At 61.1% G+C, this 56,687-nt stretch carries 53 protein-coding genes and 4 tRNA genes (1 of these 57 running past the window's edge); 30 read left to right on the top strand and 27 right to left on the bottom strand.

Annotation, left to right across the window (positions count from 1 at the left end):
• The coding region (locus tag BLP99_RS26530) for a hypothetical protein (protein ID WP_256327887.1) at positions 1-241 on the top strand (241 nt) is incomplete at its 5' end.
• A gap of 114 nt (positions 242-355) precedes the next feature.
• On the opposite strand, the gene msrQ is transcribed toward BLP99_RS26530, so the two are convergent.
• The 6 genes from msrQ to BLP99_RS23030 form a co-directional block, all read right to left on the bottom strand.
• Complete coding sequence (gene msrQ / locus BLP99_RS23005) at positions 356-976, bottom strand: protein-methionine-sulfoxide reductase heme-binding subunit MsrQ (RefSeq protein ID WP_072398659.1); 621 nt, start codon at positions 974-976, stop codon at positions 356-358.
• On the bottom strand, positions 976-1,992 hold the full coding sequence (gene msrP / locus BLP99_RS23010) for a protein-methionine-sulfoxide reductase catalytic subunit MsrP (protein ID WP_072459667.1): 1,017 nt from the start codon (positions 1,990-1,992) through the stop codon (positions 976-978). The genes msrQ and msrP overlap by 1 nt, the downstream gene beginning before the upstream one ends.
• Positions 1,993-2,067: 75 nt before the next feature.
• The gene (gene pssA, locus BLP99_RS23015) at positions 2,068-2,913 is read right to left on the bottom strand and encodes a CDP-diacylglycerol--serine O-phosphatidyltransferase (RefSeq protein ID WP_072398657.1); all 846 of its coding nucleotides are present in this window, start codon (positions 2,911-2,913) and stop codon (positions 2,068-2,070) included.
• 144 nt (positions 2,914-3,057) lie between these two features.
• Positions 3,058-4,074, bottom strand: a complete 1,017-nt coding sequence (gene ilvC / locus BLP99_RS23020) for a ketol-acid reductoisomerase (protein ID WP_072398656.1) — start codon at positions 4,072-4,074, stop codon at positions 3,058-3,060.
• Positions 4,075-4,119: 45 nt separating this feature from the next.
• A complete protein-coding gene (gene ilvN, locus BLP99_RS23025) occupies positions 4,120-4,611 on the bottom strand; it encodes an acetolactate synthase small subunit (protein WP_003205610.1) in 492 nt (163 codons plus the stop codon).
• A 2-nt stretch (positions 4,612-4,613) separates the two neighbouring features.
• Positions 4,614-6,338, bottom strand: a complete 1,725-nt coding sequence (locus BLP99_RS23030) for an acetolactate synthase 3 large subunit (protein WP_072398661.1) — start codon at positions 6,336-6,338, stop codon at positions 4,614-4,616.
• Between the two features lie 400 nt (positions 6,339-6,738).
• On the opposite strand from BLP99_RS23030, the gene BLP99_RS23035 reads away from it, so the two are divergent.
• The gene (locus tag BLP99_RS23035; protein WP_072398655.1) at positions 6,739-7,164 is read left to right on the top strand and encodes a DUF4124 domain-containing protein; all 426 of its coding nucleotides are present in this window, start codon (positions 6,739-6,741) and stop codon (positions 7,162-7,164) included.
• A 6-nt stretch (positions 7,165-7,170) separates the two neighbouring features.
• On the opposite strand, the gene BLP99_RS23040 is transcribed toward BLP99_RS23035, so the two are convergent.
• Genes BLP99_RS23040 through mrcB form a run of 3 tightly spaced genes read right to left on the bottom strand, consistent with a single transcriptional unit; the run spans position 7,171 to position 10,569 of the window.
• A complete protein-coding gene (locus BLP99_RS23040; protein WP_072398654.1) occupies positions 7,171-7,500 on the bottom strand; it encodes a YqcC family protein in 330 nt (109 codons plus the stop codon).
• Positions 7,500-8,234, bottom strand: a complete 735-nt coding sequence (locus BLP99_RS23045; RefSeq protein ID WP_072398653.1) for a tetratricopeptide repeat protein — start codon at positions 8,232-8,234, stop codon at positions 7,500-7,502. The genes BLP99_RS23040 and BLP99_RS23045 overlap by 1 nt, the downstream gene beginning before the upstream one ends.
• A gap of 16 nt (positions 8,235-8,250) precedes the next feature.
• The gene (gene mrcB / locus BLP99_RS23050) at positions 8,251-10,569 is read right to left on the bottom strand and encodes a penicillin-binding protein 1B (protein WP_072398652.1); all 2,319 of its coding nucleotides are present in this window, start codon (positions 10,567-10,569) and stop codon (positions 8,251-8,253) included.
• 139 nt (positions 10,570-10,708) lie between these two features.
• On the opposite strand from mrcB, the gene BLP99_RS23055 reads away from it, so the two are divergent.
• The 3 genes from BLP99_RS23055 (at position 10,709) to BLP99_RS23065 (ending at position 13,171) form a co-directional block, all read left to right on the top strand.
• A complete protein-coding gene (locus tag BLP99_RS23055; RefSeq protein ID WP_072398651.1) occupies positions 10,709-12,262 on the top strand; it encodes a bifunctional aminoglycoside phosphotransferase/ATP-binding protein in 1,554 nt (517 codons plus the stop codon).
• 91 nt (positions 12,263-12,353) lie between these two features.
• Positions 12,354-12,695, top strand: a complete 342-nt coding sequence (locus tag BLP99_RS23060; protein ID WP_072398650.1) for a pentapeptide repeat-containing protein — start codon at positions 12,354-12,356, stop codon at positions 12,693-12,695.
• Positions 12,696-12,898: 203 nt separating this feature from the next.
• On the top strand, positions 12,899-13,171 hold the full coding sequence (locus tag BLP99_RS23065) for a TfoX/Sxy family protein (RefSeq protein WP_072398649.1): 273 nt from the start codon (positions 12,899-12,901) through the stop codon (positions 13,169-13,171).
• A gap of 239 nt (positions 13,172-13,410) precedes the next feature.
• Here the strand turns inward: BLP99_RS23065 and BLP99_RS23070 are convergent, their stop codons facing one another.
• The 4 genes from BLP99_RS23070 to BLP99_RS23085 are packed head-to-tail and all read right to left on the bottom strand — an operon-like array spanning position 13,411 to position 16,953.
• Positions 13,411-14,253: a ChaN family lipoprotein gene (locus tag BLP99_RS23070; RefSeq protein WP_176776524.1), complete on the bottom strand. Its 843-nt coding sequence runs from the start codon at positions 14,251-14,253 to the stop codon at positions 13,411-13,413.
• Positions 14,254-14,276: 23 nt separating this feature from the next.
• Complete coding sequence (locus BLP99_RS23075; RefSeq protein ID WP_072398647.1) at positions 14,277-15,044, bottom strand: heme ABC transporter ATP-binding protein; 768 nt, start codon at positions 15,042-15,044, stop codon at positions 14,277-14,279.
• Positions 15,044-16,081, bottom strand: coding sequence for a FecCD family ABC transporter permease (locus BLP99_RS23080; RefSeq protein ID WP_072398646.1), 1,038 nt, complete (start codon positions 16,079-16,081; stop codon positions 15,044-15,046). Before BLP99_RS23080 ends, BLP99_RS23075 begins: the two co-directional genes overlap by 1 nt.
• Positions 16,078-16,953: a heme/hemin ABC transporter substrate-binding protein gene (locus tag BLP99_RS23085; protein WP_092181846.1), complete on the bottom strand. Its 876-nt coding sequence runs from the start codon at positions 16,951-16,953 to the stop codon at positions 16,078-16,080. Before BLP99_RS23085 ends, BLP99_RS23080 begins: the two co-directional genes overlap by 4 nt.
• Positions 16,954-17,126: 173 nt before the next feature.
• Here BLP99_RS23085 and BLP99_RS23090 point away from each other — a divergent pair, with 173 nt between their 5' ends.
• Positions 17,127-17,444, top strand: coding sequence for a Rieske (2Fe-2S) protein (locus BLP99_RS23090; protein WP_092181849.1), 318 nt, complete (start codon positions 17,127-17,129; stop codon positions 17,442-17,444).
• Here the strand turns inward: BLP99_RS23090 and sfsA are convergent.
• On the bottom strand, positions 17,400-18,155 hold the full coding sequence (gene sfsA, locus BLP99_RS23095) for a DNA/RNA nuclease SfsA (protein ID WP_072431984.1): 756 nt from the start codon (positions 18,153-18,155) through the stop codon (positions 17,400-17,402). The genes BLP99_RS23090 and sfsA overlap by 45 nt on opposite strands.
• Positions 18,155-19,327 (bottom strand): pyridoxal phosphate-dependent aminotransferase, encoded by a 1,173-nt coding sequence (locus BLP99_RS23100; protein ID WP_072398642.1) that lies wholly within the window; start codon positions 19,325-19,327, stop codon positions 18,155-18,157. The genes sfsA and BLP99_RS23100 overlap by 1 nt, the downstream gene beginning before the upstream one ends.
• A gap of 324 nt (positions 19,328-19,651) precedes the next feature.
• On the opposite strand from BLP99_RS23100, the gene dksA reads away from it, so the two are divergent.
• From dksA to BLP99_RS23175, 15 genes are all read left to right on the top strand, one after another.
• Positions 19,652-20,095: an RNA polymerase-binding protein DksA gene (gene dksA / locus BLP99_RS23105; RefSeq protein WP_072398641.1), complete on the top strand. Its 444-nt coding sequence runs from the start codon at positions 19,652-19,654 to the stop codon at positions 20,093-20,095.
• Between the two features lie 244 nt (positions 20,096-20,339).
• Positions 20,340-21,230 (top strand): tRNA glutamyl-Q(34) synthetase GluQRS, encoded by an 891-nt coding sequence (gene gluQRS, locus BLP99_RS23110; protein ID WP_072459664.1) that lies wholly within the window; start codon positions 20,340-20,342, stop codon positions 21,228-21,230.
• A 77-nt stretch (positions 21,231-21,307) separates the two neighbouring features.
• Positions 21,308-21,484: a hypothetical protein gene (locus BLP99_RS23115; RefSeq protein ID WP_003176118.1), complete on the top strand. Its 177-nt coding sequence runs from the start codon at positions 21,308-21,310 to the stop codon at positions 21,482-21,484.
• On the top strand, positions 21,468-24,422 hold the full coding sequence (locus BLP99_RS23120) for a sensor histidine kinase (protein ID WP_165887275.1): 2,955 nt from the start codon (positions 21,468-21,470) through the stop codon (positions 24,420-24,422). Before BLP99_RS23115 ends, BLP99_RS23120 begins: the two co-directional genes overlap by 17 nt.
• Positions 24,423-24,444: 22 nt before the next feature.
• Positions 24,445-25,881 carry a sigma-54-dependent transcriptional regulator gene (locus BLP99_RS23125; protein ID WP_092181852.1) on the top strand — a complete coding sequence of 479 codons (1,437 nt, stop codon included), beginning with the start codon at positions 24,445-24,447 and terminating at the stop codon, positions 25,879-25,881.
• A 727-nt stretch (positions 25,882-26,608) separates the two neighbouring features.
• Complete coding sequence (locus BLP99_RS23130) at positions 26,609-28,006, top strand: polynucleotide adenylyltransferase PcnB (protein WP_072398637.1); 1,398 nt, start codon at positions 26,609-26,611, stop codon at positions 28,004-28,006.
• 3 nt (positions 28,007-28,009) lie between these two features.
• Complete coding sequence (gene folK, locus BLP99_RS23135) at positions 28,010-28,495, top strand: 2-amino-4-hydroxy-6-hydroxymethyldihydropteridine diphosphokinase (protein WP_072398636.1); 486 nt, start codon at positions 28,010-28,012, stop codon at positions 28,493-28,495.
• A gap of 267 nt (positions 28,496-28,762) precedes the next feature.
• Positions 28,763-29,563 carry a 3-methyl-2-oxobutanoate hydroxymethyltransferase gene (panB, locus tag BLP99_RS23140; RefSeq protein WP_072398635.1) on the top strand — a complete coding sequence of 267 codons (801 nt, stop codon included), beginning with the start codon at positions 28,763-28,765 and terminating at the stop codon, positions 29,561-29,563.
• The gene (gene panC / locus BLP99_RS23145; RefSeq protein WP_072398634.1) at positions 29,560-30,420 is read left to right on the top strand and encodes a pantoate--beta-alanine ligase; all 861 of its coding nucleotides are present in this window, start codon (positions 29,560-29,562) and stop codon (positions 30,418-30,420) included. Before panB ends, panC begins: the two co-directional genes overlap by 4 nt.
• 181 nt (positions 30,421-30,601) lie before the next feature.
• Complete coding sequence (gene panD / locus BLP99_RS23150) at positions 30,602-30,982, top strand: aspartate 1-decarboxylase (protein WP_072398633.1); 381 nt, start codon at positions 30,602-30,604, stop codon at positions 30,980-30,982.
• Positions 30,983-31,282: 300 nt separating this feature from the next.
• Positions 31,283-32,947, top strand: coding sequence for a glucose-6-phosphate isomerase (gene pgi, locus BLP99_RS23155; protein WP_072398632.1), 1,665 nt, complete (start codon positions 31,283-31,285; stop codon positions 32,945-32,947).
• A gap of 188 nt (positions 32,948-33,135) precedes the next feature.
• On the top strand, positions 33,136-35,073 hold the full coding sequence (gene acs / locus BLP99_RS23160) for an acetate--CoA ligase (RefSeq protein WP_092181859.1): 1,938 nt from the start codon (positions 33,136-33,138) through the stop codon (positions 35,071-35,073).
• A 198-nt stretch (positions 35,074-35,271) separates the two neighbouring features.
• Entirely contained in the window at positions 35,272-36,288 is a 1,017-nt protein-coding gene (locus tag BLP99_RS23165; protein WP_072398630.1) for a class I SAM-dependent rRNA methyltransferase, read from the top strand.
• Positions 36,289-36,407: 119 nt separating this feature from the next.
• Complete coding sequence (locus BLP99_RS23170) at positions 36,408-39,341, top strand: DUF748 domain-containing protein (protein ID WP_092181862.1); 2,934 nt, start codon at positions 36,408-36,410, stop codon at positions 39,339-39,341.
• Between the two features lies 1 nt (position 39,342).
• Positions 39,343-39,639, top strand: coding sequence for a DUF2845 domain-containing protein (locus tag BLP99_RS23175; protein WP_072398628.1), 297 nt, complete (start codon positions 39,343-39,345; stop codon positions 39,637-39,639).
• 171 nt (positions 39,640-39,810) lie between these two features.
• Here BLP99_RS23175 and BLP99_RS23180 read toward each other — a convergent pair whose 3' ends face one another.
• Positions 39,811-40,164, bottom strand: a complete 354-nt coding sequence (locus BLP99_RS23180) for a BON domain-containing protein (RefSeq protein ID WP_072398627.1) — start codon at positions 40,162-40,164, stop codon at positions 39,811-39,813.
• Between the two features lie 288 nt (positions 40,165-40,452).
• Positions 40,453-40,878 carry a pilin gene (locus BLP99_RS23185; protein WP_072398626.1) on the bottom strand — a complete coding sequence of 142 codons (426 nt, stop codon included), beginning with the start codon at positions 40,876-40,878 and terminating at the stop codon, positions 40,453-40,455.
• A gap of 222 nt (positions 40,879-41,100) precedes the next feature.
• On the opposite strand from BLP99_RS23185, the gene pilB reads away from it, so the two are divergent.
• Genes pilB through yacG form a run of 5 tightly spaced genes read left to right on the top strand, consistent with a single transcriptional unit; the run spans position 41,101 to position 45,718 of the window.
• Positions 41,101-42,801, top strand: a complete 1,701-nt coding sequence (gene pilB / locus BLP99_RS23190; RefSeq protein ID WP_072459661.1) for a type IV-A pilus assembly ATPase PilB — start codon at positions 41,101-41,103, stop codon at positions 42,799-42,801.
• A 2-nt stretch (positions 42,802-42,803) separates the two neighbouring features.
• A complete protein-coding gene (locus tag BLP99_RS23195; protein ID WP_072398624.1) occupies positions 42,804-44,021 on the top strand; it encodes a type II secretion system F family protein in 1,218 nt (405 codons plus the stop codon).
• A 1-nt stretch (position 44,022) separates the two neighbouring features.
• Positions 44,023-44,892 (top strand): prepilin peptidase, encoded by an 870-nt coding sequence (locus tag BLP99_RS23200; RefSeq protein WP_072398623.1) that lies wholly within the window; start codon positions 44,023-44,025, stop codon positions 44,890-44,892.
• On the top strand, positions 44,892-45,515 hold the full coding sequence (coaE, locus tag BLP99_RS23205) for a dephospho-CoA kinase (RefSeq protein WP_072398622.1): 624 nt from the start codon (positions 44,892-44,894) through the stop codon (positions 45,513-45,515). Before BLP99_RS23200 ends, coaE begins: the two co-directional genes overlap by 1 nt.
• Positions 45,512-45,718, top strand: a complete 207-nt coding sequence (gene yacG / locus BLP99_RS23210; RefSeq protein WP_072398621.1) for a DNA gyrase inhibitor YacG — start codon at positions 45,512-45,514, stop codon at positions 45,716-45,718. The genes coaE and yacG overlap by 4 nt, the downstream gene beginning before the upstream one ends.
• Here the strand turns inward: yacG and BLP99_RS23215 are convergent.
• On the bottom strand, positions 45,715-45,930 hold the full coding sequence (locus BLP99_RS23215; RefSeq protein ID WP_072398620.1) for a hypothetical protein: 216 nt from the start codon (positions 45,928-45,930) through the stop codon (positions 45,715-45,717). The two genes, yacG and BLP99_RS23215, sit on opposite strands and share 4 nt — an antisense overlap.
• Positions 45,931-45,993: 63 nt before the next feature.
• The gene (locus tag BLP99_RS23220) at positions 45,994-46,680 is read right to left on the bottom strand and encodes an energy-coupling factor ABC transporter permease (RefSeq protein ID WP_072398619.1); all 687 of its coding nucleotides are present in this window, start codon (positions 46,678-46,680) and stop codon (positions 45,994-45,996) included.
• 142 nt (positions 46,681-46,822) lie between these two features.
• Between BLP99_RS23220 and BLP99_RS23225 the strand changes: the two genes are divergently transcribed.
• The 3 genes from BLP99_RS23225 to BLP99_RS23235 all read left to right on the top strand — a co-directional run bounded on the left by BLP99_RS23225 (position 46,823) and on the right by BLP99_RS23235 (position 49,132).
• Positions 46,823-47,449 (top strand): DUF1780 domain-containing protein, encoded by a 627-nt coding sequence (locus BLP99_RS23225; protein ID WP_047229866.1) that lies wholly within the window; start codon positions 46,823-46,825, stop codon positions 47,447-47,449.
• 129 nt (positions 47,450-47,578) lie between these two features.
• On the top strand, positions 47,579-47,752 hold the full coding sequence (locus tag BLP99_RS23230; protein ID WP_003205686.1) for a DUF3094 domain-containing protein: 174 nt from the start codon (positions 47,579-47,581) through the stop codon (positions 47,750-47,752).
• Positions 47,753-47,833: 81 nt separating this feature from the next.
• Positions 47,834-49,132 (top strand): NAD(P)/FAD-dependent oxidoreductase, encoded by a 1,299-nt coding sequence (locus tag BLP99_RS23235; protein WP_072398618.1) that lies wholly within the window; start codon positions 47,834-47,836, stop codon positions 49,130-49,132.
• A 125-nt stretch (positions 49,133-49,257) separates the two neighbouring features.
• Here the strand turns inward: BLP99_RS23235 and BLP99_RS26990 are convergent, their stop codons facing one another.
• The 8 genes from BLP99_RS26990 to rluD form a co-directional block, all read right to left on the bottom strand.
• The gene (locus BLP99_RS26990) at positions 49,258-50,883 is read right to left on the bottom strand and encodes a methyl-accepting chemotaxis protein (RefSeq protein WP_072398617.1); all 1,626 of its coding nucleotides are present in this window, start codon (positions 50,881-50,883) and stop codon (positions 49,258-49,260) included.
• Between the two features lie 155 nt (positions 50,884-51,038).
• A tRNA-Pro gene (locus BLP99_RS23245) sits at positions 51,039-51,115 on the bottom strand.
• Between the two features lie 94 nt (positions 51,116-51,209).
• A tRNA-Lys gene (locus BLP99_RS23250) sits at positions 51,210-51,285 on the bottom strand.
• A 5-nt stretch (positions 51,286-51,290) separates the two neighbouring features.
• Positions 51,291-51,367 (bottom strand) — tRNA-Pro (locus tag BLP99_RS23255).
• Between the two features lie 7 nt (positions 51,368-51,374).
• Positions 51,375-51,450 (bottom strand) — tRNA-Asn (locus BLP99_RS23260).
• Positions 51,451-51,758: 308 nt separating this feature from the next.
• The gene (gene clpB / locus BLP99_RS23265; RefSeq protein WP_072398616.1) at positions 51,759-54,323 is read right to left on the bottom strand and encodes an ATP-dependent chaperone ClpB; all 2,565 of its coding nucleotides are present in this window, start codon (positions 54,321-54,323) and stop codon (positions 51,759-51,761) included.
• A gap of 130 nt (positions 54,324-54,453) precedes the next feature.
• Positions 54,454-55,179, bottom strand: a complete 726-nt coding sequence (gene pgeF / locus BLP99_RS23270; RefSeq protein WP_072459677.1) for a peptidoglycan editing factor PgeF — start codon at positions 55,177-55,179, stop codon at positions 54,454-54,456.
• On the bottom strand, positions 55,176-56,138 hold the full coding sequence (gene rluD, locus BLP99_RS23275) for a 23S rRNA pseudouridine(1911/1915/1917) synthase RluD (protein WP_072398614.1): 963 nt from the start codon (positions 56,136-56,138) through the stop codon (positions 55,176-55,178). The genes pgeF and rluD overlap by 4 nt, the downstream gene beginning before the upstream one ends.
• Before the next feature lie 150 nt (positions 56,139-56,288).
• On the opposite strand from rluD, the gene BLP99_RS23280 reads away from it, so the two are divergent.
• Positions 56,289-56,687 carry the start of an outer membrane protein assembly factor BamD gene (locus BLP99_RS23280; protein ID WP_072398613.1) on the top strand. 618 nt of this gene lie beyond the right edge of the window, so only the first 399 of its 1,017 coding nucleotides appear in the window; it begins with the start codon at positions 56,289-56,291; the stop codon falls past the right edge of the window.

Raw genomic sequence — 56,687 nt, forward strand, 5'->3', positions numbered from 1 at the left:
CGAGGCGCGCATTCTACAGCGCCCCGTACATCTGTCAAGTGGTTATTTTCAGAAGTTTTCAAAGTTTCCTTTGCAACTTCAACCACTTGCGCTTTCGATCTCTCGTCAGCGGGAGGCGAATTCTACAGCGTTAGCCGCTGCTGTCAACACCTCTTTTCCAGCGTCTTCGATCGCGAAGATCGAAGTGCCGACGGGACTTGACTGCAACCCTGTCGACCCCTTCCGGACTTCGATGATTTGAAGTCCTGCACACCCGAAAACTTCATAACTTATTGAATCTCAAGAAGTTTTCCGTTTCGACTGCGCCGGAAGTGGGGCGAATTATAGAGACTCAGAATCTGCCGTCAACCCCTGATTACGCTTTTGTTGAAAAAGGAACCTTGCGCCCCATTAATCGCGGGATACGGCGCAACACCGGTGGAATCCTCAACATCAACAAAAAAAGGCCTATGGCCGCATAGATCGACCACTCCTTGAGATCAGCCCTCACGATCCACAACATATGCAGCAATCCAAGGCCAAGGATCGGATAAACCAGACGATGCAGTTTCTTCCAGCGCGAGCCCAATCGACGCTGGCTATACCGATTGGAAGTGATTGCCAAAGGCAATAAACCGAGAAACCCCATAACCCCGACAATAATGTATGGCCGCTTGCTCAACTCGACACCTAACTGCGACCAGTCGAAGCCCAGAATGAATGCCAGGTAGCAGCTCAAGTGCAACACCACATAAGCAAAGCACCACAACCCGAGCTGGCGCCTTACCGCAATCCACCCCGCCCATCCCGTCAATTTCTGCATTGGCGTCATGCTCAAGGTCAGTAGCAGCAGAATCAGTGCTCCCAACCCAAGCCTATCCACCAGTACCTTGCCCGGATCAGGCCCCAACGCACTCATCAACGCCTCATAAAGCCAGAGCAGCGGCCAGACTGCCACCGCCATGAAGACGCCGATCCGCCACACTGGAAAATGCATCAGTAATCCTTCCTCAGGTCCATCCCTGCATAAAGAGAGGCCACTTCATCCTGGTAACCATTGAACATCAATGTATCGCGGACGTTTGGACTGAATAGCCCGCTCGGCAAGCGACGCTCGCGCGCCTGGGTCCAGCGCGGATGGTCTACCGTCGGGTTGACGTTGGCATAGAAACCGTACTCGTCCGAGGCAATGCTTTGCCAGGTGGTTTTAGGCTGCTCGCTGACCAGGCTGATGCGCACAATGGACTTCACGCTCTTGAAACCGTACTTCCATGGAACAACCAGCCGCAAAGGTGCGCCATTCTGGTTTGGCAGCTCTCGCCCATACATGCCGACAGCCAGGATCGCCAACGGGCTCATCGCCTCATCCAGCCGCAAACCCTCCACATAAGGCCAATCGATCAAGGCAAACCCAGAGCGCTGCCCGGGCATCATCTTTGGATCCTGCAGCGTTTCGAAGCGGATGTACCGGGCCTTTGAGGTCGGCTCGACCTGCTTGAGCAACGCGGAAAGGGGAAAGCCGATCCATGGAATGACCATCGACCAGGCCTCAACGCAGCGCAAGCGATAGATGCGCTCCTCCAGTTGATAAGGCTTCATGAAATCTTCCAGCGCATAGCGCCCCGGCTTGCCCACCTCGCCATCCACTACCACGCTCCAAGGCTCGGTTTTCAAGGCGCCGGCATTGGCCGCCGGGTCCCCCTTGTCGGTTCCGAACTCATAGAAGTTGTTGTAATGGGTCGCGTCCTTGAATGGCGTGATTGACTCATTCTTGACCGTGACGGCGCCCCACTGGGCGGATGACAGTTTCTCGGTGAACCAGGCAGGCGCCATGCCAGGCTCCACATCGGGATAACGTGCGGCATCAGCAGCACTCGCCCAACGGGAAACGCCACTCATGGCAACGCCAGCCACCACGGTAGCCGCCAGTATCTGGCGACGAGAAAGATAGAGGGATTCAGGCGTGACATCCGATTCACGGCAGTCGGACGACTTGGAGACTTTGATCAACATGACAACTCCGCAGCATTGGAGGGCAGATGCACCAATAGACTGCGGAGTATGGGGGAAATTACATTAAGGCAACGTTTAGCCTCGGCGAAGACGCAACAGATACTGCGCTGGCCCGGAAGCGGCATAGGCGAGGAATACCAGCAGCAGGATACGCGGCGGATCGCTGAAGACAACCGCGAATACCAATACCACCGCCAGGATCGCAACGAACGGCACGCGCCCCTTCAGATCCAGTTCCTTGAAGCTGTTGTACTTGATGTTACTGACCATCAGCATACCGGCCGCCGCTACCAGCAGCGCCACCAGGAAGGACATTTTCGACCCCTGGATGCCATAGTCGCTGAACGCCCACACAACCCCCGCCACGACGCCTGCCGCAGCCGGACTCGCCAGGCCGATGAAGTAACGCTTGTCAGCCTTGCCCACCTGCGTATTGAAACGCGCCAGCCGCAAGGCCGCACCCGCCACATAGATGAAAGCGACCATCCAGCCGACCTTGCCCATATCCCCCAGCGCCCAACCGAATGCCAGCAAGGCCGGGGCCACACCAAAGGCGACCATGTCTGACAGGGAGTCGTACTCGGCGCCGAAAGCGCTCTGGGTATTGGTCATGCGAGCCACGCGCCCGTCCAGGCCATCGAGCACCATGGCGACAAAGATCGCGATGGCCGCGAACGCGAAATAACGGCTCGCCCCGGCAGCATCGCCAGCGCTCAACGCAGCCTGGGCACTCATGGAGCTGATGATGGAATAGAAACCGGCGAACAGGTTGGCGGTGGTGAACAGATTCGGCAGCAGATAGATGCCACGATGCCGGACCTTGCGGCCTTCAGCGTCATGACCTTCTTCGACGTGCTCATCGATGGGCAGCATGCTTTCGGCGTCAGGAGCCTGGTTTGGCTCGTCGGGACGTTCGCTCATGGACAGTACCTTGCAACGGTGTGAAAAAATTCGACAGGTGTCTGGGACGACGGTTCGGCCGCAAACGATGCAGCTTTATACCAGAAGCAGCCGTCCAAACGAAAAAACGCGGCCATGGCCGCGTTTTTCGATCAAGCTCGCGACTCAGTTCTTGGCTTTGTCGACGATCTTGTTGGCGCTGATCCAAGGCATCATCGAGCGCAGTTGCTCACCAATGATCTCGATACCGTGGGCAGCGTTGTTGCGACGCTTGGCAGTCATCGAAGGGTAGCCGGTGGCGCCTTCACTGATGAACATCTTGGCGTACTCGCCGTCCTGAATACGTTTCAGGGCGTTGCGCATGGCCTGGCGGGACTCGGCGTTGATCACTTCCGGACCAGTCACGTACTCGCCGTATTCGGCGTTGTTGGAGATCGAGTAGTTCATGTTGGCGATACCGCCTTCGTACATGAGGTCAACGATCAGCTTCAGCTCGTGCAGGCATTCGAAGTAAGCCATTTCTGGCGCATAGCCGGCTTCAACCAGGGTTTCGAAACCAGCCTTGACCAGCTCCACGGTACCACCGCACAGAACAGCCTGTTCACCGAACAGGTCGGTTTCGGTCTCGTCCTTGAAAGTGGTTTCGATGATGCCGGTACGGCCACCGCCCACACCGGCGGCGTAGGACAGTGCCACATTCTTGGCGTTGCCCGAGGCATCCTGGTAGATAGCGATCAGGTCAGGGATACCGCCACCCTTGACGAATTCGGAACGCACGGTGTGGCCCGGGGCCTTCGGTGCGATCATGATCACGTCGAGGTCAGCACGCGGCACGACCTGGTTGTAATGGATCGAAAAACCGTGGGAGAAAGCCAGGGTCGCGCCCTTCTTGATGTTCGGTTCGATTTCGTCGCGATACAGAGCGCCCTGGAACTCGTCCGGAGTCAGGATCATGACCAGGTCGGCAGCGGCAACGGCGGAAGCCACATCAGCCACTTTCAGACCGTGGGCTTCCGCCTTGGCAACGGTGGCCGAGCCTTTACGCAGGCCGACGGTCACGTCGACACCGGAATCTTTCAGGTTGCACGCCTGGGCGTGGCCTTGGGAACCGTAACCGATAATGGCGACTTTCTTGCTCTGGATGATCGACAGGTCGCAATCTTTATCGTAGAAAACTTTCATGAATTTCCCCTATATCCGGCCGTTCAGGCCATTCGCTAATTTGGTTTAGATGCTCAGTACTTTGTCGCCACGGGCAATGCCGGTAACGCCACTGCGTACGGTTTCCAGAATCGAGGCGGTGCCGATCGATTGAATGAAGCTGTCGAGCTTGTCGCTGGTACCGGTCAACTGAACGGTATAGACGCTGGCGCTGACATCAACGATCTGCCCACGATAAATATCGGTGGTGCGCTTGATCTCGGCGCGCTGGGCGCCGGTGGCCTTGACCTTGACCAGCATCAGTTCGCGCTCGATGTGAGCGCTCTCCGACAGGTCCACGAGCTTGACCACCTCGATCAGCTTGTTCAGGTTTTTGGTGATCTGCTCGATGATTTCATCATGCCCCACCGTAGTCAGCGTCAGACGCGACAGGGTCGGGTCCTCGGTAGGCGCCACGGTCAGGCTTTCGATGTTGTAGTTGCGCTGCGAGAACAGGCCTACTACACGAGACAGAGCACCCGGTTCGTTTTCCAGAAGCAGGGAAATAATATGCCGCATGATTAGGTACGCTCCGTCTTGCTCAGCCACATATCGCGCATGGAACCGTCTTTGATCTGCATCGGATAGACGTGTTCGCTGGTATCGACCTGGATATCGAGGAATACCAGGCGATCCTTCATGGCGAAAGCCTCCTCGAGCCCGGACTTCAGGTCTTTAAGCTCGGTGATGCGAATCCCCACGTGACCATAGGCTTCGACCAGCTTGACGAAGTCCGGCAGCGATTCCATGTAGGAATGCGAATGACGGCTGCCATAGCTCATGTCCTGCCATTGGCGAACCATACCCAGCACGCCGTTGTTCAGGTTGACGATCTTCACCGGCAAACCGTACTGCAGGCAGGTGGACAGCTCCTGGATGTTCATCTGGATACTGCCTTCGCCCGTGACGCAGGCGACATCGTTATCCGGAAAGCTCAGCTTGACGCCCATGGCCGCGGGGAAACCGAAGCCCATGGTGCCCAGGCCACCGGAGTTGATCCAGCGGTTGGGTTTGTTGAACTTGTAGTATTGCGCGGCAAACATCTGGTGCTGGCCCACGTCCGAGGTGATGAAGGCATCGCCCTTGGTCACTTCGCACAGGGTTTCGATCACTGTCTGCGGCTTGATCACGCTGCCGTCGCCCTTGTCATAAGGGAACAGGCCACGGTCGCCACGCCATTCATCCACCTGCTTCCACCAGCTGGCGACAGCGTCCTTGTTCGGCGTCTCGCCGATCTCCTTGAGGATAGCGACCATCTCGGTCAATACGCTTTCCACCGGCCCGACAATCGGCACGTCTGCCTTGATGGTCTTGGAAATGGACGCAGGGTCGATGTCGATATGGATGATCTTGGCGTTCGGGCAGAATTTCGCCGGGCCGTTGATGACCCGATCATCGAAACGCGCACCGACGGCCAGGATCACGTCCGCATGGTGCATCGCCAGGTTGGCGGTGTAGCTGCCGTGCATGCCGAGCATGCCGATGAACTGACGGTCGGTACCCGGAAACGCGCCCAGGCCCATCAGCGTATTGGTTACCGGCAGGTTAAGCATCTTCGCCAGTTCAGTCAGCGGCGCGGAGCCGCCCCCCAGGATCACGCCGCCGCCGGAATACAGCACGGGACGCTTGGCCGCCAGCAACATTTCTGCCGCCTTGCGGATTTGCCCTGAGTGACCGCGTACAGCCGGACTGTAGGAACGCAGCTTGGCTTTTTTCGGAAAGACGTATTCGAATTTCTCGGCCGGGTTGGTCATGTCTTTCGGGACATCGACCACCACCGGGCCGGGACGGCCGGATTCGGCCAGGTAGAAGGCCTTCTTCATGACCTCCGGGATTTCCGAGGCGTGCTTGATCATGAAGCTGTGCTTCACGATCGGCCGGGAGATACCGATCATGTCGGTTTCCTGGAACGCATCGGTGCCGACCATGGTGCTAGGCACCTGGCCGGAGATGATCACCATCGGAATGGAGTCCATGTAGGCGGTGGCGATACCGGTGATGGCGTTCGTGGCGCCAGGGCCGGAAGTTACCAGTACCACGCCGGCCTTGCCGGTGGCGCGGGCATAGCCGTCAGCCATGTGGGTCGCCGCCTGCTCGTGACGAACCAGGATGTGGGTCACTTCCGGCTCTTTGAACAGGGCATCATAGACATGAAGAAGAGCACCACCCGGGTACCCGTAGATATATTTGACGCCTTCGTCACGCAAGAAGCGGACGAGCATCTCACCGCCAGATAAAAGCTCCACGTTGTTCACCTCTAAAACGCCAGAATACCGACCCTCGACAAGGGGACGGGTCTTAATAGGTTTACTTCTCGGCAGAGCATGAGCGACGGTGGTCGCCGACTACGTCAGCACTGACTGAGCAAGTATTGGGATCGTCCCAAGTGTTGCGGGCCTTTCCCACCCAGCGCGAGGTAACGCGTTGCGGGTGTAACAGGTCGACGCGGATATGCGCCTCATGATCTGCCGAGTGGGTCTGCTTCTGGCAGTCCCTCTACAGCGGACTTTGGATTCTTCTGTTTCGCCTTCTGCAAGTCAAGTCGTCTATGTGCTTTATTGAAGTAAGCGCATGAGAACGCAAGAAAAAACCTTTAAACGGCTACTGTGTTAGCTTCAATTGCGCAACCCATGACAAGGAAACAGCATGCGAATGATCCTCCTGACCGCCAGCCTGCTGGCTGGCCTGAGCCCAATGTGCATGGCCGGCCAGGTCTACAAGTGGGTGGACGCCCAGGGCGTTACCCATTTCGGTTCCCAGCCGCCACAAGGCGCAGAAGCCACCACCGTGATCAAATCCGCTCCATCGCCTGCCGGCAAGCCGCCAGCGCCCCCCACCGGCGGTGCCATTGGTGACCAGAAGGTCATCGATCAGGAGGTGAAGAAACAGGTCGCCGAGCAGGAGGCCCAGCTCAAGGCTTTCTGCGAACAGGCCCGGACCAACCTGGCGCAACTGCAGAACAACCCGAGGCTGCGCGAGGAAGTGGAGGGGGAAATACGCCGCCTCACGGATGAAGAGCGGCGTCAGCGTATCGACGAAACGCGCCAGCAGATCGAAGAGCACTGCCAGTGACGACGGTCAGCTGGCCTCGCTGATCAACTGGTCGAACTGCGCCAGCAACCGTTGCAGCTCGACGCCCTGTCCCGGGCGCTGGGCATAGACCATTTCGGCCATGGCCAGGATGCCCGAGGCATTGGGCAATGGCAGGTCGTTTTCCAGGATGGCTTTCATGCGAGGCAGGAAGATCCACTGCAGCCATTGTTCAAAGTCCAGGGTATCGACCGCGAATGGCTCGACACTGGCCAGCGCTTCGGCCGAAGGCGAAACGCTGCTCCACCAACCCTGAACCCGCAGCTCTCGCTCGATCAGCAGCAACTGGTCGGCGATCCGAGGGAAGCGACCGTCCATCAGAGCGAAACCTTGGCCTTCTGGCGGGCCAGCGCCGCGCCAGCAGAATCGCCCTGCTTCTCACGGGCCTGGGCGATCAATTCCCACAGGCTGGCCTGAAGTGCCGGACGACCACTAGTAAATGTCAGGCCACGACGAGCCAGTTGCTCGGCTTGCGGCGCATCGCCTTGGGCCAGACGCACCTGGGCCAGGCGATAAAGAACCTGGGGTTCACGTGGCGCAACGCGTTGAGCGCGCTCCAGGCTGGAGGAAGCACCATTCAAGTCACCGCCGGCCTGTTGCTGCTGGGCCGTGGTCAACAGGGCCAGTACCGGCCCGTCCAGCTGTTCATCGGCGGACAAGCCACCGCTGTTGGACGGCGCAATGCTACCCGACGTCGACGGCATGCTGTAGCTGCCCTGGTCGATCGGCGAACCGTTCACAGGCCCCGGCGTGATCGGGCCAGACGTGACCGGACCCGGCGTGATCGGCTGGCTGCTGATCGGAGCCGAAGTGGCCGCACCACCGCCCGGTACCATGACCACGACACCGGAGTCACCCTGGGGAATAGCCTGGGCCTGCCCTTGCACCGGGCGCTTCACTGTCGTCTGACGGAAACCGCCGCTGGCCGAGACCCGCTCGCTGTTGGAAACCGCCGTGCCGGCATCGACCACCGGAATAGAACCACGTTGTACGGTGGAGCAACCACTGAGCAAAGCCACGGCAGTCACCGCTGGAATCAACCACTTGTTCACTTGAAACCCTCTTTGCTTAATTCATCCAGTCCTTGACCCAATCCATCACCGATTCGGCGGGATTCGTACCGCCACAGGCGGCACCGGGTGGCGGTTCGCTGCCGCGAATATACGGCATCTGTACCGCCCCCGGACAATTGGCGTCGGAGCCCTGTCCGGTACGGGAATCGACCCAGGCCTGGACGATGTTGTCCGGTTGCGGCATATCCAGCGGCAACGGATCAGCCTTGCGCATGAAACTGGTCCAGACTTGCAGCGCGCCAGTGGCACCGGTGAATGGCGTCTTGCCGTTGTCATCACGACCAAGCCAGACCACTGCCAACAGATCCTGGCTGAAACCGGCGAACCAGCTATCGCGCGAATCGTTACTGGTACCGGTCTTGCCCGCCAGAGTCAGGGTCCGGGGCAGCACGTTATAAACCGAACTGCCGGTACCTTCACGCATGACCCGCTGCATGGCGCTCTGGATCAGATAGATGGAGGCCGGATCGAAACGCTGCTGGATCTGGAACGGGTAGCGCTTGAGAGGCTCGCCGTCGGCGGTGAGCACGCTGCGGATCCCGCGCATCGGTGTATTGAAGCCACCGTTGGCCAGCGTCTGGTACATGGCCGCTACTTCGATCGGCGTGAGACCACCGGCGCCCAGCAACATCGATGGGAACGCCGGGAGTTCACGGTTGACCCCCAGGCGCGCCAGGGTCTTGAGCACGTTCGGCACACCGACTTCCATGCCAAGGCGCGCCGTGGACAGGTTGTAGGAATGCGCCAGCCCCTGGTACAGGAACACCGTACCGTGGGTGCGGCGATCATAGTTCTGCGGCTTCCAGACCTGGCCATCCGCCCCCTTGACCGAGAAGGCCTCGTCGGACAACCAACTGGTCAAGGTGTACTGGCTCGGTTTCTCCAAGGCCGTGAGGTACACCGCCGGCTTGATCAGCGAGCCGATCGGACGCACCGCATCCAAGGCCCGGTTGAATCCGGCAAAACTGGCCTGGCGACTGCCGATCATGGCCTGGACTTCACCGGTTTCCGGATTGGTCACCACCATGGCAGCCTCGACTTCATCGGCGCCCTTGCGCCCGCCCAGTCGCTTGAACGTGTCTTCGACCGAGGCCTCGGCCTTCATCTGCAGGATCGGATCAAAACTGGTAAAGATGCGCAGGCCTTCTTCGGTCAAGTCTTCGTCGCGGTAGTCCTCACGCAGTTGACGCTTGACCAGGTCAAGGAAACCGGGGAACGAACTGTCCGCCAGACTGCCGCGCTTGGTCACGCCCAGTGGCATTTTTTTCGCCGCCTCGACCTGCTCGGCCGTCGCCACGCCCTGTTGCTGCAACAGATCCAGCACCAGGTTGCGTCGTTCGAGGGCGCGTTCGGGATTGCGACGCGGATTATAGGAGGACGGCCCCTTGACCATGCCCACCAGCAACGCCACCTGGTGCAGCTTGAGCTCGGACAGTGGCTGGCTGAAGAAGAACTGGCTGGCAAGGCCGAAACCGTGCACCGCCCGCTGGCCATCCTGGCCGATGAAGACCTCGTTGAGGTAAGCCTCGAGGATTTCCTGCTTGTCGTAATGCAGCTCCAACAGCAAGGCCATCATGGCTTCGGTGAGCTTGCGAGAGAGGCTGCGCTCGTTGGTCAGGTAGAAGTTCTTGACCAACTGTTGGGTCAGGGTACTGCCGCCCTGGCGCATGTGGCCCGAGGACGTGTTGACCCAGACAGCGCGGGCTATCGACTTGGGTGAAACGCCGAAGTGATGATAGAAGTCCCGGTCCTCGACGGCGATCAGCGTGTCGATCAGGAACGGCGGTACCTGGTCGATCTTGATCAGGATCCGGTCTTCCAGGTTCTTGGGATATAGCCCACCGATCAACAGGGGCTCGAGGCGCACCACCGATAGATTCGCATTCTTGGCACCGGTCAGCGCGGCCACATAGTCGCCCGAAAACCGCACCCGCACCGGTTGCGCCTGCTCCATGCCTTCATAGAACTGGAACCCCCGGGTATTGAGTTCAACGGTATTGCCATTGACGGAAGCCGCCCCCGGCCCGTTGGCCACGCTCTCACGGCGGTAGCCCAGGGCATCGAGTTCGGTGAGGAAATCATCGCGGCTCAGTTTCTGGCCGACGAACAACTCCAGCGGACGCGCGTAGACCTTGGCCGGAATCATCCAGCGCTTGCCGGAGAACTTCTCCTGGACCACGGCATCGAGGTAGACGGCAAAACCGGCGAGCACGACGAGGCCCACCAGGCTGAGTTTAAGGGCCCAGCCCAACCAGGGCCGCAGGCGGCTGGCGGGTGGTTTCTTGGGGGTACGGGGGGATCGGGTACGAGTCATGGCGGCGGATTATACGCACTTTGCGGCGGTTCAACATGAGCCCGCAAACCCGCCTGACAGAACGGGACCATCCGGTTTGCGTTAGCGCGGCTTGCCGCCATAATGACGACCTTGATTTCCAGACTCTGAAGGATCGCCTGTGAGCCAGTCCCTGATCGCTGCCCTGCAAAACCCGGCCCTCTACCCGCATCCCGTCGAAGGGTTCCAGGTCATCGAAACCCATATTTCCTGGGTCTTGCTTACCGGCCCGTACGCCTACAAGTTCAAGAAGCCGGTCAATTTCGGCTTCCTCGATTTCACCGACCTCGAGTCCCGCAAGCATTTCTGCGGCGAAGAGCTGCGCCTGAACCAGCGATTGACCCAGGATCTCTACCTGGAGGTGCTCCCGATTACCGGCAGCGTCGAAGCACCACAGCTGGGAGGCGACGGCCCAGCCATCGAATATGCCTTGAAGATGCGTCAATTTCCCCAGAGCCAACTGCTCAGTACATTGCAGGCCAATGGCGAACTGACGACCGCACACATCGATGAAATGGCTGAACAGATCGCCAGGTTCCACCTTTCCACGCCCAAGGTCCCTGCCGAAAACCAGGCGGGCACTCCCGACAGCGTGATGGCTCCGGTGCGGCAGAACTTCGAACAGATCCGCCCCTTCCTCAGTGACAAGGCCGACCTGGCGCAGCTCGAGGCCCTGCAGGCCTGGGCCGAAAGCAGCTTCGAACGCCTCAAGCCACTGTTTACCCAACGCAAGGCCGAAGGCTTCATCCGTGAATGCCACGGCGACATCCACCTGGGTAACGCTACCGTGATCGACGGCAAGGTGGTGATTTTCGATTGCATCGAGTTCAACGAGCCATTCCGCTTCACCGACGTCTATGCCGACACCGGATTCCTGGCCATGGACCTGGAAGACCGCGGCCTCAAGTCGCTGGCCCGGCGCTTCGTCAGCCAGTACCTGGAGCTGACCGGCGATTACCAGGGCCTGGAACTGCTGAACTTCTACAAGGCCTACCGTGCGCTGGTACGGGCCAAGGTCGCGCTGTTCAGCATGTCGGCCGAAGACCCCGTACAGCGTGCCACTACCCTGCGCCAATACCGCAACTACGCCAACCTGGCTGAAAGCTACAGCACCATCCCATCTCCTTTCCTGGCCATCACCCACGGTGTTTCGGCAGTGGGCAAAAGCCATGTCGCGATGCGCCTGGTGGAAGCACTGGGCGCGATTCGCCTGCGTTCGGATGTGGAACGCAAGCGCCTGTTCGGCGAGCAACAGGTTCAGAACGATCCACAAGCCGGCATTTACAGCAGTGACGCCAGCGCTACCACCTATGCCCGCCTGCATGACGTCGCAGGGGCCATCCTGCACGCCGGGCTCCCGGTGATCATCGACGCGACCTATCTCAAACATGATCAACGCAACGCAGCCGCGAAGATCGCCGAAGCAACGGGCGCGCCGTTCCTGATCCTGGACTGCGATGCGCCGCAGGCAGTCATCGAAAGCCGCCTGGCGCAGCGTCAGGCCGACCACAAGGATCCGTCCGACGCGAACCTCGCCGTGATCGCTGCCCAGCAGGCCAGCCGCGAGCCCCTGACGCCGGAGGAAATCCTGTGCAGCAAGCCGGTCCAGACCAATGAAAGCGCCTCGCTCGATGAGGTCGTCGCGCAGATTCGCCAGCGCCTGCCAAATCTGTAAACAACTATTTCGGTCGTGAAGCGACGCTCGGCTTCACGACCGTCAACTGGTGGCACTATACTGGCGTCATAAAACCAACAGGTGCGATGACATGAGCCATCCCAAGCTTCTCAACACTCCGCTTTATGACTTGCTGCGCAAGGATGACATCGCAGGCTTCAACAGCGAGCGCCCTCAAGGTCCGGTCGACATGCGTGGCGGCGACTTCCGTGGTCTCGATCTGCGGGAATTGAACGTGGACGACGTCGATTTTACCGATGCGTATTTCCGTTCCGCCGATTTGCGCGGCGTCGATTTCCGCAAATCGAAACTGGAGGGCGCAAGCCTGGCCCACGCCCAGATCTCCGGTGCCTATTTTCCGCCGGAGCTGTCAGCCGACGAGATCCTCATGTCGATGAATTTCGGTACCCGACTGCGTTATCGCACTCGCTGAGGATGTGACACCCAAGCGCCATCGCCTCCAGAGCCCCTGCTCGCGCTGGAGGCAGGCACGTCGTCGCGTGCCCTGCTGCATCGTGCGTTATGCATTAGAAGCTTTTGCGCCGATTCCGACCAAAGAATCACGCTTTTCCTACTGAGCGCTACACTCCTGAGAAACTTGCCCACTGCACCAGTCGGCCGTCGCAAGGAGGCTCGATGAATGATGAACTGCAACATCTGAAAAATCTGGGCAAGACATCGGCCCAGTGGCTGCACGCCGTGGGTATCCACAGTGCTTCCGATCTGCGTCGGCTCGGCGCGGTCGATGCCTACCGCGCCGTGCGCACTCGTGGATTCCGAGCCTCGAAGGTATTGCTGTACGCCATCGAGGGGGCCTTGATGGATGTGCACTGGAACGACATCCCCGCCGAACGCAAGGAGGCCCTGAACCAACAGCTGGATGCTATTTCGACACGTCACAAAGCCTGATCGAACCACTTGGCTGGCGGCACCCGGCATGTCGCTCGGATTATTTCGAAGGTTCAGGAAAAGAAAGTTTGACTTGGTAATGAGAATCGCTATGATTACCACATCCGGTCGCGAGACTGGTCGATATTTGAACAGCCCTTGGTTCGGACTCTCAGATATCTCCTCATCAGGCTAATCACGGTTATTCGACCCGGCTCTTGCCGGGTCTTTTTTTGCCTGCCGGAAACAGGTGCTCGCGCCTACGACTCTCCGCGCATCTGCGCGCAGTAGTCCACCGGTGGCGCGGCGGGTGTGTACCACACGTAATCCGCCATGGCCGACGTCACCTCGCTGCCCTCCTCGGCCAGCATCAGCACCCGCGGCGCTTCTGCCGCGCCGAGATCCAGCGTGTGCAGCGGCACGCCGACGTCCTTGCGGCCATGCCAGGCGCCAGCCAGCAATAATGCAGGCGTCGGCGCCTGCAGCAATCGCTCGGCCATGCGCCTGTCACGTTGCTGCTGGACAGCCAGCATCGCCGGCATCTGCGACTCCGGCAACAAGCCACAATGGGATTCCCTGATCTGTCCCAGCAGTTCGTCTTTCACAACCGCCGCGTTGGAGCGAGGCCCAGTGAGGCCCGGTGCCTGCTTGTAAAAGCGCTGGATTTCGACGGTGTCCAGGTTGGCGGCCAGCAGTGGATAGGGTTGAGCCAGCGCAAACGTCACTACCGGTCCATACAGATTCCAGTCCCAGCCGGGCGACCAACCCAGCGCGGCTGGCAGATCCTCAGGCAATACCGATGACTTGCGCACCGCATCGACCCGCGGCTGTTGTTCCGGTGTCAGCATTTCCAGCAACAGGCTGCCTTGAGGCCGTTGTGCGCCGAGGGCCTGGAGCAACCATTCTTGCAAGGCGTGGTGATCCTGATTGTCGTGTCGCTCCCCCACGATCAACCGAGGTGCCATTGCCAACTGTTCGACCAACGCCTGGGGCGTGACGGCCTGGCCTGTGTGCAGATCGCGAATACGCCCGGCGACCGGGGGTGGCGAGATGCTTTGGCAGGCTGACAATACACTCAGCAATAGAATCAGGATCAGGCGCACAAGCTGTATCCTCATTGAGCCCTTCAGCGGGCGATGATCAATGGGTGCCCGCGCTCCGGATGGGGTTGTACCAGCACTTCCAGGCCGAATACCGCCTTGAGCGTTTCCGGGCGCAGCACATGTTGCGGTGTATCCAGCGCCACCGGACGGCCGGACGCAAGCAACAACAGGCGATCACAGTAACGCGCCGCCAGATTCAGGTCATGCAGAATCACCAGCACGGCAGCGCCGCGATCGGCGAATTCACGCACCGCCTGCAGGATCGTATGCTGGTGCAGCGGATCGAGCATTGAGGTCGGTTCGTCCAGCAGCAAGGTTTGTCCCGCCTCTCCCGGCCACAACTGCGCAAGCACCCGCGCCAGATGCACCCGCTGGCGCTCGCCCCCGGACAATGCCAGGTAACTGCGGCCATGCAGATGCGCGGCGTCGGCGGCTTGCAGCGCCGAGGCCACGATTTGTCCATCGCGCACCCGACCGCTGCGATGCGGCAAGCGGCCCATGCCGACCACCTCTTCCACCCGGAACGCGAAATCCAGGGTCGACGACTGCGGCAATACCGCCAGGCGACGGGCACGTTCGGAGCCGTCCCACTGGGACAGGGGCCGTTCATCGAGCCAGACCTGCCCCTGGCTGGGACGCAACTCGCCACACAGGCCCGCCAGCAACGTGCTTTTGCCCGCGCCATTGGGGCCGAGTACCCCAAGCACCTCGCCGCACTCAAGCGCCAGGTCAACGCCGGCCAATACGGTTTTCCGGCCACGATGAATGTGCAGGTTCTGCGCGCGCAGCATCAGGCACGCCCTCGCACCAATAGATAAAGGAAGAACGGCGCGCCGATGAACGCCGTGACAATGCCGATCGGCAATTCCGCCGGAGCCAGTGCCAGGCGCGCCACCAGATCGGCCAACAGCAACAGGCTGCCACCCGCCAGTACTGAGGCCGGCAGCAGGATGCGATGATCAGGGCCGGCTATCAGGCGCACCAGGTGCGGTACCACGAGCCCGACAAAACCGATCATGCCCGCTGCCGCCACTGCCGCGCCAACGCCCAGGGCGGTGCAGAACACCAGTTCGCGCTTGAGTCGCTCGACGTCGATCCCCAGGTGAGCAGCCTCGGACTCTCCCAGCAACAGGGCATTGAGGGCCCGGGCCCGACGTGGCAGCCAGGCCACGACGCCAGCGCAGACCAGCAACAACGGCCACAACCGCGCATAACTGGCACCATTGAGGCTGCCCAGGTTCCAGAAGGTCAGGGTGCGCAGGGTCGCGTCATCCGCCAGGTAGGTGAACAGGCCGACGGCCGAAGCCGATAGCGCGGTCAGGGCAATGCCGGCCAGCAGCATCGTAGCGACGTGAGTCTGGCCGTTGCGTCGGCCCAGGCGATAGACCAGTGCTGTGACACCAAGCCCACCGAGAAACGCACACAGCGACAATACATAGGGGCCGAACGCTTCGGGCAGCCCGCCCATCACGGCCCCGCCGACAATGGCGAATGCAGCGCCCAGCGCCGCGCCGCTGGACACTCCGACCAGTCCCGGGTCCGCCAGCGGGTTGCGGAACAACCCCTGCATCGCCACGCCGGACAAGGCCAGTACCCCCCCTGTCGCCAGGCCCAGCAACGTGCGCGGCAAACGGATCTGGCCAAGGATCAGTTCAGCCTGCTCCAGGTTGTCGGCAGCCACCGGCAACCCCATCAGATGCAAGGCGGCACGCCCGGTATCGAGCAACGGCAGGCTTACCGGCCCCAGGGCCAGTGACAGCCAGATCGCCAATAGACACAACAGACTCAGGCCGATGAACAGGACGCGCGGCTGGACCTGCGGCCTCATTGTGTCTCGACCAGCCCGGGATAGAACCTGGCGGCCAGGGCTGCCAGGCTTTGCGGCAAGCGTGGGCCCAACCCGCCGACCAGCAAGGTCGGGTCGAGCTCGATCACACGCCCGTCCCTGGCGGCACGGGTCGAGGCGAGAATCGGATTTTCCTTGAACAGCGCCACACGGGCTTCTTCGCCACTGAGCACTCGATCGGCGAACACCAATACTTCAGGATTCAGACTGGCCAGGGTCTCCACCGAAAACGGCTTGTAACCGCTGTGGGTCGCCAGGTTCTGGCCTCCGGCCTGTTGCAACAGCCAATCGGCAGCAGTGCCTTTGCCAGCGACCAATGGCTTGCCTCCCGAGTGCCCCACCAACAGCAGCACGCCGGGCGCCTTTTGCTTGAGTTGAGCCTGGGACACTCGCTCTTTTTGCACCGCAAGCTGTTCTTGATATTGCTGGAACAACTGCTCAGCCTTGGCCTCGGCGCCCAGCAAACGGCCCAGATGTGACAGGTTTTCCTTGAGGCTCGGGACGTCAGGGGTTGCCGAGAACAGTTCGACCTGCACCCCGGCGCTGCGAATCTGTGCCAATACAGGCGGCGGGCCCATTTCCTCGGTGCCCACCAGGATCTGTGGCCGCAGGCTCAGCACACCCTCTGCCGATAACTGCCGCTGGTAGCCGATGCTGGGTAGCGCGCGCAGGGATTCGGGGTGCTGGCTGGTGGTGTCCACGCCAACCAGCTTCGACTCCCCTCCCAGCGCACTCACCCACTCAGACAATGCGCCACCGGCACTGACCCAGCGCTGTGGCGCCTGCGCTGCACTGGCCCACTGGCTGGCCAGTAACGCAGCAAACAGTACGGCAACGCGGATATTCAGGCGCATCAGGCAGCTTCCTCAAAGAAGTTGTTCGCAGGTGCGGGCACAGACCCGTCAGGCCAAGTATCCTCACTGCTGCGAAGGAAGCGCCATTTGATAATTGTTTTCATTTGACCGTCAAGCGCTCCGAGACTCGCGTTCAAGACAGGTTCCATTCGCCATGAAATATCAGGACATCCATGAAGTTTCTTTGCAGCGCCGCCGAACTACCTGACAACAGTAGTCGCGGTTTCGACATCGATGGGCGAAAGGTGCTAGCGGTACGTCGCGCGGGCCAGGTCCATGCGTATTTCAACCGCTGCCCGCATCGCGGCGTGCCACTGGAATGGCAACCCGACCAGTTCCTCGACCCCAGCGCCAGCCTGATCCAATGCGCCACCCATGGCGCCCTGTTTCTGATCGAAAGCGGCGAGTGCGTGGCCGGCCCTTGTGCCGGCCAGTTCCTGGTCGCTCTAGAGTGCCGGGAGGACGAGCAAGGCATCTGGGTCAAGCTGTAGCGGCTCGAGCAGCACCGGCAGCGGACGATCCACCCACATCTGCTCGGGCGTCAACGTGACCCCATAAGCCAACACCTCCACTCCCGCCGCCACGGCCTCGCGCAGCGCGGCCGCGTATAGCGGGTCGATCTCCCCCGCAGGACGCACGGCCTGGATGCCACTCAGGTTCACACAATACAGCTGCACCGCACGCACGCCCTGCCGGGCCAGGCCCGCCAGTTCTCGCAGGTGTCGTGCCCCGCGCTGGGTCACCGCATCGGGAAACGCGGCGACATCCGTTCCATCGAACCCCAAGGTGACACTCTTGACTTCGACCCAGGCCGAGCCGAGCTCATAGTCCAGGCGAAAATCGATGCGGCTGTTCTCCACACCGTAAGCCACTTCACGTTTCAACCCGACAAAGCCGTTCAGCTCACTGATCACGCCGGCACGCAGCGCTTCTTCGACCAAGGCATTGGCCCGCGCCGTATTGATGCAGGCCAGCCTGCCCTGAGGGGTTTCGCCGATTTCCCAAGTGCCGGGCAACTTGCGCTTGGGGTCACTGGAACGGCTGAACCAGACGCGCGCGCCTGGCGCCATGCAGTTGAGCATCGAACCGGTGTTGGGACAGTGAATGGTCAATTGCTCGCCGTCGGCGGTTTCGATATCGGCGAGAAAACGCTTGTAACGTCGGATCAACCGGCCTTCTTCGAGTGCAGGAGAAAAACGCATCAGCCTTGCCAGCTCCGAAGCCCGCGCGCGATACGCTCCACCGCTTCCTGCAAGCGCGGCAAGCTCTGGGTGTAGGCGAAACGCACATGGTGCCCGGCCTGATGGCGGCCGAAATCCAGCCCCGGCGTAAACGCCACGTGTTCGGTTTCCAGGAAATGCTGGCAGAAAGCAAAGGCATCGCCACCGAACGCGCTGATATCGGCGTAGAGGTAGAATGCGCCCTGCGGCTCGACCGCGATGCCGAAGCCCAGCTCACGCAAGGCCGGCAGCAGAAAGTCGCGACGCAGTGCGAACTCGGCCCGGCGCTGCTCGAAAATCTCGATGGTGGCCGGCTCGAAACAGGCCAGGGCGGCGTGCTGGGCCATGCTTGGTGCGCTGATGTAGAGATTCTGCGCGAGCTTTTCCAGCTCCCCGACAGCGGCCAGAGGAGCCACCAGCCAGCCAAGTCGCCAGCCGGTCATGCCGAAATACTTGGAAAAACTGTTCAGGACAAAGGCCTCGTCGTCGACTTCCAGCACGCTGGCGGCATCGGTGCCGTAGGTCAGGCCGTGGTAGATCTCGTCCACCACCAAATGACCATTGTGCCCCTTGATGGCCCTGGACAGTCCGGCCAGCTCGTCCCGGGTGAGGATCGTCCCGGTAGGGTTGGCCGGCGAGGCCACCAGTGCGCCGACACTGTCCTGGTCCCAGTGACGGTTCACCAGGTCAGGCGTCAGCTGGTACCGCACCTCCGGCCCCACCGGAACCAACTGCGCCGCCCCCTCCACCAACCGCAGGAAATGACGGTTGCAGGGATAGCCGGGATCGGCCAGCAGCCAATGCTTGCCCGGATCCACCAGCAAGGCACTGGCCAGCAACAATGCGCCGGAGCCGCCCGGGGTGACCAGGATGCGCCGGGGATCGATCTGTACGCCATAGCGCTGCCCATAGAAACCGGCGATGGCTTCGCGCAGCTCGGGGATCCCACGGGCCGCGGTGTAGCGGGTCTTGCCCGCCGCCAGCGCGGCCTGGCCAGCCTGGATGATCGGCTCGGCGGTGGTGAAATCCGGCTCGCCAATCTCCAGGTGGATGACATCGTGGCCGCTGGCCTGCAGTTCGTTGGCCCGGGCCAGCAGTGCCATGACGTGGAACGGTTCGATGGCGCGGCTACGCGCACTGTAGGGCTGAGCCATTGGCCTTCCTTGCAAAGGAAAAAGAACCGATTCTACCCAACCCGGGAACGAGCGCGAACCCAAAGCTGTCAGAGCCCTGTCGCAAGAAATGAGTCCGGCGATTGACCCAGGCTTGACTAGAATCAAGCATTGAGCAGGATTACCACTTCACCGCACCGCCCCCGGCCAGTTCCTGCAAGCCCCACGCACCGCAGGCTCGACAACCGGGAGTAGCGCGGCCCGATTCGATCTGGTAAGTTCGCCCGCTTGCAGCCGCAGGGCCGGCAGGTGTCGGTGATGGAGCAATCCTGCGTAGTGGATTACAAGAGTAGAGGCGGTCCATTCATGCCCACCCAAGCAAAGCAAAATCAGAACCAGTCGCTCAGCGGGTTTGAGCCTTATGTCCCTAAAGAGGGCGAAGAGTACATGGGCGCTCCCATGCGCGCGCACTTCACCAGGATCCTGAACAAGTGGAAACAGGACCTGATGCAGGAAGTCGACCGCACCGTGGACCATATGAAAGACGAAGCGGCCAACTTCCCCGACCCGGCCGACCGTGCCAGCCAGGAAGAAGAATTCAGCCTCGAACTGCGCGCCCGTGATCGTGAACGCAAGTTGATCAAGAAGATCGACAAGACGCTGCAACTGATCGAGGACGAAGAATACGGCTGGTGCGAGTCCTGCGGCATCGAGATCGGCATCCGCCGACTGGAAGCCCGCCCGACCGCCGACCTGTGCATCGACTGCAAGACCCTGGCGGAAATCAAGGAAAAACAGGTCGGCAAGTAATTGCCCGGGCTGTCATGAAAACGGAGCGTCCACACGCTCCGTTTTTTGTTTCTGGCTTGAATACGGGATAACGAGGCCTGGCATTTTGTGGCGAGGGATTTTATCCCCGTTGGGCTGCGAAACAGCCCTGAAACCCGAAACCGAGAAGGCCGTGCCGTCTGGATGGGGCCGCTTCGCGACCCAACGGGGATAAAATCCCCTCGCAACAAGGCCATGCCTGACTTAAACAACAGTAACCATTCCCATGACCGCCACCTCTGCCTACATCGGCCGCTTCGCCCCTACCCCGAGTGGCCATCTGCATTTCGGTTCGCTGGTCGCTGCGCTGGCTTCTTACCTGGACGCCCGGTCCGTGGGTGGGCGCTGGCTGTTGCGCATGGAAGACCTCGACCCGCCCAGGGAAGAGCCTGGCGCACAGGCGGCGATTCTCAAGGCCCTGGAGGCCTACGGTTTCGAATGGGACGGCGAGATGGTTCGCCAGAGCGAACGCCATGAAGCCTACGATCAGGTCATCAATCGCCTGTTCAGCCAGGGCCTCGCCTATGCCTGCACCTGCTCGCGCAAACAACTGGAGGCTTATCAGGGTGTTTATCCGGGGTTGTGTCGCAACGCCGGGCACGACACCGCCGATGCCGCGATCCGCTTGCGGGTACCGGAGCTCGAATATCATTTCACCGACCGGGTACAAGGTCCGTTCCGCCAACACCTGGGCCGCGAGGTGGGGGATTTCGTGATCCGTCGTCGCGACGGGCTCCATGCTTATCAATTGGCGGTGGTCCTGGACGATGCCTGGCAAGGGGTGACCGACATCGTGCGTGGCGCCGACCTGCTGGATTCCACGCCACGCCAGCTATACCTGCAGGAATTGCTCGGACTGCCGCAGCCGCGTTACCTGCACGTGCCGTTGATCACTCAGCCGGACGGGCACAAGCTCGGCAAATCCTATCGTTCGCCACCGCTGGCGGCGGACCAGGCCGCGCCGCTGCTGCTGCGGGCGTTGCGGGCGCTAGGTCAACAACCGCCCGCGGAACTGGTCGACGCCAGCCCCCGGGAACTGCTGGATTGGGGCATTGGCCACTGGGACGCAGGCAAGATCCCGCGCACACTGACCCTGCCCGAAGCGCAAATACGCTGACGGCTCTTGCAGCCTGGCACCCATCCGTTACCATCGCCGCACGTTTTCGGGCACGCGCTTAAAAAAGAGAGGCCGGGATGTACATCTATCGCTTGGTCCTGCTCCTGGTAGTGGGGATCTACCTTTTCTCCCCGGCCATCATGGATTGGTGGATCGATGCCACGGGCGCCTGGTATCGGCCTTATCTGCTCTGGCTGATCCTGATCGTCGTGACCTTCATCCTGCAGAGCCAAAAAGATGCCGATGAGCTTTAGCCTGACCCAGATGATCCTGATCAGCGCAGCCTACCTGGCGGTGCTGTTCGGCGTGGCCTGGATCAGTGAACGGGGCATGATTCCCCGGGCGATCATCCGCCACCCGCTGACCTACACCCTGTCGCTGGGCGTCTACGCCAGTGCATGGGCGTTCTATGGCACGGTCGGGCTGGCCTACCAGTACGGCTACGGCTTCCTGTCGAGCTACCTCGGTGTGTCGGGCGCGTTCCTGCTGGCGCCGGTGCTGCTTTATCCGATCCTGAAGATCACCCGCACCTACCAACTGTCCTCCCTGGCCGACCTGTTCGCCTTTCGATTCCGCAGTACCTGGGCCGGCGCGCTCACCACGATCTTCATGCTGGTGGGCGTGCTGCCCTTGCTGGCCCTGCAGATGCAGGCCGTGGCCGATTCCATCAGCATCCTTACCCACGAGCCGGTGCAGCACCGGGTAGCGTTGAGCTTCTGTGTCCTGATCATCCTGTTCACCATTTTCTTCGGCTCCCGGCATATCGCCACCCGGGAAAAGCACGAAGGCCTGGTGTTCGCCATCGCCTTCGAGTCGGTGATCAAGCTGATCGCCATCGGCGGGGTCGGCCTCTATGCCCTGTACGGCGTGTTCGATGGCCCGCAACAGCTCGAACTCTGGCTGCTGCAGAACCAGACTGCCCTCGCCGCGCTGCACACGCCCTTGCAGGAAGGTCCATGGCGCACGCTGCTGCTGGTGTTCTTCGCCTCGGCGATCGTGATGCCGCACATGTACCACATGACCTTCACCGAGAACCTCAACCCGCGCTCACTGGTAAGCGCAAGCTGGGGCCTGCCACTGTTCCTGCTGTTGATGAGCCTGGCAGTGCCGCTGATTCTCTGGGCCGGATTGAAACTGGGAGCCAGCACCAATCCCGAGTACTTCACCCTGGGCATCGGCATCGCCGCCAACAGCCCGGCCCTGGCCTTGCTGGCGTATATCGGCGGGTTGTCGGCGGCCAGCGGGCTGATCATCGTGACCACCCTGGCACTGTCGGGGATGGCCCTCAACCATCTGGTGCTGCCGCTTTACCAGCCGCCGGCCGAAGGCAATATCTATCGCTGGCTGAAATGGACCCGGCGGGCACTGATCGTGGCGATCATCATGGCCGGCTACGGGTTCTACCTGATGCTGGGGGACGGACAGGACCTGGCCAACCTGGGCATCGTCGCCTTCGTCGCCACCCTGCAGTTCCTGCCGGGTGTGCTGTCGGTGCTGTATTGGCCCACCGCCAACCGTCGCGGCTTCATCGCCGGCCTGCTGGCGGGCATCCTGGTCTGGCTGGTCGCCATGCTGCTGCCGTTGCTGGGCAATTTGCAGGGTTTCTACATCCCCCTGCTGAACATGATCTACGTGCTCGACGACACCAGCTGGCACATGGCGGCCATCGCCTCGCTGGCGGCGAACGTACTGATGTTCACCTTGATCTCCCTGTTCACCAACGCCAGCAGCGAAGAGGCCAGCGCCGCCGAAGCCTGCGCCGTGGATAACGTCCGCCGCCCACAGCGCCGCGAACTGCACGCCGCCTCGCCCCAGGAGTTCGCCACGCAACTGGCCAAGCCCCTGGGTGCCAAGGCTGCTCAGAAGGAAGTCGAACAAGCCCTGCGCGACCTGTACCTGCCCTTCGACGAACGCCGCCCCTATGCCCTGCGCCGCCTGCGCGACCGCATCGAAGCCAACCTGTCCGGCCTGATGGGCCCCAGCGTGGCCCAGGACATGGTCGAGACCTTCCTGCCCTACAAGGCGGGCGGGGAAAACTATGTCACCGAGGACATCCACTTCATTGAAAGCCGCCTCGAAGACTACCACTCGCGCCTGACGGGCCTTGCCGCCGAACTGGACGCCCTGCGTCGTTATCACCGCCAGACCCTGCAGGAACTGCCGATGGGCGTGTGTTCCTTGGCCAAGGACCAGGAAATCCTGATGTGGAACAAGGCCATGGAAGAACTGACCGGGATCGCCGCCCAACGCGTGGTCGGTTCGCGGCTGAGCACCCTGGGCGAACCCTGGAAAGGCCTGTTGCAGGGTTTCATCGACCTTCCGGACGAACACTTGCACAAGCAGCACCTGGCCCTCGATGGACAGACCCGCTGGTTGAACCTTCACAAAGCCGCCATCGATGAGCCGCTGGCGCCCGGCAACAGCGGCTTGGTGTTACTGGTCGAAGACCTGACCGATACCCAGATGCTCGAAGACAAGCTGGTCCACTCCGAGCGACTGGCAAGCATCGGCCGGCTCGCCGCCGGCGTGGCGCACGAAATCGGCAACCCGATCACCGGCATCGCCTGCCTGGCGCAGAACCTGCGCGAAGAGCGCGAGGACGATGCCGAACTCACGGAAATCAGCAGCCAGATCCTCGAACAGACCCGACGCGTGTCGCGTATCGTCCAATCGCTGATGAGCTTCGCCCATGCCGGCGGCCACCAGCACAACGATGAGCCCGTCTGCCTGGCCGAAGTGGCCCAGGATGCGATTGGTCTGCTGGCCCTCAACCGGCGCAATTTCGAAGTGCAGTTCTTCAACCTGTGCGACCCGGACCACTGGGTCGACGGCGATCCCCAGCGGCTCGCCCAGGTGCTGATCAACCTTTTGTCCAACGCGCGCGACGCCTCGCCTGCCGGCAGCGCCGTGCGAGTCAAGAGCGAAGCCAGCGAACACACGATCGATCTGATCGTCGAAGACGAAGGCAGCGGTATCCCACAGAACATCATGGATCGATTGTTCGAACCCTTCTTCACCACCAAGGATCCTGGCGAAGGCACCGGACTGGGCCTCGCACTGGTCTATTCCATCGTTGAAGAGCATTATGGACAAATCACCATCGACAGCCCGGCCGATGTTCAAAGCCAGCGCGGCACCCGTATTCGGGTAACCTTGCCGCGTCATGTCGAAGCGACGTCCGCTGTGAACTGAGACCGTCGAGAGAATCGAATCAATGCCGCACATTTTGATCGTCGAAGACGAAACAATTATCCGCTCCGCCTTGCGCCGCCTGCTGGAACGCAACCAGTACCAGGTCAGCGAAGCCGGTTCCGTGCAGGAAGCACAAGAGCGTTTCAGCATTCCCACGTTTGACCTGATCGTCAGCGACCTGCGCCTGCCCGGCGCCCCCGGCACCGAACTGATCAAGCTCAGCCAGGGCACTCCGGTGCTGATCATGACCAGCTACGCCAGCCTGCGCTCGGCGGTCGATTCCATGAAAATGGGTGCGGTGGACTACATCGCCAAACCGTTCGACCACGATGAAATGCTCCAGGCCGTGGCCCGGATCCTGCGTGACCGACAGACGGCGGCCAACAATCCGGCAGAGCCGACGAACGGTAAAGCCGCGACTTCTGCGAAAACGGTCGCCGGCAATGCCAACGGTGAAATCGGCATCATCGGCTCCTGCCCTCCAATGCAGGACCTATACGTCAAGATCCGCAAAGTGGCGCCGACCGACTCCAACGTCCTGATCCAGGGCGAATCCGGTACCGGCAAGGAGTTGGTGGCCCGCGCCCTGCACAACCTGTCTCGCCGGGCCAAGGCACCGATGATCTCGGTGAACTGCGCAGCAATCCCGGAAAGCCTGATCGAGTCCGAGTTGTTCGGGCACGAGAAAGGTGCATTCACTGGCGCCAGCGCCGGACGCGCCGGCCTGGTGGAAGCCGCGGATGGCGGCACACTGTTCCTCGATGAAATCGGCGAACTGCCTTTGGAAGCCCAGGCACGTTTGCTGCGGGTGCTTCAGGAAGGCGAGATCCGTCGGGTCGGGTCGGTGCAGTCGCAGAAAGTCGATGTACGCCTGATCGCAGCGACCCACCGGGACCTCAAGAGCCTGGCAAAGATCGGCCAGTTCCGTGAAGACCTGTATTACCGCTTGCATGTCATCGCGCTGAAACTGCCGGCTCTGCGCGAACGGGGCGCGGACGTCAACGAAATCGCCAATGCCTTCCTCGCCCGCCAAAGTGCGCGAGTCAACCGCACCGACTTGAAGTTCGCCCCGGACGCCGAACAGGCCATTCGTCATTACGCCTGGCCGGGTAACGTTCGAGAATTGGAAAACGCAGTGGAGCGGGCGGTGATCCTGTGCGAAAGCCCGGAAATCTCCGCCGACCTGCTGGGCATCGACATCGAGCTCAGCGATATGGACGACGAAGAATTCATCGGCCTGGCCCCGCAACAGGGTAACGCTGCCAACAATACCAGCCATGAGCCCACCGAGGACCTTTCCCTGGAAGACTATTTCCAGCATTTCGTCCTGGAGCACCAGGACCATATGACCGAGACCGAACTGGCTCGCAAGCTGGGTGTGAGCCGCAAGTGCCTGTGGGAACGGCGCCAGCGCCTGGGCATTCCACGGCGCAAGACCGGCGTGGCCAGCGAGAGCTGAGCCAGCTCCCACAGCGGAAGCTGAAAGGTATACCTATGTGAAAAAACTGTTACCTCAGCTTTTTCACGTAACAGAAGCCGGGGTTTACGGTAACGAAATCCCGGCTTTTTTTCGTCTTGAAAAAATGGCCTAGCCCTTCAACCTCCCGGTTTTCCTGGGCCTCACAAAAGTTGGCACGCACCCTGCTATAGCTTTGGTACAAGAACAATAACAAGCAATGCACAAGACAATAAAAATAAGACGAATCGACTCACGCACAATAAAAACAAGACGGCGAGAGGCGCAGCTAACTGATTCTTTTGGAGAGGCGTTGTATTTGGGGCTTGCCCCACAACCAGGCCGAGAACAATAAAAACTGTCTCAAGACAGCTGCCTGAACTGGTTGGATCGATCGATCACTGCAACTCAGCGACCAAAGCAATCCGTTTGCTCTTGGCTCCCGATTGGGAGGGTCACGAAGGGAAACCTCGTGGCGAGGGCACTCACAAAAACAAGAAGCCCGAAAACCATAATAAAAACAGAGCACGCAACTAATTCTGGGGGAGCTTCGGCTCCCCTTGTGGTTTCTGACATTCCCCTTCCATGAAGCCTACAGGGCTTGCCACTTGTAGCTTGCAGCTCAAAACTGCTGTGTCCTACACCATCCTCCGACTAAATGCTAGAATCCCCGCCCATCATGCGGCCATTCTTCGTTTTTGGTCGAATATTCCTTCAAACAGTGCATCCCATGCTGAAGAAGCTGTTCCAGTCATTCCGTTCTCCCTTGCGTCGTACGCAACACATTCGCAGCACGCCTGAAGTGCTCAACAGCAGCCAGCACTCGCTGCAAAAGGCCCAGTTCAGCCGTTATGCGGTGAACATCGTCGAACGCCTGCAGGGCGCCGGCTACCAGGCTTATCTGGTTGGCGGGTGCGTGCGCGACATGCTGCTCAACATCACCCCGAAGGATTTCGACGTGGCGACCAGCGCCACGCCGGAACAGATCCGGGCCGAGTTTCGTAACGCGCGCATCATTGGCCGGCGCTTCAAGCTGGTCCATATCCATTTCGGTCGTGAAATCATCGAAGTCGCGACTTTTCGCGCCAATCACCCGCAAAACGAAGAGGAAGAGGACAGCAACCAGTCTTCCCGCAACGAGAGCGGGCGCATCCTGCGCGATAATGTCTACGGCACGCTGGAAGAAGACGCGCAACGTCGCGACTTCACCATCAACGCCTTGTATTACGACCCGGTCAGCGAGCGCATCCTCGACTACGCCAATGGCGTACACGACATCCGCAATCGCCTGATCCGCCTGATTGGCGATCCTCGGCAGCGTTACCAGGAAGATCCGGTGCGGATGTTGCGGGCAGTGCGTTTCGCGGCCAAGCTGGATTTCGGTATCGAAAAACACAGTGCCGCGCCGATTCGCGACCTGGCGCCGATGCTGCGGGAAATTCCTTCGGCACGCCTGTTCGAGGAAGTGCTCAAGCTGTTTCTGTCGGGCAACGCGGCGGACACCTTCGAGATGCTGGTGGACCTGCAACTGTTCGATCCGCTGTTCCCGGCCAGTGCCGAGGCGCTGGAGCACAATCCGACCTACACCCACACCTTGATCAGCGAAGCACTGATCAACACCGACCTGCGCATCAAGCAGAACAAACCGGTGACCCCGGCCTTCCTGTTCGCCGCACTGCTCTGGCCGGCCCTCCCGGCCCGGGTGCTGCGTCTGCAGGAGCGGGGCATGCCACCGATCCCGGCCATGCAGGAGGCCGCCCACGAGCTCATCAGCGAACAGTGCCAGCGCATCGCGATTCCCAAGCGTTTCACAATGCCGATCCGCGAAATCTGGGACATGCAGGAACGCCTGCCACGGCGCAGCGGCAAACGCGCCGACCTGTTGCTGGACAACCCGCGCTTCCGCGCCGGCTACGATTTCCTGCTGCTGCGTGAAAGCGCGGGCGAGCAAACCGATGGCCTGGGCGAATGGTGGACCGACTACCAGGACGCCAACGACAGCGAGCGCCGCGATATGATTCGTGAGCTCAGCGGCAAGGATGACGGCGCCAGCGGCCCACGCAAACGTCGTCGCAGCAGCGGCGCCAAGCGCAAGCGCGCCGGTGTGCCGAGCGCATCGGGCGATTGATCGATGGAACGCATCTATATCGGCATGGGTAGCAACCTGGCCGAACCCGCCGAACAACTGCGCAGTGCCGTCCAGGCGCTGGCGCAATTGCCCGGCACCCGACTGGCGGGCGTTTCGGCGTTCTATCAGAGCGATTCCCTGCTACCCGGCCAACCGCGCTACACCAACGCCGTAGCGGCGCTGGACAGCCCGCTCGCGCCGCTGGAGCTGCTCGACGCGCTGCAAGCCATCGAAACCGGCCAGGGCCGCGAGCGCCTGGAACGCTGGGGCCCGCGGACCCTGGACCTGGACATTCTCTTGTATGGCGACCAGTTGATCGACCAGCCGCGTCTCAAGGTCCCCCATTACCATATGCATGCCCGGGCCTTCGTCCTGTATCCGCTGGCGGAACTGGCTCCCGCCGATCTGCGGCTGGCCGATGGACGCCTGCTCGCGGACCTGCTCGCAGCGTGCCCATTCGTTGGCCTGGAGCGCCTGCCACCTGCCTGACGAAGACCTTGCAAGTGGGAGCGAGACTGCTCGCTACCCCACAAGATCGGGACCAGGCAGTCAGATTCGAAACACACCTCTACGCTGAAACGCATCAGTAACCCCGGTAACACCTGGCGGTAACACATCCAATTGACTTCCCCGGTGCTCCTCACGACTATAGGCGTCCCGTTGCCGCCAATGCGGCGTTGAGGGGCGCAATCCAGGCCTTACAAGCACCACGCATAGAGGGTGCGCCTGTATCGAGCGCCTAATGAGGACTTTTTCATGCCAGCTATTACCCTGACCACGCTGCAAGGTCTCAAGCAAAAAGGTGAAAAGATCGCCATGCTGACCTGCTATGACGCAACGTTCGCCCACGCCTGTAACGAGGCCGGTGTCGAAGTGCTACTGGTGGGCGATTCCCTCGGCATGGTGTTGCAAGGCCACGACAGCACACTGCCGGCCACCACCGCCGACATGGCTTATCATGTCGCTTGCGTCAAACGCGGTAACACCGATGCGCTGATCCTCGCCGACCTGCCGTTCATGGCCTATGCCACCCTGGAACAGACCATGACCAACAGCGCCCAGCTGATGCAGGCCGGCGCCCACATGGTGAAAGTCGAAGGTGCATTGTGGCTGGCCGAGTCGATCCGGCTGCTGGCCGAACGAGGCATTCCGGTCTGCGCACACCTGGGGCTGACACCGCAGTCGGTGAATGTGCTCGGTGGCTACAAGGTCCAGGGTCGCAACGAGAACCAGGCTCGGCAGATGCGTGCCGATGCCATTGCGCTGGAGCAGGCCGGCGCCGCGATGTTGCTGCTCGAATGCGTGCCCAGCGAGCTGGCCGAAGAGATTACCCAGGCAGTGAAGATCCCGGTGATCGGCATCGGCGCCGGCAATGCCACCGATGGCCAGGTGCTAGTGCTGCACGACATGCTCGGGCTGTCGATCACCGGTCGCGTGCCCAAGTTCGTGAAGAACTTCATGGTCGGGCAAACCAGCGTGCAGGCCGCCTTGGCTGACTACGTGGCGCAAGTCAAGGCCGCGACCTTCCCTGGGGCCGAACACGGATTCTCCGCATGAACACCGTCAAGACCGTACGTGAACTGCGGGCCGCCGTGGCCCGTGCCCGCGGCGAAGGCAAACGCATCGCCTTCGTGCCCACCATGGGCAACCTGCACAGTGGCCACATGGCACTGGTGACCAAGGCGGCGCAGCGGGCCGATTTCGTGGTGGCGAGCATTTTCGTCAACCCGCTGCAATTCGGTGCCGGCGAAGACCTGGACAAATATCCCCGCACCCTGGCGGCAGACCAGGAGAAGCTGCTGCAGGCCGGCTGCCATCTGCTGTTTGCCCCCAGCGTGGAAGAGATGTATCCCGACGGCATGGCTGGACAGACCCGGGTCAGCGTTCCGCAATTGTCCGAAGGCCTGTGCGGTGCCAGCCGTCCCGGGCATTTCGAAGGTGTGGCGACAGTGGTCAGCAAGCTGTTCAACATGGTCCAGCCTGACCTGGCGGTATTCGGCCAGAAGGACTTCCAGCAGTTGGCGGTGATCCGGGCGCTGGTCCACGACCTGAACATGCCGATCCAGATCATCGGCGAGCCGACCGTCCGGGCCGAAGACGGCCTGGCGCTTTCATCGCGCAACGGCTTCCTCAGCCCCGAGCAACGCGCCGTGGCGCCAGTGGTCTACCGCAGCCTGAGCCACATTGCCGAGGCGATCCGCCAGGGGCAGCGGGATTTCCCGGCGTTGATCGCCGAGCAGCTCAAGCAACTCGAAGCCGCCGGCCTGCGCCCCGACTACCTGGAAGTGCGCCACGCCAAGACGTTGCGCCCGGCGTCGAGGGAGGATCGCGACCTGGTGATCCTGGTAGCGGCATTCCTGGGCAGCACACGGTTGATCGATAACCTGCACCTGGACCTCGATGCCCCCATCTGACCCCTAACGCACGCCCTGTGGGAACGAGCTTGTCCGCCAATGCGATGTCTGTCACATCAACGTGAACGATGCCGGCCTTGCCGCGAGCAAACCCGCTCCCACGGGGCCTTCCAGCGTTATTGCCGCCTCGGTGGCCTTCGGGCAAACTGCCCGCCGTTCGGACTCGACCCTAGGAAACTCCATGCACACCATCATGCTCAAGGCCAAGCTGCACCGCGCCGAAGTCACTCACGCCGTGCTCGATTACGAAGGCTCCTGCGCCATCGATGGTGAATGGCTGGACCTGTCGGGAATCCGCGAATACGAACAGATCCAGATCTACAACGTCGACAATGGCGAGCGCTTCACCACCTACGCCATTCGTGGCGAGGAAGGCTCGCGGATGATTTCGGTCAACGGCGCCGCGGCGCACAAGGCCAAGGTCGGTGACCGCGTCATCATCTGCGCCTATGCTCACTACAGCGAAGCCGAACTGGTCAATTTCAAACCGCGCATGTTGTACATGGCGCCGGGCAACGAACTGAGCCACACCAGCAACGCCATCCCGGTCCAGGTCGCCTGACCGATGGACTTGCCTGTGGGAACGGGCTCGCTCGCGATAGCGTCAATCCCGCCCCCTCGATAGCCAGAGCACCAGGAAGCGCCCATCGCGCTTCCGTCTGTCGGCCAATTCCCACCCTGGCTGTATAAAAAAGTACCGGGATCCTGTCAGACAAAGTCAAGACAGATCGCAACGCGAGGTTTACTGTAGTCGCCCTGCGCCCAGAGATCGTGTCGACGCAGTTGTCCGGACGCCCGCCTCGGGCCTTGCCGGAGTTTTTAGTGTACAAACGGTCGTTCAAGTAAAAGGAAACCCGCAGCGATGGCGTATTACCGAAACCCTCATGACGTGACCGCTCTGCCCGCCTGGCAAGCGCTGAATGACCACCGCAAAGCCATGCAGGATTTCAGCATGCGCGAAGCGTTCAACGCCGATCCGCAGCGTTTCAATCAATTCACCCTGTCGAGCTGCGGCCTGTTTCTCGATTATTCGAAGAACCTGATCAACGCCCAGACCCGCGACCTGCTGGTGAACCTGGCCAACGAAGTCGACCTCAAGGGCGCGATCAAGGCGCTGTTCGAAGGCGAAATCGTCAATGCCTCCGAAAACCGCCCGGCCCTGCACACGGCCCTGCGCCGGCCGGTGGGCGATAAACTGCTGGTGAACGGCGTCAACGTGATGCCTGACGTGCACAAGGTGCTCAACCAGATCACCGACCTGGTGGGCCGCATTCACGACGGGCTGTGGCGTGGCTACACCGAAAAACCGATCACCGACGTGGTGAACATTGGCATCGGCGGTTCGTTCCTCGGCCCGGAACTGGTATCCGAAGCGCTGTTGTCCTACGCGCAGAAGGGCGTTCGCTGCCACTACCTGGCGAACATCGATGGCAGCGAATTCCATGAGCTGACCATGAAGCTGCGCGCCGAGACCACCCTGTTCATCGTCTCGTCGAAGTCCTTCAACACCCTCGAGACCCTGAAGAACGCCCAGGCCGCCCGTGCCTGGTACCTGGCCCAGGGCGGCTCCGAAGCCGAGCTGTATCGGCACTTTATCGCGGTATCGAGCAACAACGCGGCCGCCGTGGCCTTCGGTATCCGTGAAGAGAATATCTTCCCGATGTGGGACTGGGTCGGCGGGCGCTACTCGCTGTGGTCGGCCATCGGCTTGCCCATCGCCCTGGCCATCGGCATGTCGAACTTCAAGGAACTGCTGTCCGGTGCCTACTCCATGGACCAGCACTTCCAGAGCGCCCCGTTCGAGCAGAACATGCCGGTCCTGCTGGCGTTGCTCGGCGTGTGGTACGGCAATTTCTGGGGCGCGCAAAGCCACGCGATCCTGCCGTACGACCACTACTTGCGCAACATCACCAAACACCTGCAGCAACTGGACATGGAGTCCAACGGCAAGAGCGTACGCCAGGACGGCACGCCGGCGTCCACCGACACTGGCCCGGTCATCTGGGGTGGCGTCGGTTGCAACGGCCAGCACGCCTATCACCAGTTGCTGCACCAGGGCACCCAGTTGATCCCGGCCGACTTCATCGTGCCGGTGGTCAGCTTCAACCCGGTGGCCGACCATCACCAGTGGCTGTACGCCAACTGCCTGTCCCAGAGCCAGGCGCTGATGCTTGGCAAGACCCGCGCCGAGGCAGAAGCCGAATTGCGGGACAAGGGTGCGAGTGAAGAGGAAGTGCAGAAACTGGCCTCCCACAAGGTCATCCCGGGCAACCGTCCGAGCAACACCCTGGTGGTCGAACGCATCAGCCCCCGTCGCCTTGGCGCGCTGGTGGCGCTGTATGAACACAAGGTGTTCGTGCAAAGCGTGGTCTGGGGCATCAATGCCTTCGACCAGTGGGGCGTGGAACTGGGCAAGGAACTGGGCAAAGGCGTCTACAACCGCCTGGTGGGCAGCGAAGAAAGCCCGGCCGAGGATGCCTCGACCCAAGGCCTGATCAGCTACTTCCGCGGACGTCACCGCGGCTGAGTCGTTGACCTGCATTACCCTCTGTGGGAGCGAGCCTGTTCGCGATGGCGGTGTGTCAGTCAATGGAAGGTTGATTGATCTACCATCGCGAGCAGACTCGCTCCCACAGTCATTTGTGCATGACTTGAACCCTCCGGCTACTGGGCGCATCTTTATGACTTGTCGCAAAACAAGAATAAGGAACCGCCATGCTCGATATCAGCCAGTTCCCTCAAGCCGATGCCGTCCGCCAGGCTGCGCAACTGAGTCAGGACCAATACAAGCGGCTCTACAAGGAATCCATCGAACACCCCAGCACCTTCTGGGCTGAACAGGCCACCCGCTTCCTCGATTGGATGGCTCCTTGGCAGACTGTCCAGCGCTACGACCTCAAGGCCGGCGACGCCACCTGGTTCGCTGGCGGCAAGCTGAACGTCAGCGCCAACTGCATCGACCGTCACCTTGAACACCGTGCCGACCAGACTGCAATCATCTGGGAGGGCGACAACCCCGCCGAATCAGCGCAGATCAGCTACCGAAAACTCCATCATCACGTGTGCCGCCTGGCCAATGTGTTGAAAAGCCGAGGCGTGAAGAAAGGCGATAGGGTGTGCATCTACATGCCGATGATCCCGGAGGCCGCCTATGCCATGCTCGCCTGCACCCGTATTGGCGCGGTGCACTCGGTGGTGTTCGGTGGTTTTTCGCCGGACTCGCTGCGCGACCGGATACTCGATGCCGATTGCCGCACGGTGATCACCGCCGACGAGGGCGTGCGCGGAGGACGCGCCATACCGCTCAAGCGCAATGTCGACAAAGCCCTGGAAAGCTGCCCCGATGTCAGCACGGTCCTGGTGATCGAACGCACCCAGGCCGAGATAAGCTGGGTCGATGGCCGCGACATCTGGTACCACCAGGCCATGCACGATGCCGGCGACGATTGCCCGCCCGAACCGATGGATGCCGAAGACCCGCTGTTCATCCTCTACACCTCCGGCAGCACCGGCAAACCCAAGGGCGTGCTGCACACCACTGGCGGTTATCTGCTGCAAGCAGCCATGACCTTCAGGTACGTGCTGGACTACCGCGACAACGAGGTGTTCTGGTGCACCGCCGATGTCGGCTGGGTCACCGGCCACAGTTATATCGTCTACGGCCCCCTGGCCAATGGCGCGACCACCCTGATCTTCGAAGGCGTGCCGAGCTACCCCGACAGCTCGCGCTTCTGGCAGGTGATCGACAAGCATCAGGTCAATATCTTCTACACCGCCCCCACCGCTCTGCGCGCGTTAATGCGCGAAGGTGCCGAACCCTTACAGAAAACTTCCCGCAAGAGTTTGCGATTGCTCGGCAGCGTCGGTGAGCCGATCAACCCGGAAGCGTGGGAATGGTATTTCAACAAGGTCGGCGAGCAACGTTGCCCGATTGTCGATACCTGGTGGCAGACCGAAACCGGCGGCATCATGCTCAGCCCGCTGGTGAGCCAACAGAAACTCAAGCCAGGCTGCGCGACCCGGCCACTGTTCGGGGTCCAACCGGTGCTGCTGGATGAAGCGGGCAAGGAGATCAATGGCCCGGGCAGTGGCGTGCTGGCCATCAAGTCCAGCTGGCCTGGCCAGATCCGCAGCGTCTACAGGGACCATCAGCGCATGGTCGACACCTATTTCAAGCCCTACCCCGGCTATTACTTCACCGGCGACGGCGCCCGTCGCGACGAAGACGGCGATTACTGGATCACCGGACGCATCGATGACGTCATCAACGTTTCCGGGCACCGCATCGGCACCGCCGAGGTGGAAAGCGCCCTGGTGCTGCACGACAGCATCGCCGAAGCGGCCGTCGTCGGTTACCCACACGACCTCAAGGGCCAGGGCATCTATGCCTTTGTCACGCCAATGAACGGCGTCGAAGCCAACGACGATCTGAAGAAGGAACTGCTGGCCCATGTCAGCAAGGAAATCGGCAGCTTCGCCAAGCCCGAACTGATCCAATGGGCGCCGGCGCTGCCCAAGACCCGGTCGGGCAAGATCATGCGACGCATCCTGCGCAAGATCGCCTGCAACGAACTGGACAGCCTCGGCGATACCTCGACCCTGGCTGACCCAAGCGTGGTGGAGGGGCTGATCGACAAGCGCCTGAATCGCTGAGTCAGCCGGCTTGGCCTCCCAGAAGCCCGGCCCCGTCTGTGGCAGGAGCATCTTCTGTGGCGAGGGGATTTATCCCCTCGCCACAAATGCCACCCTCGCCACAGGTCGGTGCCCGACCTCGAATCCGTATGCAATCCCCAACCCTGGTTTGCATAACTGTTAAACTCTCGCGCCTCATTTCCTTAAGGCGCGCTTGGCATGTCTTCCTTGAATCAGGCGCTGCGCGCCGCCCTCGATCAGCGTCGGGATCTGCTTGACGACCTGGAGCAGCAAGGCACCGATTGCTATCGCCTGTTCCATGGCAGCCAGGAAGGCGCTCCCGGACTCACCGTCGATCGCTACGGCCCGCAACTGATGGTGCAGAGCTTTCACCAGTCACTGGAGCGCGAAGCCTTGTTGCAACTGCACGGCATCGTCAACGAACGCCTGGGCCTGGACACCCTGCTGGTCTACAACGACCGTGCGCGGGGCAATTCGCGGATTGACCGCCAGGACAGCGTCTATCAGGCCGAAGAGGCCGCCCTGCAGGATCTCGTCGGCCACGAATGGGGGCTGAACTATCGCGTTCGCGGGCGCCACGCCGGACAAGACCCTCTTCTGTTCCTGGACCTGCGCAATGCCCGTGGCTGGGTCAAGGCAAACAGCCGCAACAAAAGCGTGCTGAACCTGTTCGCCTATACCTGCGGTGTCGGCCTGAGCGCCGCGGCCGGCGGCGCGCGGGAGGTGTGTAACCTGGACTTTGCCGAAGGCAACCTCGCGGTGGGACAGGAGAACGGCCTGCTCAACCCCGGCCTGCCGGCCATGGAATTCGTGCAATCGGATTATTTCCCGGCGATCCGGCAACTGGCCGGCCTGCCCGTCAGCCAGCGACGCGGGCAGAAACTACCCGGCTATGTGCGCCTGGAACAACGCCAGTACGACCTGGTGCTGCTCGATCCACCGGCGTGGGCGAAGAGCGCCTTCGGCACCGTCGACCTGTTGCGCGATTACCAGAGCCTGCTCAAGCCTGCGTTGCTCAGCACAGCCGACGACGGAGTGCTGATCTGCTGCAACAACCTGGCGAAAGTCTCCATGGACGACTGGCGCGAACAGGTGTTGCGCTGCGCAAGCAAAGCCGGTCGACCGGTGCGGGAATGGAGCGTGCTGATGCCCGGCGATGACTTTCCCTCCAAGGATGGCAATCCACCGCTCAAGACACTGGTCCTGCACTTCTGAGCCAACCTCCGCACACCTACGCAAAAAAACGGACAAATCCGATAAATCTCAGTGGGTTCGGAACCGTAAACGCATGCCATACTCCAAGGCACTCCGATTCACACCAGACGAAGCCACACATGTCCAAAGGATTGAAACGCGCTTTCGCCGCACTGCTTATCGCACTGGCCCTCTATAGCCTGCTGGGGTTTCTGATATTGCCGGGCATCGCCTTGCGGATCGCCAACCAGCAACTGGCCAGCCTTGCCACGGTTCCGGCTCAGTTGCAGCGTATCGAACTCAATCCTTTCAGCCTCGAAGTCACCCTGTGGGGACTGAATGTGGGCGAACCGGGCAAGGAACAGCTCGGCTTCGAACGCCTGTACGCCAACCTGCAGGTCGACAGTCTCTGGTCAGGTGCCCTGCACCTGGCCGATATCGAGCTGGACAAGCCCAAGACCGAGATCGTGTTCGCCAAGGACGGGCAGTTGAACCTGCTGGGCCTGTTCAAGCTGCCGCCCAGCGAACCGACCCCGGCCGATCCCGACGCCAAGCCGTTCCCCCTGCGCGTCGACCTGATCAAACTGGCCACCGGCTATGTGCATTTCCAGGATCTCCGGCCCAGCGAACCCATCGAGTTCCTCTACGACACGCTTGATTTCGAACTGAAGAACCTGAGTACCCTGCCTGACGACAGCGCCGACATGACCCTGGTCGCCGTCGGCCCTGAAGGTGGACAGGTCGACTGGACCGGCAATTTCAGCCTTTCGCCCATCGCTTCGCAAGGCAAACTCAAGATCACTGACGGCCAGATGAAAGCCTGGTGGCCCTACGTACGCGACGCGGTGCCCCTGGTGCTGGAAAATGGCGTGCTCAACCTGAGCACCGACTACAAGCTCAACCTGGCCAAGGGCACCGAACTGTTGCTCAGCAACGCGGCCGTCAGCGTCGCGCCCTTCGCCATCAAGGCGCCCGACGGTCGACCGCTGGCGAAGCTCGAGCGCCTGGATGTCAGCGAAACGACGGTGGACCTGGCCAAGCAGCAAGTGTTGGTAGGCAAAGTCCGTAGCCAGAAGCTGGAGACCTGGGCCGCCCGCGAGGCGGACGGACAACTGGACTGGCAGAAGCTCTTCGCCAGCCAGCCGGCAAAACCCCAGGTGAAGGTAGAGCCTGCATCGGCCCCGGCGGCGGCCGATTCGCCCAAGCCAGCCCCGCAAGCCCCCGGCAAGCCTTGGCAGGTGCTGTTGAAGGACGTTCAATTGCGCGATTACCGGGTGCACCTGGCCGACCGCCAGGCACAGCCTGCCGTGGCACTGGAGGTCGGCCCGCTGAATCTCGACCTGCAGAACTTCGACACCCTCAACGGCTCACCCTTTACCCTCAAACTGGACACCGGATTGGGTAAACAGGGCAAGATCCTCGCCGACGGCGAGGTCAACCTGAGCCCCGTCACGGCCAGGCTCAAGGTCAAGACCCAGGACATCGACCTGCGTGTGGCCCAGGCCTATATCAACCCGTTCATTCGCCTGGAGCTGCGTTCAGGCATGCTCGGCAGCGACCTGGCAGTGGATCTCAAGAGCACCGAGCCGCTGGCTTTCGCAATCACCGGTCGCGCCCAGGTCGATCAGTTGCACACCCTGGATACCCTCAAGACCCGCGACTTCGTCAAATGGCAGCGCCTGGTGCTAGAAGGCCTCAGTTATCAGCACGGCGACAGCCTGTCCATCGACAAGGTCAACCTGCTCCAGCCTTATGCGCGCTTCATGATCAACGACGATCGCACCACCAACGTCGATGACCTGCTCATCCCGCAACCGGCCGACAGCGGCCCGAAGAACACTGCGGCAAAACCGGCTTCCAAGGAAAAACCCCTGGGCATCCACATCGGCGCGATTGCCATCAATGACGGCTCGGCCAATTTCGCCGACTTCAGCCTGACACCGAACTTCGCCACCGCCATCCAGCAGCTCAACGGCCAGATCGGCACCATCGACAGTCGCCAGGCCAAACCGGCCAGCGTCGACATCAAGGGCAAGGTCGACCGCTACGCACCTGTCACGATCAAGGGAGCACTCAACCCGTTCGATCCGATGGCCAGCCTTGATATCGCCACCAGCTTCAAGCGTGTCGAACTGACGACCCTGACACCCTACTCCGGTAAATTCGCCGGCTACCGCATCCGCAAGGGCCGGCTCAACCTGGACCTGCATTACCGCATCACCCAAGGCCAGCTCCAGGCCGACAACAAGGTGGTGGTGGAGCAACTGCAACTGGGGGAAAAAGTCGACAGCCCGGACGCCGTCAGCCTGCCGCTCAAGCTGGCCGTCGCGTTGCTGAAGGACTCCGAAGGCAGGATTTCCATCGAACTGCCGGTGTCCGGCAATCTCAACGACCCGCAATTCAGCGTCATGCCGATTGTCTGGCAAACCTTGCGTAACCTGGTGGTACGAGCGGCCCAGGCACCGTTCAAGCTCATCGGTGGGCTAGTGGCCGGAGGCGGCTCGCAAGACCTGGGCAGCGTGTCGTTCGCACCGGGCTCCAGCGAGCTGAGCCAGGAGAACCAGGGCGTACTGCTCAAGCTGTCCGAAGCCCTGGGCAAACGTCCCGAACTGCGCCTGGAAATCGAAGGCACCGCCGCCGAAAGTAGCGACGGCCCGTTACTCGCCGCCCAGCGCCTGGAACGCGAATACCAGTACAACTACTACAAGATGCTGCAACGCAGGGGCGACAAGGTCCCGGCCAAGGCTTTGTTGCTGCAGGTACCGGAGGACGAGAAGGCCCCGCTGCTGGAAGGCATCTACCGCACCCGCCTCAAGACCCAGCCACCGGCCGAATGGTCGCAACTGGATAAAAAGGCTCGTATCGAGAAGCTGCGTGAAGGGGTCATCAAGTTCTGGAGCGGCAGTGACGTTCTGCTGCGTGAACTGGGGCAGGAGAGAGCCAGCAGCATCAAGGACTTCCTGGTGGACAAGGGCCAACTGGCTGACGAACGGGTGTATTTCATCGACGCGACCCTCGGCCAGGCCGAAAGCGATGGACGCGTGATCACCCCCATGCACCTGGATGCCGAATAACATGAACCGCTTCCAATGGCTCTCCCTGGGATTGCTGCTGGTTGCCGGCCCGGCGTTGGCGGCCGACACGTTGCGCTGCGGCAGCCAGCTGATCAGCGTTGGCGATCGTTCCAGTGAAGTGCTGCACAAATGCGGACAACCCACGGCTCGAGACGACCTGGGCTACAAGCGCAGTGTCAATCGCCGCGAAGAATATCCGGTAGAGGAATGGACTTACGGCCCCAACAGCGGCATGTATCAGTACCTGCGCTTCGAAGGCAATCGCCTGGTGCAGATCACCAGCAAACGCGGGCGCTAGCCCATCTGATCGATCAACACCCTGCCCAAAATAGACAGGCCCCCGGCAAACGCCGAGGGCCTGGGACGGCCACATCCATGTGGCCTTTCGCATGAACCCTAAGCAACGGCAAACGTATGACTAGGCCCGCTTGCCGTGCCTTCTCCCGGTTCAGGCGGAGAAGTCTTGGCCTTATTCGGCCTTCAGGCCATCAGCCGATACAGCCTTGACGCCTTTGATTTTCTTGGCGATTGCCACTGCTGTGTCTTTCTGAGCCTCGGTCACGGCAACAGTGGAAGACAGGGACACGACGCCTTTGTTGGTTTCTACTTTGATATCGGTGCCTGGAATACCTTTTTCGGTGACCAGGTCAGCCTTGACCTTGGTGGTGATCCAGGTATCGGAGGTGGCTTCCTTGGCCTCTGTCACTTCGCCCGCAGCCAGCATCATTGGAGCCTGAGTTGCTTGAGTGGTCTCGGCGAAAGCGCTAGCCATGGTCAGGGTCAGTGCGGTGGCTGCAGCGGCAGTGATAGCGAACTTCTTCATACGAGTAACTCCTGTTTTTCTCAGAAACTGCCGGGGTAATGCATTCCGGCAGGGTTGTCAGGAGTAGTGCGAAGGCTGTGCCAGTTTTAGAAATTCAAATAATTTCTTTTAAATCAATGAGTTAAGCGAAACGGCGATTTGCAGAATCATGCAAAATGCATGACCCTCCGATTTTGTACATGCAAGTTGCGGTTTTTTTACGACGACTTAAGCCACTGAATTGCCGGGCATTTCCTACACGCAAAAAACCCCGCTAAAAGCGGGGCCGGTCAGATCAACCTGTATGCCTCAACTACCTGCAGCGGCAGCACCGGTGCAGCCCTTGGGAGCGTATTCCTGTTCAGCCGTGGTGGCACAGGTCCATACGCCGGTTCCCGAACGACTCAGCGTGATCGTCTTGCCCACCACCGGGCCTGGTGCATTGAGGATCGTGCAGCCGATGGTGCCGACCCCTGTAGAGGCAACACCCGAGGCAGTGGTGGTGCAGTTACTGGTGGTTGCCGTCCCGCCGATAAGCTCGAGGGTCGGGTTGGTGCCCGAGTTGATCGTGTCTTCGAACGGCACTTTCAATGCGGTGATCTCCGCCAGGCCCGCGGTCACCTTGGCTCGCGCCTGGTATTTGGAATATTGCGGCAACGCAAAGGTCGCCAGAATGCCGATGATCGCCACGACGATCAGCAGCTCGATCAGCGTAAAGCCATTCTGCTTGTTCATAGACATCTCCATACATGAGGCGAAATCTCATGGTTGGAGCAGTCATTGCACGGCACATGCCAACCGCCCCGAGCCGCGCGGGCAAGGCCTTGCAGCCCGTCAAAGCACTACGGCCTACCCCAACAACCGCACTATCTGACATTTTTTGTCACCCCGCCCCGCTGGTAGGGCGTCGAGGCTTGACTAGGCTATAGGTCATGAATTGCCGTATCCGGGATCCCCATGACTGACATCGCCCTCAGTGGACTGACCAAGCAACTGGTACTGGCCGAACTGATCACCGAGCAAAATGCCCAACAGGCGCACCAGCAGGCCCAGCGCAATCGCATCCCCCTGGTCAGTTATCTGGTGCAGAACAAACTGGTCCAGAGCCGCCGTGTTGCCGAGATCGCCTCGGAACATTTCGGTGTCGCCCTGCTGGACCTCAACAGCCTCGACAAGGACATCCAGCCCACGGGGCTGGTCAGCGAAAAGCTGGTACGCCAGCATCACGCGCTGCCATTGTGGCGGCGCGGCAACAAGCTGTTCGTGGGCATTTCCGACCCCACCAATCACCAGGCCATCAACGACATCCAGTTCAGCACCGGCCTGACCACTGAAGCCATCCTGGTGGAGGACGACAAGCTCAGCGATGCCATCGAGAAATTCTTCGAGTCCAGTACCACGGGGCTGGAGGGCATGGGCGATGTCGACCTCGACGGCCTCGACATCGAATCAGGCGAAGACCGCAAGCAGGACACTATCGCCGGGCTGGACGCCGACGATGCGCCGGTGGTGCGCTTCGTCAACAAGATGCTGCTGGATGCGATCAAGGGCGGCTCATCCGACCTGCATTTCGAGCCTTATGAAAAATCCTACCGGGTGCGGGTGCGCACCGATGGCATGTTGCGGGAAGTGGCCAAGCCGCCTATCCAGTTGGCGACCCGCATCGCGGCGCGCCTGAAGGTCATGGCGAACCTGGATATTTCCGAACGGCGCAAACCCCAGGACGGACGGCTGAAAATGCGACTGTCGAAGACCAAGTCCATCGATTTCAGGGTCAACACCCTGCCAACCCTCTGGGGCGAAAAGGTGGTGATCCGGATCCTCGACCCCTCCAGCGCGCAAATGGGCATCGACGCCCTGGGCTATGAGCCGGACCAGAAAGAACTGTACCTGGCGGCGCTCAAGCAACCCCAAGGGCTGATTCTGGTGACCGGGCCGACCGGCTCGGGCAAGACCGTCTCGCTGTATACGGGGTTGAACATCCTCAATACGGTGGACATCAATATTTCCACCGCCGAAGACCCGGTTGAAATCAACATGGAGGGGATCAACCAGGTCAACGTGAACCCGCGCCAGGGGCTGGACTTCGCACAAGCCCTGCGCTCATTCCTGCGCCAGGACCCGGACGTGATCATGGTTGGCGAGATCCGCGACCTGGAAACGGCCGAGATCGCCATCAAGGCTGCGCAGACCGGGCACATGGTGCTGTCCACACTGCACACCAACAGCGCCGCCGAAACCCTCATCCGCCTGCAGAACATGGGCATTCCCGGCTTCAACATCGCCACGGCCGTGCACCTGATCATCGCCCAGCGACTGGCGCGCAAGTTGTGCACTCATTGCAAGAAGGCCATCGAGATTCCAGAGGAAACCCTGCTCAAGGAAGGTTTCCCTCGGGAACGCATCGGCTCGTTCACGATCTATGAGCCGGTCGGTTGCGAACAGTGCAACAACGGCTACAAGGGCCGCGTGGGGATTTACGAAGTGGTCAAGAACACCCCCGAGCTGCAACGCCTGATCATGGCCGAGGGCAACTCGCTGGAAATCGACCTGCAGATGCGCAAGGACGGCTTCAACGACCTGCGCGCCTCCGGGCTGCTCAAAGTGATGCAAGGCGTGACCAGCCTCGAAGAAATCAACCGGGTCACCAAGGACTGAGCATGGCGGTCAAGGCAGTAAAAACCGATACCTACACTTGGGAAGGCAAGGACCGCAAGGGCACGAAAATGTCCGGCGAGCTGACCGGCCAGAGCCCGGCGCTGGTCAAGGCACAGTTGCGCAAGCAAGGGATCAACCCGGACAGGGTGCGCAAGAAGTCCACCTCGATATTCAGCAAGGGCAAGCGCATCAAGCCCCTGGATATCGCCCTCTTCACTCGTCAGATGGCAACGATGCTCAAGGCCGGCGTGCCCCTGCTCCAGGCCTTCGACATCATCGGCGAAGGCTTCGACAACGCCAACATGCGCAAGCTGATCGACGAGGTAAAGCAGGAAGTCGCAGCCGGTAACAGCTTCGCCGCGTCGCTGCGCAAATGTCCGCAGTACTTCGACGAGCTGTATTGCAACCTGGTGGACGCCGGGGAACAGGCTGGCGCCCTGGATACCTTGCTGGACCGGGTCGCCACCTACAAGGAAAAGAGCGAGGCCCTCAAGGCCAAGATCAAGAAGGCCATGACCTACCCGACAGCCGTGATACTGGTTGCGGCGGTGGTCACGGGCATCCTGCTGGTCAAGGTGGTGCCGCAGTTCGAATCGGTGTTCGCCGGGTTCGGCGCGGAGCTGCCGGGGTTCACGGTGATGGTCATTGGCCTGTCGGAGTTCATGCAGCAATGGTGGTGGCTGCTGCTGGGTGCGCTGGTCGGCGGTTTTTTCGGGGTGAGATATGCCCTCAAGCGCTCCCAGGGCTTTCGTGACTGGCGCGACAAGTGGCTGCTCAAGCTGCCGCTGATCGGTGCCCTGATGTACAAATCCGCCGTGGCCCGCTTCGCCCGCACGCTTTCCACCACCTTCGCCGCCGGCGTGCCGCTGGTGGAAGCGCTGGATTCGGTGTCCGGCGCTACCGGCAACGTGGTATTCAAACGAGCGGTGCAACGCATCCGACAGGATGTCTCGACGGGCATGCAGCTGAATTTCTCCATGCGCGCGTCAGGCATCTTTCCGAACCTGGCGATCCAGATGACCGCCATCGGCGAGGAGTCCGGCGCGCTGGACGATATGCTGGACAAGGTGGCGAGTTTTTATGAGGCCGAAGTGGACAATCTGGTGGACAATCTCACCAGCCTGATGGAGCCGTTCATCATGGTGGTACTGGGGGTGGTCGTCGGCGGCCTGGTGGTTGCCATGTACCTGCCCATCTTTCAACTCGGCTCTGCGATCTGACATGCCCCTGACCGAATTCTTCGCGCTTTATCCCCTGGCCTTCGTGCTGACGGCGTTATTGCTCGGGCTGATCGTCGGCAGCTTTCTCAATGTCCTGGTGTGGCGCCTGCCCAGGATGCTGAGCCGGGAATGGCGACTGCAGGCCCATGACTTGCTGGGCCTGCCCGCCGAAACGCCCGGCCCGGCCTATAACCTGATACTGCCCCACTCCCAGTGCCCCCATTGCGGCCACCGCATCCGGGCCTGGGAAAATATCCCGGTGTTGAGCTACCTGGCGCTGCGCGGCCGCTGTTCCAGTTGCGCCACTCCCATCGGCAGGCGCTACCCCCTGACTGAACTGGCCTGTGGGGTGTTATCGGCGTTCGTCGCCTGGCATTTCGGCTTCGGCTGGCAGGCGGCAATGGTGATGGTCCTGAGCTGGGGCCTGCTGGGCATGAGCCTGATCGATGCCGAGCACCAATTGCTGCCCGATACGCTGGTACTGCCTTTGTTGTGGCTGGGCCTGATCGTCAACAGCTTTGGATTGTTCGCTTCGCTGAACGAGGCCATGTGGGGCGCTGTGGCCGGCTATCTGGCGCTGTGGTCGGTGTTCTGGGCGTTCAAGCTGATCACCGGCAAGGAAGGCATGGGCTATGGGGATTTCAAGCTATTGGCGATGCTGGGCGCCTGGGGCGGCTGGCAGATCCTGCCGTTGACGCTGCTGCTGTCGTCCCTGGTAGGCGCAGTCGTCGGCGTGGTTGTACTGCGCATGCGTGACGCTCCGGCGTCGACGCAAATCCCCTTTGGGCCTTATCTGGCCATTGCCGGCTGGATTGCGCTGCTCTGGGGTGGTCAAATAACCGACTTCTATTGGCAGTCTGTCGGTTTCTAATGAATACCCCTGTGGAAAAACCCTGGATTCTCGGCCTGACCGGCGGTATCGGCAGCGGTAAAAGCGCGGCGGCCCAGCACTTCATCGACCTGGGCGTGCACGTGGTCGACGCCGATCACGCCGCACGCTGGGTCGTCGAACCCGGACGCCCGGCCCTGGCGCAAATCGCCAGGCATTTCGGCCCTGGCGTGGTGCAGGCCGACGGCAGCCTCGATCGAGGGGCGCTGCGAAAACTCATCTTTGAAAATGCCGAGGAGCGTCGCTGGCTCGAGGCATTGCTGCATCCGTTGATCGCCGACGAAATCGCCCATCATCTGGCACTGGCACAATCGCCCTATGCGATCCTGGTCTCGCCACTGCTGATCGAGTCGGGACAGTACGCCATGACCCAGCGCATCCTGGTGATCGATGCTCCGGAACGAATGCAGATCGAACGTACCTTGCAGCGCGACCAGACCAGCGAACAACAGGTCCAGGCCATCCTCAAGGCACAGTCAAGCCGTCAGGATCGCCTGAGCCATGCGGACGACGTGGTGGTCAACGACCGCGACCTCGCCTGGCTGCACAGCGAGGTCGAACGCCTGCATCATTTTTACCTTACCTTGCGTGGAGGCCAGTCATGAGCCAGAACCCAACCGTTGATTGCCCGACCTGTGGCGCCCCCGTCGAATGGAGCCCGGAGAGCAAATTCCGGCCCTTCTGCTCCGATCGCTGCAAACTGATCGACCTGGGCGCCTGGGCGTCGGAGGAACACAAGATTCCGGTCAGCCCTGAGGCCGAGGACGAGTTGTTCAGCGAAGACTTCAACCCCCGCTCACATCATTAAGGGCGCATGAAACCGTAGTCCTGGCTGTCGTCGAGGTTTTCCGCCAGGAAACCCAATTCGTCGGCCAGGTCCTCGACACTGCGCACGGCCTTGCTCTGCTGCACCACCGCACTGAGCAAGGCCCGCAGGCTCAGTCCCGGATCGAAGCCTATTTCCATGGCCGCGTCCTGGCTGCGCCTGATCTCCTGTCTCGCCCACTCATAAACACTCATGGTTGTGCTCCCGAAATTTTTGCAGAGCATGCCGGGCGCTCGCCCGCGCAGCCTTGATGTGAATCAAGGCTTGTCGTTGTCCTTCCAGGGAGCCGACAGATACCGCGTACGGTTGAATGTCTCCAGCCATTCGGGGCTGAACACCACCAGCGCACTGATCACCATGCCGTTGATGAAGGCCTCGGGGAAAATGACCAGCCAGAGATAGCCGACAAAGTCGCTCAGCCAGTAAGGCATGGCGAATACACCGTCATACCACAGCAGACCGAGCCCCAGCAGCAGGCACAGCAGCGCCGACAGCGCAGCGGCCAGGAACCCCGAACAGAATATGTATACGAACAGGTTGCGTGGCTGGGCTCGCTCCACCAGGATCGCGCAGCATTCGGTGACCCACACCGGCAGCAGGACCAGCAGCATACCGTTGACGCCCACCGCCACCATGTCCTGACGCCCGAGCAGGACCAGCGCCAGCTGGGCCAGAAAGCCGCCGAGGATCGCCAGGGGCCAGTCCAGCAGCAGCGTCACGGCGGTCATGCCGATGAAGTGATACGACACGCCGGTCTCGAAATCCCGGCGCACCAGCCACAACATGAACAACGCGAGCACCGTCCCGAACAGCAGATGCTGGCGTCGACTGTCGGTGAACAGCTCGACCCAGGGCGCGCGCCAGACCGCCCAGGCGAGCACCGGCACATAGATCAGCCAACCCGCCGTGAGCGTCTGCGAAGAGAGCAGCTCGGCACCGATCATGGGACTCCTCCTTTCGCTTGCCCTGGCATCACAGACTCCGTCATCGCCTTCGAATTCAAGCCGGCAGTCTACACCCCGGCCGACGCGTATTAATCAACGCAAGGCTTCCAGCTTGTCGCAATTGAACGCTAAGCTTGGGCTCATGGATGACTCCGATTATTTACGCCTGCTCACCATCGCGGCCGAGCAAGCCAACGCCTTTCTCTCCAATGCCCGCAAATGGGAGCGTGAGCGTTGGGTCTGCCAACGGCTGCTGCAAGGGTTGAACGTGCCCTATCGCGCCGATGAGTTCGCCCCCGCCGGGGAACCACCGGACGTCTTGTTTCGCGATGCGAACTTCGAGGTGTTTTTTGTCCTCGACGAAGGCCGTCGCCTCAATGACGAATGGCGCGATGAGCTGCAACGCCGCCGCAGCGCTTTTTCCCTCAGCCAACTGGTGCGCCGCGAGGCCAAGCCCCGGCGGATCCCGGCCAACGAATTCCTGCTGCGACTGGCGCCCACCCTGCGCAAGAAAGCCCACAACTACACCGAACGAGGCATGGACCTGGGGGAGCTGGACATCATCGCCTTCGCCAGCCTCAAGCGCGAAGTGCTGGACCTCAACAGCCATTTCCCGCCACCCACCGAATATCTGCGCCAGGGCTGGCGCTCGTTATCGCTGGTGGGGCCGACCTTCGCCCGGGTGCTGTTCGCCCATCCCGACGCACCGGACTTCCTGCGCAGCAACCTGGGACGCAGCATCGTCTTCGATGTCGGGATCAGCCTGTGAAAACACGCCGGCGCCGCACACAACCGTGGTGTCGGCACCACAGGGATGTTACAACCCGTCCATTCGCCTGGACGACCGGCGCTCCTGTAACGTCTACCCGTTCTGCAACGTCTACCTGACGAGGCCTTTATGACCAGCCGCCTGAACCCCGAAGACCAGAAGCATGTCGAAGAGTACCTGCAACTGTCCCAGCACCGAGTCGAGCGCCGGCCCTTCCGGCCGTGGATGCTCCTGGTGGTGGTACTGGCCGTGACCATCGGCCTGGGCCTGTTGAGCCGATTGATCAGTTACCTGACGCTATGAGCAGCCTGGTATCGAGGGATACGACACCGGCGCTCGCTCGGGTAACGGCACCGATTTCCTTTAGCCTTGCGAGATATCCCCATGACCCATCGTATTGTCATCGTTGGCGGCGGAGCCGGCGGTCTGGAGTTGGCTACCCGCCTGGGTAAGACTCTGGGCAAGCGTGGCACGGCCAGTGTAATGCTGGTCGACGCGAACCTGACCCACATCTGGAAGCCGCTGCTGCACGAAGTGGCGGCCGGCTCCCTGAACTCTTCCGAAGACGAACTCAACTACGTCGCCCAGGCGAAATGGAACCACTTCCAGTTCCAGCTGGGGCGCATGAGTGCCCTGGACCGCGAACGCAAGCGTATTCAACTGGCCGCCACCTACGACGAGGCCGGCCTGGAACTGCTGCCGGCCCGCGAACTGAGCTATGACACCCTGGTGATTGCGGTCGGCAGCACTACCAATGACTTCGGCACCGAGGGTGCGGCGCAACATTGCCTGTTCCTCGACACCCGCAAACAGGCCGAGCGCTTCCACCAGCAGTTGCTCAATCATTACCTGCGCGCCCACGCCGGCCAGACCGACGCGGAAGAGCGAATCAGCGTCGCCATCGTCGGAGCCGGGGCCACCGGCGTCGAACTGGCCGCCGAGCTGCACAATGCGGCCCATGAACTCGCGGCCTATGGCCTGGATAGGATCAAGCCGGAAAACATGCATATCACCCTGATCGAGGCCGGGCCAAGGGTGTTGCCAGCACTGCCCGAGCGCATCGGCGGGCCCGTGCACAAGACCCTGGAGAAACTCGGCGTCAATGTCATGACCAACGCCGCCGTCGGCCAGGTCACGGCCGACAGCCTGGTCACCGTCGACGGCAAAGTGATCAATGCGAGCCTGAAGGTCTGGGCCGCCGGGATCCGCGCCCCGGAGTTCCTCAAGGAAATCGACGGACTGGAAACCAACCGGATCAATCAATTGCTGGTTCTGCCGACCCTGCAGACCACCCGTGACGAGAACATTTTCGCCTTCGGCGATTGCGCCGCCTGTCCGCAACCGGGCTCGGATCGCAACGTGCCGCCTCGCGCCCAGGCTGCGCACCAGCAGGCTTCACTGCTGGCCAAATCCCTGAAACTGCGGATCGAAGGCAAAGCGCTGCCGCACTATAAATACACGGATTACGGCTCGCTGATTTCCCTGTCGCGTTTTTCGGCGGTAGGTAACCTGATGGGCAACCTCACCGGCAGCGTAATGCTCGAAGGCTGGCTGGCACGGATGTTCTACGTGTCGCTGTACCGCATGCACCAGATGGCGCTGTACGGGATGTTCCGTACAGCGATGCTGATGCTGGGCAGCAAGATCGGACGCGGAACCGAGCCCAGGCTCAAGTTGCACTGAGCCGATACACCACTGTCGCAAGCAGGCTCGTCTTCACAGTGGCCAAGTGTCCTCAAGTGGATACGGTCCCTGTGCAAACGAGCCCTGCTCTCGATGACGGCAACACAGGCGACACTGTCCCTGCATCACACCTGGAACCGCTGAACCATCGTGCGCAACGAATTGGCCAGTTGCGACAACTCATGGCTGGAGGCGCTGGTCTGGTCCGCTCCGCTCGCCGACCGAGCGGACAAATCCCGGATGTTCACCAGGTTGCGATCCACCTCACGGGCCACCTGCGCCTGTTCCTCTGCGGCACTGGCAATCACCAGGTTACGTTCGTGGATCTCGTTCACCGAACTCGTGATGGTCTGCAGCGCTTCCCCCGCCCGCTCCGCCAATGCCAGGGTACTGGCCGCGCGACTGGAGCTGGTCTGCATGGAGTCCAGTGCCTGGGCGGCGCCGTTGCGCATGCCCTGGACCATTTGTTCGATTTCCAGGGTCGATTGCTGGGTACGATAGGCCAGTGCCCGCACTTCATCGGCCACTACGGCAAATCCGCGCCCGCTTTCCCCCGCTCTCGCCGCTTCGATAGCGGCGTTGAGGGCCAGCAGGTTGGTCTGCTCGGCAATGGCCCGGATCACGTCCAGGACCTTGCCGATGTCTTGTGACTGATTCGCCAGGGATTGCACCAGGCCGCCGGTGATCTGCACATCGCTGGCAAGCGCGCCAATGGCGTCCACGGTATCGCTGACCCGCTCCTGCCCGAGCACCGCCGACTCACTGGACTGGCGGGTGGCATCTGAGGTGGAGACAGCATTACGTGCTACTTCCTCCACCGCCGTGGTCATCTCGGTGACAGCGGTGGCGGCCTGTTCGATTTCGTCGTTCTGCTGTTGCAGGCTGTGGGTGCTGTCGAGGGTTACCGCATTCAGCTCGTCGGCGGCGGTCGCCAGCTGCGTGGCCGAACCGCTGATACCCTGCAATGTCTCGCGCAGGTTCCGCTGCATGGTCGCCAATGCTTCCAGCAGGCGACTCACCTCGTCGTTGCCATGGGTTTCGATGGGACGGGTGAGGTCGCCACGAGCCACGCTCTGTGCGGCGCTCAATGCCTCGCCAAGGGGTTTGACGATGCTGCGGGTAAGCAGCATGGCCAAGGCGACCGTAGCCAATGCCGCCAGCACGATGAACAGGCTGACGATCATCCGGGAATTGGCGTAGTGCTCCTGGGATTTCTGGCTTTCGATGGAGACCTGCTTGGAAAACAGCTCCGCCAGGTCGTTGAGTTGCTTGCCCGAGCCGTCCACGACAGTTTTCATGTCCACCAGCAACAGCTTGATCAGTTCATCGCGCCGCCCCTGTTCCGCCAGGGTGAACGATTGAGCGATCCCCGAGCGATAGGCGGCGAAGGTCTGCTTGAATTGCTCATAGAGGGCCTTGCCTTCAGGCGTGACGACCAGCCTGTCGTAACTGGCGATTTTTTCGCTCAGTTCCTTGTCACGGGTGTCCATCTGTCCCCGGTACACCGCAATGTTCTTCGGATCCTCGTCCAGGGCCATGCGCAGGGAAATGGTGCGGATGCGCAACATCAGTTCGCGGATCTCGTCACCGCCGCGAATACTGGGCAACCATTGGGTTTCCACCGCGACCTCACTGTCGCGGATGCTCGACATCTGCCCCAGCGCAAACACTCCGAGCAATGCCACCAGCACAGCGATCAGGGCAAAACCCAGCGCCGCACGAGGGGCGATATTCAATTGGCGAAGAAACATAGCGGTTGCCTTTTTTTGTTATCGGCCTGAAAAGGGGGCGATCATCCCATGGCCCCGTCGGCGGGTTATCGGCAAGTTGTATGATGACTTGAAGTGATTTACTTTCCCGCATGCGAAAAAAATCCCCGTATCTTTCGATACGAGGATTTTCAATATGGTCGGGGTAAGGGGATTCGAACTCCTGACATCCTGCTCCCAAAGCAGGCGCGCTACCGGACTGCGCTATACCCCGGTAAAAAAAAGGCGACCTTCGCAAGTCGCCTTCCTCGATCAGCGCTTTTGGCCTCTGATCTTAAGATTCGATTCCAGCGAACTGGTTTCAAAAATGGTGGGTCGTGTGGGATTCGAACCTACGACCAATTGGTTAAAAGCCAACTGCTCTACCAACTGAGCTAACGACCCAAAAATGGTCGGGGTAAGGGGATTCGAACTCCTGACATCCTGCTCCCAAAGCAGGCGCGCTACCGGACTGCGCTATACCCCGATTGAAATGGCTCCGTGACCAGGACTCGAACCTGGGACCCAATGATTAACAGTCATTTGCTCTACCGACTGAGCTATCACGGAACTGATATTTCAAGTTACTGCATTGAAACCGATTGTATCCAGCTTCAACCTCTTCTACTCGTCTGCATCTCTGCGTTCGTGTGTCTGAGGCGCGCTATTCTACAATCTTCAAAACCGCTGTCAACCCCCTAAATTGCTTTCAAGACAATGATTTGCAACTTATTTTGGATTGCTTCTCAGGGAGAAGTAACCCGTGGGTGACTGACTGCGGGGCGCACTTTACAAGCCTTTTCCTTTGAGTTCAACGGCCTGATGAAAAAAATGGCCTCGCAATGCGAGGCCATTCGATCACAGGGACTTGCTGGCTTTCAGTTGAAGACGATTTCGTCGTTTTCCACCGTGCCGGTGACGGTTTCGCCGGGCATGAACCGACCGGAGAGAATCAACTGCGCCAGCGGGTTTTCGATCCAGCGCTGGATCGCACGCTTGAGTGGGCGTGCGCCATAGACCGGGTCGTAGCCCACGGCGATCAGCTTGTCCAAGGCCTCGTCGCTCAGTTGCAGCTTCAGTTCGCGCTCGGTGAGGCGGCTGCGCAGCCGGCCCAGCTGGATCTCGGTGATACCGGCGATCTGGTCGCGGGCCAATGGCTCGAAGATCACCACTTCGTCGACACGGTTGATGAACTCCGGCCGGAAGTGCGTGGAGATCGCGTCCATCACCGCGGCGCGCTGGGCCTCGCGGTCGCCCACCAGCTCCTGGATCTGCGTCGACCCCAGGTTGGAGGTCATCACGATCACGGTATTGCGGAAATCCACCGTGCGCCCGTGGCTGTCGGTCAGGCGGCCATCTTCCAGTACCTGCAGCAGGATGTTGAAGACATCCGGGTGAGCCTTCTCGACTTCATCGAGCAGGATCACCGAGTACGGCTTACGCCGCACGGCCTCGGTCAGGTAGCCACCCTCCTCGTAACCCACATAGCCCGGCGGCGCGCCGATCAGTCGCGCCACGGAATGTTTCTCCATGAACTCGGACATGTCGATGCGCACCATCGCCTCTTCGGTATCGAAGAGAAACTCGGCCAGCGCCTTGCACAACTCGGTCTTACCGACACCGGTCGGGCCGAGGAACATGAACGAACCACTGGGACGATTGGGGTCCGAAAGCCCCGCACGAGACCGGCGCACCGCGTTGGACACCGCCACCACGGCCTCTTCCTGACCAATCACGCGCTGGTGCAGCAGGCTTTCCATCTTCAGCAGTTTGTCGCGCTCGCCTTCGAGCATTTTCGACACGGGGATGCCGGTCCACTTGGAAACCACTTCGGCAATCTCTTCCTCGGTGACCTTGCTGCGCAACAACTGGTTCTCACTCTTGCCGTGCTGGTCGACCATCTGCAGGCTGCGCTCCAGATCCGGGATCACCCCGTATTGCAGCTCGGCCATGCGGTTGAGGTCGCCTTTACGACGGGCTGCTTCCAGCTCCTGGCGCGATTGTTCGATCTTCTGCTGGATCTGCGCGGAACCCTGGACCTCGGCTTTTTCCGAGTTCCAGATTTCCTCCAGATCGGAATACTCGCGCTCGTGACGCACGATTTCTTCCTGCAGCTTTTCCAGGCGCTTCTTCGCCGCTTCGTCGCTTTCCTTCTTCAGGGCCTGGGATTCGACCTTGAGCTGGATCAGGCGTCGCTCCAGACGATCCAGTACCTCAGGCTTGGAGTCGATCTCCATGCGGATACGGCTGGCGGCCTCGTCGATGAGGTCGATGGCCTTGTCGGGCAATTGCCGGTCGGTGATATAGCGGTGGCTGAGTTTGGCCGCCGCGATGATCGCACCATCGGTAATCGCCACCTTGTGGTGGACCTCATAGCGCTCTTTCAGGCCACGCAGGATGGCGATGGTGTCTTCTTCGCTCGGCTCGTCCACCAGTACTTTCTGGAAGCGCCGCTCAAGCGCCGCATCCTTCTCTATATATTGGCGGTACTCGTTGAGCGTGGTCGCACCGACGCAGTGCAACTCGCCACGGGCCAGCGCAGGCTTGAGCATGTTGCCGGCATCCATGGAGCCCTCGCCCTTGCCCGCACCGACCATGGTGTGCAATTCGTCGATGAACAGGATGATCTGCCCTTCCTGCTTGGACAATTCGTTGAGCAGAGCCTTGAGCCGCTCCTCGAACTCGCCCCGGTACTTGGCCCCGGCGATCAACGCCCCCATGTCCAGGGACAGCAATCGCTTGCCCCGGAGGCCATCGGGCACTTCACCGTTGATGATGCGCTGGGCCAGGCCCTCGGCGATGGCGGTCTTGCCCACGCCTGGCTCACCGATCAGCACCGGATTGTTCTTGGTGCGGCGCTGCAGCACCTGGATCGTGCGTCGAATTTCATCGTCGCGACCGATCACCGGATCGAGCTTTCCTTCCTCGGCACGCTTGGTCAGGTCAACGGTGTACTTGTCCAGAGCCTGGCGGGATTCCTCGTGGTTGGCGTCGTTCACCGCTTCGCCGCCACGCAGGTTGTTGATGGCATTCTCCAGGGCTTTCTTGCTCACGCCCTGGCCAAGCAACAATTTACCCAGCTTGCTGTTCTCGTCCATGGCCGCGAGCAGCACCAGTTCACTGGAAATGAACTGGTCACCCTTCTGCTGCGCCAGGCGGTCGGCCTGGTTGAGCAGCCGTGCCAGGTCCTGGGACATGTTCACGTCCCCGGTCGGGTTCTGGATCTTGGGTAGATGGTCGAGTTCCTTGGCCAGCTCTTTGCGCAGGCTGTTGACGTCGAAGCCTACTTGCATCAACAGCGGCTTGATGGATCCGCCCTGCTGCTCAAGCATGGCCTGCATCAGGTGCGCCGGCTCGATACCCGGATGGTCCATGCCGACAGCCAACGATTGGGCATCGGACAGGGCCAGTTGTAATTTGCTGGTTAAACGGTCAATACGCATAAGGTCACCTTCCTTTTGAGCAGGCCGGACCGAAAAACATCCTGAATGAAGAAACCTGCCAGATACCGTTATAGATGTGGACGATTCTGGAAGATTCAAGCAGTGCGCTGTTGATGCAGATCAGAGAATTCTAGCGTTCGAGCCAGACCAGGGAGGCGAAACGACCGGTGCGCGGATTTCGGCGGTAGGAGAAGAAGCGTGGATCGCCCACGGTGCACAGGCCGCCACCGTAGACCGCCGTGACACCGCGCGCCGCCAGGCGCAGGCGCGCCAGTTCATAAATGTCGGCCAGGAACTTGCCGGCGTTATGGCTGGGCACGAAAGCCTGCGTCGCCTGGGGCAGTTGCGCGACGAAGGCTTCGCGCACTTCCGGCCCGACTTCGAAGGCTAGTGGGCCGATGGCCGGGCCGAGCCAGGCGAGTATTTCCTCGGATGGCTCCTGGAAGCGGTCGAGGGTGGCTTCCAGCACGCCGCTCGCCAACCCGCGCCAACCGGCATGGGCCGCCGCGACGCGGCTACCGGCGCGGTCGCAGAACAGCACCGGCAGGCAGTCCGCAGTCATCGCTGCGCAGGCGATACCCGGCGTAGCGGTCCAACTGGCGTCGGCGGTCGCCACCTGGGCCGGGTCGGCCTCGACCACGGCAATGCCATGGACCTGTTGCAACCAGGCCGGCTCGATGGCGAAGCGTTGGGTCAGGCGACGACGGTTTTCGGCAACGGCCCCGGGATCGTCGCCGACATGATCGCCCAGGTTGAGGCTGTCGAACGGCGCCAGGCTGACCCCGCCCGCTCGGGTGGTCACACAGGCCTTTACCCCGGCCGGTGCAGGCCAGTCGGGTATCAGCCAGTCGGTCATCCGACGAACGCCTCGCGGTCCTGCTTGAGCAAGGTCAGCAGCCAGACGAAGTCATCCGGCAACGGCGACTCCCAGCTCATGCGCTTGCCGGTGGTCGGATGATCCAGCTCCAGGAAACGCGCGTGCAACGCCTGGCGCGGGAAGTTCTTCAAAGACTCGACCATCGTCATGCTGGCGGCTGGGGGAATGCGGAAACGACCGCCATAGGCCGGGTCACCCACCAACGGGAAGTTGATGTGGGCCATATGCACGCGGATCTGGTGGGTGCGGCCGGTTTCCAGCTTGACCCGTACATGGGTGTGGGAGCGGAAGCGTTCCAGCACGCGATAATGGCTGACTGCGGGCTTGCCACCTTCCATCACCGCCATGCGCTGGCGCTGCTGGCCGTGACGACCGATGGGCGCATTGATCTTGCCACCGGCAGTGACCACGCCGATCACGATGCATTCATAGATACGGCTGACGCTGCGGCTTTGCAATTGTGCAACAAGCTGTGTCTGTGCCTGGATGGTCTTGGCCACCACCATCAGGCCGGTGGTGTCCTTGTCGAGACGGTGCACGATGCCGGCGCGAGGTACGTTGATGATATCCGGCACGTGGTGCAGCAAGGCGTTGAGCAGGGTGCCATCGGCGTGGCCGGCCGCCGGATGTACCACCAGGCCCGCAGGCTTGTTGATCACCAGGATGTCATCGTCTTCGTAGACGATGTCCAGGGCGATGTCCTGGGCGACCCATTCTCCCTGGGCTTCCTGTTCGGCCGTCAGCTCGAGGATGGCGCCACCATGGACGATGTCGCGCGGGCGGATCACCGCGCCGTCCACCGTCAGGCGGCCGTCCTTGATCCAGGCGGAAAGGCGCGAGCGCGAATGCTCGGCGAAGAGTTGGGCGGCGACTTGATCGAGGCGTTGACCGCCCATTTCGGACGGCACCTCTGCGCGAAGTTCTATTTTATCGGACATGCTCGGACTGGGCGTCGGCACAGCCTTTGGTTTCGGCTGCGCGCTTGTGGTTAAATACGGCGTCTTTTGCCCCGAGGCTTTCAACGGGGCGCTCATCATAACAGGACGGCCCCGCCCAAGACAGCGGCCGTCATAGGGACGCAAGCCGCCATGCAAGTGAAACACCTGCTGCTGATCGCCATCCTCGCATTGACCGCCGCTTGCTCATCGAAGGAAGTCGTAGACGAAAACCTGAGCGAAGTCGAACTGTACCAACAGGCACAGAACGACCTGGACAACAACAGCTACACCAGCGCCACCGCCAAGCTCAAGGCGCTGGAATCGCGGTATCCGTTCGGCCGCTACGCCGACCAGGCCCAGCTGGAGCTGATCTACGCCAACTACAAGAACGCCGAGCCCGAAGCTGCGAAATCCGCCGCCGAGCGTTTCATTCGTCTGCACCCGCAGCACCCGAACGTCGACTACGCCTACTACCTCAAGGGCCTGACTTCCTTCGACCAGGACGTTGGCCTGCTGGCGCGCTTCCTGCCGCTGGACATGACCAAGCGT

This window comes from Pseudomonas sp. NFACC32-1 (assembly GCF_900101215.1).
In the GTDB taxonomy this organism is placed as follows: Bacteria; Pseudomonadota; Gammaproteobacteria; order Pseudomonadales; family Pseudomonadaceae; genus Aquipseudomonas.

Bases quoted from the DNA above. Each gene is read 5' to 3' on its own strand.
- BLP99_RS23080 (WP_072398646.1), bottom strand. From the start codon at position 16,081: ATGAGGCCGCAGGTCCAGCCGCGCGTCCTGTTCATCGGCCTGAGTCTG.
- pssA (WP_072398657.1), bottom strand. From the start codon at position 2,913: ATGAGCGAACGTCCCGACGAGCCAAACCAGGCTCCTGACGCCGAAAGC.
- BLP99_RS23120 (WP_165887275.1), top strand. From the start codon at position 21,468: ATGCCGATGAGCTTTAGCCTGACCCAGATGATCCTGATCAGCGCAGCC.
- BLP99_RS23065 (WP_072398649.1), top strand. From the start codon at position 12,899: ATGAATGATGAACTGCAACATCTGAAAAATCTGGGCAAGACATCGGCC.
- BLP99_RS23125 (WP_092181852.1), top strand. From the start codon at position 24,445: ATGCCGCACATTTTGATCGTCGAAGACGAAACAATTATCCGCTCCGCC.
- sfsA (WP_072431984.1), bottom strand. From the start codon at position 18,155: ATGCGTTTTTCTCCTGCACTCGAAGAAGGCCGGTTGATCCGACGTTAC.
- msrQ (WP_072398659.1), bottom strand. From the start codon at position 976: ATGCATTTTCCAGTGTGGCGGATCGGCGTCTTCATGGCGGTGGCAGTC.
- BLP99_RS23215 (WP_072398620.1), bottom strand. From the start codon at position 45,930: ATGAGTGTTTATGAGTGGGCGAGACAGGAGATCAGGCGCAGCCAGGAC.
- BLP99_RS23200 (WP_072398623.1), top strand. From the start codon at position 44,023: ATGCCCCTGACCGAATTCTTCGCGCTTTATCCCCTGGCCTTCGTGCTG.
- acs (WP_092181859.1), top strand. From the start codon at position 33,136: ATGCTCGATATCAGCCAGTTCCCTCAAGCCGATGCCGTCCGCCAGGCT.
- msrP (WP_072459667.1), bottom strand. From the start codon at position 1,992: ATGTTGATCAAAGTCTCCAAGTCGTCCGACTGCCGTGAATCGGATGTC.
- coaE (WP_072398622.1), top strand. From the start codon at position 44,892: ATGAATACCCCTGTGGAAAAACCCTGGATTCTCGGCCTGACCGGCGGT.
- BLP99_RS23100 (WP_072398642.1), bottom strand. From the start codon at position 19,327: ATGGCTCAGCCCTACAGTGCGCGTAGCCGCGCCATCGAACCGTTCCAC.
- ilvC (WP_072398656.1), bottom strand. From the start codon at position 4,074: ATGAAAGTTTTCTACGATAAAGATTGCGACCTGTCGATCATCCAGAGC.
- BLP99_RS23090 (WP_092181849.1), top strand. From the start codon at position 17,127: ATGAAGTTTCTTTGCAGCGCCGCCGAACTACCTGACAACAGTAGTCGC.
- BLP99_RS23165 (WP_072398630.1), top strand. From the start codon at position 35,272: ATGTCTTCCTTGAATCAGGCGCTGCGCGCCGCCCTCGATCAGCGTCGG.
- folK (WP_072398636.1), top strand. From the start codon at position 28,010: ATGGAACGCATCTATATCGGCATGGGTAGCAACCTGGCCGAACCCGCC.
- BLP99_RS23115 (WP_003176118.1), top strand. From the start codon at position 21,308: ATGTACATCTATCGCTTGGTCCTGCTCCTGGTAGTGGGGATCTACCTT.
- BLP99_RS23235 (WP_072398618.1), top strand. From the start codon at position 47,834: ATGACCCATCGTATTGTCATCGTTGGCGGCGGAGCCGGCGGTCTGGAG.
- pgi (WP_072398632.1), top strand. From the start codon at position 31,283: ATGGCGTATTACCGAAACCCTCATGACGTGACCGCTCTGCCCGCCTGG.
- rluD (WP_072398614.1), bottom strand. From the start codon at position 56,138: ATGTCCGATAAAATAGAACTTCGCGCAGAGGTGCCGTCCGAAATGGGC.
- pilB (WP_072459661.1), top strand. From the start codon at position 41,101: ATGACTGACATCGCCCTCAGTGGACTGACCAAGCAACTGGTACTGGCC.
- mrcB (WP_072398652.1), bottom strand. From the start codon at position 10,569: ATGACTCGTACCCGATCCCCCCGTACCCCCAAGAAACCACCCGCCAGC.
- yacG (WP_072398621.1), top strand. From the start codon at position 45,512: ATGAGCCAGAACCCAACCGTTGATTGCCCGACCTGTGGCGCCCCCGTC.
- pgeF (WP_072459677.1), bottom strand. From the start codon at position 55,179: ATGACCGACTGGCTGATACCCGACTGGCCTGCACCGGCCGGGGTAAAG.
- BLP99_RS23085 (WP_092181846.1), bottom strand. From the start codon at position 16,953: ATGCGCCTGAATATCCGCGTTGCCGTACTGTTTGCTGCGTTACTGGCC.
- gluQRS (WP_072459664.1), top strand. From the start codon at position 20,340: ATGACCGCCACCTCTGCCTACATCGGCCGCTTCGCCCCTACCCCGAGT.
- BLP99_RS23175 (WP_072398628.1), top strand. From the start codon at position 39,343: ATGAACCGCTTCCAATGGCTCTCCCTGGGATTGCTGCTGGTTGCCGGC.
- BLP99_RS23035 (WP_072398655.1), top strand. From the start codon at position 6,739: ATGCGAATGATCCTCCTGACCGCCAGCCTGCTGGCTGGCCTGAGCCCA.
- BLP99_RS23185 (WP_072398626.1), bottom strand. From the start codon at position 40,878: ATGAACAAGCAGAATGGCTTTACGCTGATCGAGCTGCTGATCGTCGTG.
- BLP99_RS26990 (WP_072398617.1), bottom strand. From the start codon at position 50,883: ATGTTTCTTCGCCAATTGAATATCGCCCCTCGTGCGGCGCTGGGTTTT.
- BLP99_RS23170 (WP_092181862.1), top strand. From the start codon at position 36,408: ATGTCCAAAGGATTGAAACGCGCTTTCGCCGCACTGCTTATCGCACTG.
- BLP99_RS23040 (WP_072398654.1), bottom strand. From the start codon at position 7,500: ATGGACGGTCGCTTCCCTCGGATCGCCGACCAGTTGCTGCTGATCGAG.
- BLP99_RS23195 (WP_072398624.1), top strand. From the start codon at position 42,804: ATGGCGGTCAAGGCAGTAAAAACCGATACCTACACTTGGGAAGGCAAG.
- clpB (WP_072398616.1), bottom strand. From the start codon at position 54,323: ATGCGTATTGACCGTTTAACCAGCAAATTACAACTGGCCCTGTCCGAT.
- BLP99_RS23130 (WP_072398637.1), top strand. From the start codon at position 26,609: ATGCTGAAGAAGCTGTTCCAGTCATTCCGTTCTCCCTTGCGTCGTACG.
- BLP99_RS23225 (WP_047229866.1), top strand. From the start codon at position 46,823: ATGGATGACTCCGATTATTTACGCCTGCTCACCATCGCGGCCGAGCAA.
- BLP99_RS23230 (WP_003205686.1), top strand. From the start codon at position 47,579: ATGACCAGCCGCCTGAACCCCGAAGACCAGAAGCATGTCGAAGAGTAC.
- BLP99_RS23060 (WP_072398650.1), top strand. From the start codon at position 12,354: ATGAGCCATCCCAAGCTTCTCAACACTCCGCTTTATGACTTGCTGCGC.
- ilvN (WP_003205610.1), bottom strand. From the start codon at position 4,611: ATGCGGCATATTATTTCCCTGCTTCTGGAAAACGAACCGGGTGCTCTG.
- BLP99_RS23180 (WP_072398627.1), bottom strand. From the start codon at position 40,164: ATGAAGAAGTTCGCTATCACTGCCGCTGCAGCCACCGCACTGACCCTG.
- panD (WP_072398633.1), top strand. From the start codon at position 30,602: ATGCACACCATCATGCTCAAGGCCAAGCTGCACCGCGCCGAAGTCACT.
- panB (WP_072398635.1), top strand. From the start codon at position 28,763: ATGCCAGCTATTACCCTGACCACGCTGCAAGGTCTCAAGCAAAAAGGT.
- panC (WP_072398634.1), top strand. From the start codon at position 29,560: ATGAACACCGTCAAGACCGTACGTGAACTGCGGGCCGCCGTGGCCCGT.
- dksA (WP_072398641.1), top strand. From the start codon at position 19,652: ATGCCCACCCAAGCAAAGCAAAATCAGAACCAGTCGCTCAGCGGGTTT.
- BLP99_RS23220 (WP_072398619.1), bottom strand. From the start codon at position 46,680: ATGATCGGTGCCGAGCTGCTCTCTTCGCAGACGCTCACGGCGGGTTGG.
- BLP99_RS23075 (WP_072398647.1), bottom strand. From the start codon at position 15,044: ATGCTGCGCGCGCAGAACCTGCACATTCATCGTGGCCGGAAAACCGTA.